General features: G+C 53.1%; 50 protein-coding genes, 14 pseudogenes, 1 riboswitch and 1 other annotated feature (1 of these 66 running past the window's edge). Of the genes and pseudogenes, 34 read left to right on the top strand and 30 right to left on the bottom strand.

Annotated elements, in window-relative coordinates; translation table 11 throughout:
- Both M2422_RS22210 and M2422_RS22205 read left to right on the top strand, forming a co-directional pair.
- On the top strand, positions 1-1,236 hold the end of the coding sequence (locus M2422_RS22210; RefSeq protein WP_259142780.1) for an inverse autotransporter beta domain-containing protein. It extends 1,485 nt beyond the left edge of the window; the window shows 1,236 of its 2,721 coding nt (coding positions 1,486-2,721); its start codon lies off the left edge, out of view; the stop codon is at positions 1,234-1,236.
- A 127-nt stretch (positions 1,237-1,363) separates the two neighbouring features.
- Positions 1,364-2,570, top strand: a pseudogene (locus M2422_RS22205) (IS256 family transposase).
- A 213-nt stretch (positions 2,571-2,783) separates the two neighbouring features.
- On the opposite strand, the gene M2422_RS22200 reads toward M2422_RS22205, so the two are convergent.
- The 3 genes and pseudogenes from M2422_RS22200 to M2422_RS22190 form a co-directional block, all read right to left on the bottom strand.
- The gene (locus M2422_RS22200) at positions 2,784-3,068 is read right to left on the bottom strand and encodes a helix-turn-helix transcriptional regulator (protein WP_259142778.1); all 285 of its coding nucleotides are present in this window, start codon (positions 3,066-3,068) and stop codon (positions 2,784-2,786) included.
- Positions 3,058-3,378, bottom strand: a complete 321-nt coding sequence (locus M2422_RS22195) for a type II toxin-antitoxin system RelE/ParE family toxin (protein WP_259142776.1) — start codon at positions 3,376-3,378, stop codon at positions 3,058-3,060. Before M2422_RS22195 ends, M2422_RS22200 begins: the two co-directional genes overlap by 11 nt.
- Before the next feature lie 141 nt (positions 3,379-3,519).
- A pseudogene (locus M2422_RS22190) lies at positions 3,520-3,639 on the bottom strand (IS110 family transposase); the annotation flags it as partial.
- Positions 3,640-3,699: 60 nt separating this feature from the next.
- On the opposite strand from M2422_RS22190, the gene M2422_RS22185 reads away from it, so the two are divergent.
- The 3 genes and pseudogenes from M2422_RS22185 (at position 3,700) to M2422_RS22175 (ending at position 6,203) form a co-directional block, all read left to right on the top strand.
- A complete protein-coding gene (locus M2422_RS22185) occupies positions 3,700-4,029 on the top strand; it encodes a hypothetical protein (RefSeq protein WP_259142774.1) in 330 nt (109 codons plus the stop codon).
- Positions 4,030-4,455: 426 nt separating this feature from the next.
- Positions 4,456-4,923, top strand: a complete 468-nt coding sequence (locus M2422_RS22180; protein ID WP_259142772.1) for a transcriptional regulator — start codon at positions 4,456-4,458, stop codon at positions 4,921-4,923.
- 110 nt (positions 4,924-5,033) lie between these two features.
- Positions 5,034-6,203 (top strand): annotated as a pseudogene (locus M2422_RS22175) (IS3 family transposase).
- A gap of 52 nt (positions 6,204-6,255) precedes the next feature.
- Here M2422_RS22175 and dqlB read toward each other — a convergent pair.
- Entirely contained in the window at positions 6,256-6,351 is a 96-nt protein-coding gene (dqlB, locus tag M2422_RS23900; protein ID WP_024169118.1) for a DinQ-like type I toxin DqlB, read from the bottom strand.
- A gap of 735 nt (positions 6,352-7,086) precedes the next feature.
- Here dqlB and M2422_RS22170 point away from each other — a divergent pair.
- Positions 7,087-7,707, top strand: coding sequence for a recombinase family protein (locus M2422_RS22170; protein WP_259142769.1), 621 nt, complete (start codon positions 7,087-7,089; stop codon positions 7,705-7,707).
- A gap of 107 nt (positions 7,708-7,814) precedes the next feature.
- A pseudogene (locus tag M2422_RS22165) lies at positions 7,815-8,745 on the top strand (Rpn family recombination-promoting nuclease/putative transposase).
- Between the two features lie 39 nt (positions 8,746-8,784).
- On the opposite strand, the gene M2422_RS22160 reads toward M2422_RS22165, so the two are convergent.
- Positions 8,785-9,366 (bottom strand): DUF2913 family protein, encoded by a 582-nt coding sequence (locus tag M2422_RS22160; protein WP_259142767.1) that lies wholly within the window; start codon positions 9,364-9,366, stop codon positions 8,785-8,787.
- 341 nt (positions 9,367-9,707) lie between these two features.
- Positions 9,708-9,776, top strand: a riboswitch (Fluoride riboswitch).
- A 77-nt stretch (positions 9,777-9,853) separates the two neighbouring features.
- On the opposite strand from M2422_RS22160, the pseudogene M2422_RS22155 reads away from it, so the two are divergent.
- A pseudogene (locus tag M2422_RS22155) lies at positions 9,854-10,372 on the top strand (DHH family phosphoesterase); the annotation flags it as partial.
- 424 nt (positions 10,373-10,796) lie between these two features.
- Here M2422_RS22155 and M2422_RS22150 read toward each other — a convergent pair.
- From M2422_RS22150 to M2422_RS22135, 4 genes and pseudogenes are all read right to left on the bottom strand, one after another.
- Complete coding sequence (locus tag M2422_RS22150; protein WP_259142903.1) at positions 10,797-10,967, bottom strand: CfaE/CblD family pilus tip adhesin; 171 nt, start codon at positions 10,965-10,967, stop codon at positions 10,797-10,799.
- Positions 10,968-11,011: 44 nt separating this feature from the next.
- Complete coding sequence (locus M2422_RS22145; protein WP_259142764.1) at positions 11,012-11,758, bottom strand: fimbrial protein; 747 nt, start codon at positions 11,756-11,758, stop codon at positions 11,012-11,014.
- A 113-nt stretch (positions 11,759-11,871) separates the two neighbouring features.
- Positions 11,872-12,186 carry a hypothetical protein gene (locus M2422_RS22140; protein WP_259142762.1) on the bottom strand — a complete coding sequence of 105 codons (315 nt, stop codon included), beginning with the start codon at positions 12,184-12,186 and terminating at the stop codon, positions 11,872-11,874.
- A gap of 196 nt (positions 12,187-12,382) precedes the next feature.
- A pseudogene (locus tag M2422_RS22135) lies at positions 12,383-12,832 on the bottom strand (ISKra4 family transposase); the annotation flags it as partial.
- 52 nt (positions 12,833-12,884) lie between these two features.
- Here M2422_RS22135 and M2422_RS22130 point away from each other — a divergent pair.
- Positions 12,885-14,098, top strand: a protein-coding gene (locus M2422_RS22130) for an IS3 family transposase (protein ID WP_404997319.1) whose coding sequence is annotated in 2 segments (ribosomal slippage) — positions 12,885-13,173 and positions 13,173-14,098 — 1,215 coding nt in all. Because the reading frame shifts where the segments join, the coding sequence is not laid out codon by codon here.
- Positions 13,166-13,282: a sequence feature (AL1L pseudoknot), on the top strand. Its footprint overlaps the gene before it by 117 nt.
- Positions 14,099-14,270: 172 nt before the next feature.
- On the opposite strand, the pseudogene M2422_RS22125 reads toward M2422_RS22130, so the two are convergent.
- The 3 genes and pseudogenes from M2422_RS22125 to M2422_RS22115 all read right to left on the bottom strand — a co-directional run bounded on the left by M2422_RS22125 (position 14,271) and on the right by M2422_RS22115 (position 19,114).
- A pseudogene (locus M2422_RS22125) lies at positions 14,271-14,632 on the bottom strand (IS1 family transposase).
- Between the two features lie 42 nt (positions 14,633-14,674).
- Positions 14,675-14,800, bottom strand: coding sequence for a hypothetical protein (locus M2422_RS22120; RefSeq protein ID WP_259142759.1), 126 nt, complete (start codon positions 14,798-14,800; stop codon positions 14,675-14,677).
- Between the two features lie 87 nt (positions 14,801-14,887).
- Entirely contained in the window at positions 14,888-19,114 is a 4,227-nt protein-coding gene (locus tag M2422_RS22115) for an Ig-like domain-containing protein (RefSeq protein WP_259142757.1), read from the bottom strand.
- Between the two features lie 609 nt (positions 19,115-19,723).
- On the opposite strand from M2422_RS22115, the gene M2422_RS22110 reads away from it, so the two are divergent.
- The 6 genes and pseudogenes from M2422_RS22110 (at position 19,724) to M2422_RS22085 (ending at position 28,371) form a co-directional block, all read left to right on the top strand.
- Positions 19,724-20,872, top strand: a complete 1,149-nt coding sequence (locus M2422_RS22110) for a transposase family protein (RefSeq protein WP_259142755.1) — start codon at positions 19,724-19,726, stop codon at positions 20,870-20,872.
- Between the two features lie 78 nt (positions 20,873-20,950).
- Positions 20,951-21,211 (top strand): annotated as a pseudogene (locus tag M2422_RS22105) (transposase); the annotation flags it as partial.
- Positions 21,212-21,587: 376 nt separating this feature from the next.
- A complete protein-coding gene (locus tag M2422_RS22100) occupies positions 21,588-25,808 on the top strand; it encodes an Ig-like domain-containing protein (RefSeq protein WP_259142753.1) in 4,221 nt (1,406 codons plus the stop codon).
- 85 nt (positions 25,809-25,893) lie between these two features.
- Positions 25,894-26,385: a hypothetical protein gene (locus tag M2422_RS22095; RefSeq protein WP_259142751.1), complete on the top strand. Its 492-nt coding sequence runs from the start codon at positions 25,894-25,896 to the stop codon at positions 26,383-26,385.
- Between the two features lie 156 nt (positions 26,386-26,541).
- Positions 26,542-26,907 (top strand): hypothetical protein, encoded by a 366-nt coding sequence (locus tag M2422_RS22090; RefSeq protein ID WP_259142748.1) that lies wholly within the window; start codon positions 26,542-26,544, stop codon positions 26,905-26,907.
- Positions 26,908-28,086: 1,179 nt separating this feature from the next.
- The gene (locus tag M2422_RS22085; RefSeq protein ID WP_259142745.1) at positions 28,087-28,371 is read left to right on the top strand and encodes a hypothetical protein; all 285 of its coding nucleotides are present in this window, start codon (positions 28,087-28,089) and stop codon (positions 28,369-28,371) included.
- 768 nt (positions 28,372-29,139) lie between these two features.
- On the opposite strand, the gene M2422_RS23955 is transcribed toward M2422_RS22085, so the two are convergent.
- On the bottom strand, positions 29,140-29,508 hold the full coding sequence (locus M2422_RS23955; RefSeq protein ID WP_404997322.1) for a universal stress protein: 369 nt from the start codon (positions 29,506-29,508) through the stop codon (positions 29,140-29,142).
- 226 nt (positions 29,509-29,734) lie between these two features.
- Between M2422_RS23955 and M2422_RS22080 the strand changes: the two are divergent.
- Positions 29,735-30,665, top strand: a pseudogene (locus M2422_RS22080) (Rpn family recombination-promoting nuclease/putative transposase).
- 39 nt (positions 30,666-30,704) lie between these two features.
- Here M2422_RS22080 and M2422_RS22075 read toward each other — a convergent pair.
- The 3 genes and pseudogenes from M2422_RS22075 to M2422_RS22065 form a co-directional block, all read right to left on the bottom strand.
- Positions 30,705-31,267: pseudogene (locus tag M2422_RS22075) on the bottom strand (DUF2913 family protein).
- 68 nt (positions 31,268-31,335) lie between these two features.
- A pseudogene (locus M2422_RS22070) lies at positions 31,336-31,659 on the bottom strand (NIPSNAP family protein); the annotation flags it as partial.
- Between the two features lie 23 nt (positions 31,660-31,682).
- Positions 31,683-31,916, bottom strand: coding sequence for a DUF2767 family protein (locus tag M2422_RS22065; RefSeq protein WP_259142743.1), 234 nt, complete (start codon positions 31,914-31,916; stop codon positions 31,683-31,685).
- Positions 31,917-31,971: 55 nt separating this feature from the next.
- Here M2422_RS22065 and M2422_RS22060 point away from each other — a divergent pair, with 55 nt between their 5' ends.
- Positions 31,972-32,226 carry a hypothetical protein gene (locus M2422_RS22060; RefSeq protein ID WP_259142908.1) on the top strand — a complete coding sequence of 85 codons (255 nt, stop codon included), beginning with the start codon at positions 31,972-31,974 and terminating at the stop codon, positions 32,224-32,226.
- A gap of 13 nt (positions 32,227-32,239) precedes the next feature.
- Positions 32,240-32,916 (top strand): annotated as a pseudogene (locus M2422_RS22055) (ATP-binding protein).
- 202 nt (positions 32,917-33,118) lie between these two features.
- Here M2422_RS22055 and M2422_RS22050 read toward each other — a convergent pair.
- The 6 genes from M2422_RS22050 to M2422_RS22025 form a co-directional block, all read right to left on the bottom strand.
- On the bottom strand, positions 33,119-33,547 hold the full coding sequence (locus M2422_RS22050) for a universal stress protein (protein ID WP_259142740.1): 429 nt from the start codon (positions 33,545-33,547) through the stop codon (positions 33,119-33,121).
- A gap of 602 nt (positions 33,548-34,149) precedes the next feature.
- Positions 34,150-34,404, bottom strand: a complete 255-nt coding sequence (locus M2422_RS22045) for a hypothetical protein (RefSeq protein ID WP_259142738.1) — start codon at positions 34,402-34,404, stop codon at positions 34,150-34,152.
- A 16-nt stretch (positions 34,405-34,420) separates the two neighbouring features.
- Complete coding sequence (locus M2422_RS22040) at positions 34,421-35,086, bottom strand: Mu transposase domain-containing protein (RefSeq protein WP_259142736.1); 666 nt, start codon at positions 35,084-35,086, stop codon at positions 34,421-34,423.
- A 222-nt stretch (positions 35,087-35,308) separates the two neighbouring features.
- The gene (locus M2422_RS22035; RefSeq protein ID WP_259142734.1) at positions 35,309-35,581 is read right to left on the bottom strand and encodes a type II toxin-antitoxin system YafO family toxin; all 273 of its coding nucleotides are present in this window, start codon (positions 35,579-35,581) and stop codon (positions 35,309-35,311) included.
- Positions 35,582-35,755: 174 nt separating this feature from the next.
- Entirely contained in the window at positions 35,756-36,100 is a 345-nt protein-coding gene (locus tag M2422_RS22030; RefSeq protein ID WP_259142732.1) for a hypothetical protein, read from the bottom strand.
- Between the two features lie 138 nt (positions 36,101-36,238).
- Complete coding sequence (locus M2422_RS22025) at positions 36,239-36,394, bottom strand: hypothetical protein (RefSeq protein WP_259142729.1); 156 nt, start codon at positions 36,392-36,394, stop codon at positions 36,239-36,241.
- 404 nt (positions 36,395-36,798) lie between these two features.
- Between M2422_RS22025 and M2422_RS22020 the strand changes: the two genes are divergently transcribed.
- The 4 genes and pseudogenes from M2422_RS22020 (at position 36,799) to M2422_RS22005 (ending at position 41,148) form a co-directional block, all read left to right on the top strand.
- Positions 36,799-39,519 carry an inverse autotransporter beta domain-containing protein gene (locus M2422_RS22020; protein ID WP_259142727.1) on the top strand — a complete coding sequence of 907 codons (2,721 nt, stop codon included), beginning with the start codon at positions 36,799-36,801 and terminating at the stop codon, positions 39,517-39,519.
- Positions 39,520-39,627: 108 nt separating this feature from the next.
- Positions 39,628-39,753: pseudogene (locus M2422_RS22015) on the top strand (IS1 family transposase); the annotation flags it as partial.
- Between the two features lie 470 nt (positions 39,754-40,223).
- Positions 40,224-40,451 (top strand): hypothetical protein, encoded by a 228-nt coding sequence (locus M2422_RS22010; protein ID WP_259142725.1) that lies wholly within the window; start codon positions 40,224-40,226, stop codon positions 40,449-40,451.
- Between the two features lie 361 nt (positions 40,452-40,812).
- The gene (locus M2422_RS22005) at positions 40,813-41,148 is read left to right on the top strand and encodes a hypothetical protein (protein ID WP_259142724.1); all 336 of its coding nucleotides are present in this window, start codon (positions 40,813-40,815) and stop codon (positions 41,146-41,148) included.
- A gap of 334 nt (positions 41,149-41,482) precedes the next feature.
- On the opposite strand, the gene M2422_RS22000 is transcribed toward M2422_RS22005, so the two are convergent.
- The 3 genes from M2422_RS22000 to M2422_RS21985 form a co-directional block, all read right to left on the bottom strand.
- Positions 41,483-41,755 (bottom strand): arylsulfatase regulator, encoded by a 273-nt coding sequence (locus M2422_RS22000; protein ID WP_259142722.1) that lies wholly within the window; start codon positions 41,753-41,755, stop codon positions 41,483-41,485.
- A 29-nt stretch (positions 41,756-41,784) separates the two neighbouring features.
- Complete coding sequence (locus M2422_RS21995; RefSeq protein ID WP_259142720.1) at positions 41,785-42,147, bottom strand: hypothetical protein; 363 nt, start codon at positions 42,145-42,147, stop codon at positions 41,785-41,787.
- Positions 42,148-42,457: 310 nt separating this feature from the next.
- The gene (locus tag M2422_RS21985; RefSeq protein WP_259142716.1) at positions 42,458-43,036 is read right to left on the bottom strand and encodes a recombinase family protein; all 579 of its coding nucleotides are present in this window, start codon (positions 43,034-43,036) and stop codon (positions 42,458-42,460) included.
- Positions 43,037-43,184: 148 nt separating this feature from the next.
- On the opposite strand from M2422_RS21985, the pseudogene M2422_RS21980 reads away from it, so the two are divergent.
- Positions 43,185-44,447: pseudogene (locus M2422_RS21980) on the top strand (DUF4158 domain-containing protein); the annotation flags it as partial.
- Positions 44,448-45,472: 1,025 nt separating this feature from the next.
- Here the strand turns inward: M2422_RS21980 and M2422_RS21975 are convergent.
- Both M2422_RS21975 and M2422_RS21970 read right to left on the bottom strand, forming a co-directional pair.
- Positions 45,473-45,769 (bottom strand): type II toxin-antitoxin system RelE/ParE family toxin, encoded by a 297-nt coding sequence (locus tag M2422_RS21975; RefSeq protein ID WP_259142715.1) that lies wholly within the window; start codon positions 45,767-45,769, stop codon positions 45,473-45,475.
- The gene (locus M2422_RS21970; protein WP_259142714.1) at positions 45,756-46,016 is read right to left on the bottom strand and encodes a type II toxin-antitoxin system ParD family antitoxin; all 261 of its coding nucleotides are present in this window, start codon (positions 46,014-46,016) and stop codon (positions 45,756-45,758) included. Before M2422_RS21970 ends, M2422_RS21975 begins: the two co-directional genes overlap by 14 nt.
- A 313-nt stretch (positions 46,017-46,329) precedes the next feature.
- Between M2422_RS21970 and M2422_RS21965 the strand changes: the two genes are divergently transcribed.
- The 3 genes from M2422_RS21965 to M2422_RS23950 all read left to right on the top strand — a co-directional run bounded on the left by M2422_RS21965 (position 46,330) and on the right by M2422_RS23950 (position 48,677).
- Entirely contained in the window at positions 46,330-46,578 is a 249-nt protein-coding gene (locus tag M2422_RS21965; RefSeq protein ID WP_259142713.1) for a hypothetical protein, read from the top strand.
- 89 nt (positions 46,579-46,667) lie between these two features.
- The gene (locus M2422_RS21960; RefSeq protein ID WP_259142712.1) at positions 46,668-47,825 is read left to right on the top strand and encodes a hypothetical protein; all 1,158 of its coding nucleotides are present in this window, start codon (positions 46,668-46,670) and stop codon (positions 47,823-47,825) included.
- Positions 47,826-48,023: 198 nt separating this feature from the next.
- Positions 48,024-48,677 carry a DUF6884 domain-containing protein gene (locus M2422_RS23950; protein WP_404997318.1) on the top strand — a complete coding sequence of 218 codons (654 nt, stop codon included), beginning with the start codon at positions 48,024-48,026 and terminating at the stop codon, positions 48,675-48,677.
- A gap of 81 nt (positions 48,678-48,758) precedes the next feature.
- Here the strand turns inward: M2422_RS23950 and M2422_RS21950 are convergent, their stop codons facing one another.
- Positions 48,759-48,971, bottom strand: a complete 213-nt coding sequence (locus M2422_RS21950) for a hypothetical protein (RefSeq protein WP_259142707.1) — start codon at positions 48,969-48,971, stop codon at positions 48,759-48,761.
- A gap of 204 nt (positions 48,972-49,175) precedes the next feature.
- Between M2422_RS21950 and M2422_RS21945 the strand changes: the two genes are divergently transcribed.
- From M2422_RS21945 to M2422_RS21920, 6 genes are all read left to right on the top strand, one after another.
- Complete coding sequence (locus tag M2422_RS21945) at positions 49,176-49,478, top strand: type II toxin-antitoxin system HigB family toxin (RefSeq protein WP_259142704.1); 303 nt, start codon at positions 49,176-49,178, stop codon at positions 49,476-49,478.
- A 5-nt stretch (positions 49,479-49,483) separates the two neighbouring features.
- Positions 49,484-49,843 carry a type II toxin-antitoxin system HigA family antitoxin gene (locus M2422_RS21940; protein WP_029403836.1) on the top strand — a complete coding sequence of 120 codons (360 nt, stop codon included), beginning with the start codon at positions 49,484-49,486 and terminating at the stop codon, positions 49,841-49,843.
- A 59-nt stretch (positions 49,844-49,902) separates the two neighbouring features.
- Positions 49,903-50,397: a thermonuclease family protein gene (locus M2422_RS21935; protein ID WP_259142700.1), complete on the top strand. Its 495-nt coding sequence runs from the start codon at positions 49,903-49,905 to the stop codon at positions 50,395-50,397.
- Between the two features lie 12 nt (positions 50,398-50,409).
- A complete protein-coding gene (locus M2422_RS21930; RefSeq protein WP_259142698.1) occupies positions 50,410-50,907 on the top strand; it encodes a hypothetical protein in 498 nt (165 codons plus the stop codon).
- Between the two features lie 326 nt (positions 50,908-51,233).
- Positions 51,234-52,004, top strand: coding sequence for a conjugal transfer protein TraX (locus M2422_RS21925; RefSeq protein ID WP_259142696.1), 771 nt, complete (start codon positions 51,234-51,236; stop codon positions 52,002-52,004).
- A gap of 131 nt (positions 52,005-52,135) precedes the next feature.
- On the top strand, positions 52,136-52,462 hold the full coding sequence (locus tag M2422_RS21920) for a hypothetical protein (RefSeq protein ID WP_259142695.1): 327 nt from the start codon (positions 52,136-52,138) through the stop codon (positions 52,460-52,462).
- Here the strand turns inward: M2422_RS21920 and M2422_RS21915 are convergent.
- Both M2422_RS21915 and repA read right to left on the bottom strand, forming a co-directional pair.
- On the bottom strand, positions 52,437-53,243 hold the full coding sequence (locus tag M2422_RS21915) for a DUF4225 domain-containing protein (protein WP_259142693.1): 807 nt from the start codon (positions 53,241-53,243) through the stop codon (positions 52,437-52,439). The two genes, M2422_RS21920 and M2422_RS21915, sit on opposite strands and share 26 nt — an antisense overlap.
- A gap of 872 nt (positions 53,244-54,115) precedes the next feature.
- Positions 54,116-55,129 carry a plasmid replication initiator RepA gene (repA, locus tag M2422_RS21910; protein WP_259142691.1) on the bottom strand — a complete coding sequence of 338 codons (1,014 nt, stop codon included), beginning with the start codon at positions 55,127-55,129 and terminating at the stop codon, positions 54,116-54,118.
- 653 nt (positions 55,130-55,782) lie between these two features.
- On the opposite strand from repA, the gene M2422_RS21905 reads away from it, so the two are divergent.
- Together M2422_RS21905 and M2422_RS21900 are read left to right on the top strand one after the other, a co-directional pair.
- Positions 55,783-56,049, top strand: a complete 267-nt coding sequence (locus M2422_RS21905; protein WP_259142689.1) for a DUF1778 domain-containing protein — start codon at positions 55,783-55,785, stop codon at positions 56,047-56,049.
- On the top strand, positions 56,037-56,531 hold the full coding sequence (locus M2422_RS21900; protein ID WP_259142686.1) for a GNAT family N-acetyltransferase: 495 nt from the start codon (positions 56,037-56,039) through the stop codon (positions 56,529-56,531). Before M2422_RS21905 ends, M2422_RS21900 begins: the two co-directional genes overlap by 13 nt.
- The last annotated feature ends 1,140 nt before the right edge of the window (positions 56,532-57,671 follow it).

Raw genomic sequence — 57,671 nt, 5'->3', positions numbered from 1 at the left:
GCGCGCCGGACGACGACGATAACGGTCCGGGAGCCGGAGGCGGCCATTGCCCGGGGCGACCTGACGGTGACGCGGGACAACGCGGCGGCGAACGGAACGGATGCCAACGCCGTGCAGGCAAAGGTGACGGACGCGGCGCATAACCCGGTGGCGGGGATGACGGTGCAGTTCACGGCCGGGAGCGAGGCAGTGCTGTCGTCGGCGTCCGGGGTGACCGGGGCTGACGGGGTGGCGGAGGTGAGCCTGACCAGCCTGAAGGCGGGCGTGACGACGGTCTCCGCGACCATCGGGGACAGCAGCCAGACCGTGGACACCACCTTCGTGGCGGATACCCCGGACAGCGGAAGGTCGTCGCTGACAGCGACCCCGGACACCATCACGGCGAACGGTACCGATGTGTCAGCGGTCACCCTGACCCTGAAGGACGCGCACGACAACGCGGTGAGCGGTCAGACGGTGACCTTTGCCAGCAGCCTGGCGGGGACCAGGGTGGGGGACGTGACCGACAACGGTAACGGCACCTACACGGCGGACCTGACCGGGACCGCGGCGGGCGAGACCAGCGTGACGGCCACCGTGGGCGGCAGCGCCTTCGGCGTGGCCGCGGCGAAGGTCACCCTGACGTCGCCATCACCCGAGCCGGTACCGGAATCCACCACGCTTGCCGTTAACGGTGCAACATTTGCTGCTAGCAGTCACTTCCCGACTACAGGCTTTACCGGGGCTAAATTCCAGGTGCTGCTGAGCGGGAGTGCATCGAATAACAGTAATTACAACTGGAGTGCTGACCAGGGGTGGGTGAGCGTGGATGCCAGTGGTAACGTATCCTTTACCGGGACGGCAACAAGCGGAACCAAAACAGTGACGATTACTGCCACACCGAAGGCGGGCGGAGCACCTCTGACCTATACCTTTACCGTCAGTAAGTGGTTTGTGAATAACAGGAACAACACCATGAACTGGGGTACAGCTGATGAATATTGCTCTTTCCGCGGTGGCCTGCCAACAGTAGCGGACTTAACTTCTGTTGGTTCAACAAGAGGTGTTGGTTCGTTGTGGGCTGAGTGGGGACGTCCAGCAGGGGCCTATTCAGGCTCGGGGTTCCTCGGCAGCCTCTACTGGACGTCGGCCGACAACGGTGCCGGCTACTACTACTACGTCAACCTGGGCAATGGCGGCGTCGGCTACAGCTACGATACGTCCGGCATCTATGTTGTGTGTCGTCAGGATCTTTAACCTTTAGCTTTTAATCTTTAAAGGTAGAGTCTTAGGGCGTGGTGTAAATTCGGAAGGATGGTGAGAGCCATCGGCTTATCCGGTAAGGTAATGGTTGCAAATACATTATCTTAAAAGGAGTCAACCGATGGCTGACAACAGCATGACATTCAGCAATACCCTGATGCAACTCGGCGGCGAGGATTTTCTGCGTGAGCTCACCGAGTTTATGCTCAACCGCATCATGGAAGCTGACGTCACTCAGCGCATCAATGCAGAGCCTCATGAGCGCAGTGATGAGCGGGAGACCTACCGTAACGGCTACCGTGACCGTCAGTACTACACCCGCCTCGGTACCCTGGATCTGCGTATCCCGAAGCTGCGTGAAGGCACCTACTTCCCGCCCTTTCTCGAGGCCCGCAGGCTGTCGGAGAAGGCGCTCAACGCGGTTATCCAGGAGGTATGGATAAACGGCGTCTCGACCCGCAAGGTTGACGCGCTGGTCCAGTCGATGGGGATGACCGGCATCTCCCGCAGCCAGGTGTCCTCCATCTGCCGCGGTATCGATGAGCGCGAGCAGGCGTTCCTGCAGCGGCCGCGGGAAGGGGAATGGCCCTACCTGTGGCTGGATGCGACCTACGTGAAGGTGCGCAAGAACGGGCGGGTGCTCAGCGTGGCGGTAATAATCGCCTGCGCGGTCAGCTCGGACGGTCGGCGGGAGATTATCGGGATGGGTATCGGTGAGTCTGAAGCCAAAGCGTTCTGGCTGGCCTTCCTGCTGAGCCTGAAGGAGCGCGGTCTGGAGGGCGTGAAGCTGGTTATCTCCGACTCGCACAGCGGCCTGAAGGCGGCGATACAGCAGGTGTTCTGTGCCAGCTGGCAACGCTGCCGGGTCCACTTCATGCGCAATGTGCTGAGCCGCGTCAGCCGGGCGAACCAGTCGGTGGTCCGTGCCGCACTGCAGCAGGTGTTCGTGCAGACCGACGAGAAAAGCGCCCATGCCACCTGGCGTGAAGTTGCCGGCCAGCTGGAGAAGAGCAACCCGGCGGTCACGGTGATGATGGATGAAGCGGAGGCTGACGTGCTGGCATACTTCGGCTTCCCGAAAGCGCACCGGGTGAAAATCCACTCGACCAACACGCTGGAGCGCCTGAACAAAGAGGTGAAGCGTCGTGCCGACGTGGTGGATACCTTCCCCAACGAAGAGAGCATCATGCGGCTACTGGGTGCGGTACTGACGGAGCAGAACGAAGAATGGCCGCTGCAGAACCGCTACCATGCCGCAACACAGCATGGCGGAGATAGACCAGCCCGCTGAAACCGAAGTAATCGACGCGCTGCCACTCAGTGCATAACAGGCCCGTTACCGGACCGGAAGGCTGTAACTGAATTTACACCACCTTGACGGACTCGACCTATGAGCCGACTGCTCTAACCAACTGAGCTAAAGGGCCGGGGGACGGAATAGTACACAACCGAAACTAGCCATGCAAATCGAATGGCTTTTTATGGTTGCCAGCTCCCGTGTCTGCGATTCTAAATTTTGCCAAAATAGACATGAGAAAAAGTTAACTCAGAGACAATTTAATGTGCATTCCGCATGCAGCTGCGTAACGCTGCAAAGTTGAGAGGCTTGCATTTGATACGTTTCTCTCAAGTCGACTTACTGCTGGCTGACTGACACCCATGCGAGCAGCAATTTCTGTGCTGGTCAACCCTGATTTGGATTTCATTTCGACCAGAACTGCGCGAAGCTCTTCTTCCTGTGTTTCTTCCTCGTAAGCCTTTTTGACTTCAGGGTTTGCGAGCGCTTTCGCTTTAATTTCTGAAAATCTGATGCCTTTAACTGCCATCTTTCAACTCCTCCCATCTTGACTTAGCAAGCGATATCTCAGCTTTTGGCGTCTTAGGGGTTTTCTTGATGAACGTCCTTAATATGTAGATCCTGCGTCCTTTGGCGTAAGCAAAAAATGTTCTGGTTATATCTTTGCGGCCAACTCGTAACTCGAACAATCCACCATCAATGATGTCTGTATCCGGATACCTTAGCTCTGGTCCTTTTGCTTCCAGCTTTTCAAGTCCTTTAAGAGCTTTTGCCTGCATAACAGGCTCGAGTTCATAAATTTCGCTTTCAGCGTCGGGGTGGAAAATTAGTTCGTACATGTGAATCCCCTTGTAAGTAGGGATTATAATTCATACGTTATAATAACTCAAGGATTATAATTTTGAGGCGTCATTAACCAGTCAGATCGATAGCGATATGGCCTGACAGATATTCCTGCATTGAAGCGTATGGAACAGATTTTATGAATTGACCGGATGGTATTTAGGATCCCATTCTTCCTCCTTTCTGAGCATTGCATTCAGAATCGTTAGTAATTTCCTCATACAAGCGACCAATGCGACTTTTTTAACTTTCCCTGAATTGCCAGCTTCTTTGATCAGGCGAGAGAAGCCGCCCCCTTAACACCCGCTAAACCCGTATTGCCCACCGTGAATGCGCAGCCGATACCGCACCGGATGATGACCATCGGGGAATCCCGCCGCCAGTTTATCAGCGTGTTCAGGGATATCGCCCGCAGCCTGCGCCGCTGGGAGGTGTTCAGCGACTTTATCACTGGCGCTGACAATACTGCGGCGGGAAGTCAGGTCTCAGGTTATGACCGCCGCGGGCACCGCCGGTATAAAGCACCGCTTCGGGTTGTGATCCCGTCATATCCCCGACAGGGAACGCGTCAGCGGGCTGCCCCTGACTCGGGTGACCACAGCAGACCCGGTATTCAGGCGGGTCTGGAAGGTATCTGCCGACAATAAACCAGCCCGCTTATTCCCCTTTTTGCACCTTTCACTGCCTGCCGTCTTTTAAAGCACACGGTTTCCGGTTGTCCCTCCCGGCGGGATGCCTAAAATCTGCGCCAGCCATCCCGCCGGCCCTCTTCAGGCTGCCGTCACGGGTCACTTCTTTTCCTGCTGGAGTTCTGCATGCATCCACGCGTTATCAAAGACGCCGCCCGGCTCTGCTTGGCCGTTCAGCTGACGGGGGTATCTTATCGGGATAACTCTAAGCCAAAACGTTATGGCTACCCCCCTCTGCCAAGACTGAAGGAATGGCGAAAATCGTTGCAGGCTTCCCTGCATTAGTGGTTCCTGGAGAAAAGTGTCACGCTGTCAAAAAAATCCAGTTAAATGTGGAACGAAAAGTGCAGGGAATATAGTAAATCCATACACAAGGAGCGCACGATGGATATATGGATATTGAGTGAAAAAGCTAAATACATTGCTAACAAACGTGAATCTTTACTTAAGCAATGGCAGCAATACAGCAACATGCTGACTCAGGGGATCACTTTATCGAAAGCAAATCTGTATCACACCATAAGCTGTACTCCAGATGACGGACTACGCTTCCGTTTATTTGACTATTTCGTTATCCATATAGGTCTCGCTGATGGTTTTAACAACCACACTATTGAGTACATTATTGAACAACATCATGAAAGCAATAAAACCCTTTTTGCTTCAGCTTTAATAGGAGAGGGGCGTATTGATAACAGTATCGATATCAGTAATCGCGGACAAGTGCTTAAGCACTACCTCGGGTTGATCCATCCGGTATATGACAGAATTTACCAGTCCATAGTTTATCAGACCATAGACGAGAACAGGCCTTTGTTCCAGATGCAGTCTCAGCGGACTGTTGAAAAGTAAGTACCAAATGGTGAGTTACTAGACTGGCCCCATGAATCTCCAGACAGTTGGTATCACTTAAGTTAGTGATAGTCTTAATACTAGTTTTTAGACTAGTCGTTGGAGTCCGGATGATTGACGTTTTAGGTCCAGAGAAGCGCAGACGGCGAAGTGTTCAGGAAAAAATCGCCATTGTTCAGCTGAGTTTTGAGCCCGGAATGACCGTGTCGCTGGTCGCCCGTCAGCATGGCGTTGCTGCCAGTCAGCTGTTCCTGTGGCGTAAGCAGTATCAGGAAGGCAGCCTCACAGCCGTTGCCGCAGGAGAACAGGTTGTGCCCGCGTCGGAGCTGGCATCTGCGATGAAGCAAATTAAAGAGCTGCAGCGCCTGTTGGGCAAGAAAACCATGGAAAACGAGCTGCTAAAAGAAGCCGTTGAATATGGCCGACAAAAAAAGTGGATAGCGCACGTGCCCTTGTTACCGGAGGATGGCGAATAAGCCTTGTCAGTCGTTGCCTCCGTGTCTCACGTGCGCAACTGCATGCCATGGCCCGTCGGTCGAAGGACTGGCAGGATCGTCGGTGCAAGCGCAAGCCTGATGATACCGACGCGCTGGCTCGTATCCATACCGTTATCGGCGATCTGCCCACCTATGGTTATCGTCGGGTGTGGGCACTGCTGCGCAGACAATCAGAAACTGACGACATGGCGGTGATCAATGCCAAACGCGTATACCGCATCATGCGTCAGAATGCGCTGCTGCTTGAGCGTAAACCGGAAATACCACCATCGAAGCGGGCGCATACAGGGAAAGTGGCCGTTGGAGAAAGTAACCAGCGGTGGTGCTCTGACGGCTTCGAGTTCAGCTGTGATAACGGTGAAAAACTGCGGGTCACGTTCGCGCTGGACTGTTGCGATCGCGAGGCACTTCACTGGGCGGCCAGTACTGGTGGATATGACAGTGAAACCGTGCAGGACGTCATGCTGGGTGCCGTGGAGCGTCGCTTCGGTAACAGCCTGCCGACATCACCCGTTGAGTGGCTGACAGACAACGGTTCAGCCTACCGTTCTTATCAGACGCGTCAGTTCGCCAGAATGGTAGGACTGGAGCCTAAACATACGGCGGTACGTAGCCCGGAAAGCAACGGGATGGCAGAGAGCCTCGTCAAAACGATGAAGCGCGATTACATCAGCATCATGCCGAAAGCATCCGCATAGTGCACTGGGGTATCGTTCGCCACGGGAATATCTGCGGCGGCGAACCAGTAATGGGTTAAGTGATAAAAAGTGTATGGAAATATAGGGGCCAAACTAGGAGTGGTTACCCTCCGGCCTTAGTTACGTTTCCGGGTTCATCAGTCGATGAACTGGCGGATCAGCTCCAGTACAGCAATCAACGCGTTTGACAGCGCGACTACAGCACGCAGAACAATGATTAACAGGTTAATCATCCGTTCTCTCCCTTCAGGGAGGCGAGACAACCGGCGCTTACTCTTACACTTGCCTGTCACACCGGTTTCTTCAGTGTGTTAGATTGAAAGTTTCCCACCCCGGCCTGAGCACCCGATAACGACACCACTCGTACATCAGGCCAGGACTTGAAATTGTTCATGCGCGTACGCAAGCCAGTCGGAGATAATCAGTCAAGAGCTAACGGGCTGATTATACAGTCCCTAAACCGAAGTACCAGCCTACCGCTTGCGAAATTACCCTTAAGGTAATAACATAGAGCCGTTAGATTGAAAGTTTCTCGTAACGGCCTGAGTCACCAACCCAGACTGATAGTAAAAAACCGACCTCACCAGTCGGTTTTTTTACGCCTGTAACCACCCCTTCGTTTAATTCCCTGCCTCATTAGACATTCAGATCATTCTACCCAGTTCAATCGATACTCCACTCTATATGCTATTCATCCTGGACATTTCGGCACCATCGGAAAAAGTGTCCAGAAAGTATTTCCGGTGATCGTATTTAATTTTGTTGACCCACCGCGCAAACCGTGAGTCTGTTCAGAGCTTGCATCTGAGCAGGCGAAGGGTTGGACAAGCCCGGTGGGCGCGTCAGCCTGTCACATTTGGGTATACTTTAAGCGTACCATTACAAAAGACACTGACAAATTTTATTGTGACCATATAAATGATACCATCATAAATAATACCACTTAAACGTTACCAGAAGGGCACAAAATGTTCGTTTTTGGTTACCTCCGGGCATCCACTTCAGAGCAGGATGCCAGCTGGGCAAAAAATGCACTAAAGGCATTTGCAAACCAACATGGCCATCGTATTGCTGGCTGGTATATCGACAATGTCTCCGGTACGACAATGAACCGTCCTGAACTGATCAGGCTTCTTGGTGATGCGGAACCTGGTGATGTGATTCTCATTGAACAGGTCGACAGGCTTACTCGCCTGGATGATGCAGGCTGGGAGACACTCAGAAAGCAAATCACCGACAAGCAGCTGGCCATCGTCAGTCTTGATCTACCGACCAGCCACCTGGCGTTATCCAGTACAGTAAGTGATGACTTTACCCGCAGCATGCTGAAGGCTGTAAATGGCATGATGCTGGATATGCTTGCCGCTATCGCCAGAAAAGACTACGAGGACCGACGACGACGCCAGGCTGAAGGTATAATCAAGGCAAAAGCAGAGGGAAAATATCGGGGCAGGATAGCTGATGCGCAGAAACATGAATTGATACGCACTCTGCGCCTGGTCAACGGAAAATCACTGCGTGAAACCGCCCGCCTGGCTGGCGTATCCAAAATGACTGTTGTCCGCGTCTGCAACAACGCTAAAGAGTAGGGGACCGAACCACCCCGGAACAGTCCCCGGCGAAACAGAAGGTACCAGGAACTCAGCTCCGGTATAATACTGCCGGATGAGCACACTTAAACCAACGGAGACGCGGAATGTCAGGCAGAAATAGAAAGGGCGGAAAGTCACCGGTTCCCCATGACGGGCTGTTTAAAACCTTCCTGACCCACACGGATACCGCCCGGGATTTTCTTGCTCTGCATCTGCCCGCAGAACTGCTGCAGCTGTGCGACCTGACCACCCTGCAGCTGGAGTCTGGCTCCTTTATTGAGGAAAACCTGCGAACCTATTTTGCCGACGTGCTGTACTCCCTGAAGACCACTGAGGGCGAGGGATACATTTATACGCTCATTGAGCACCAGAGTAGTCCCGACAGGCATATGGCGTGCCGCCATGCAGAAACACCTGGACGCCGGTCATGAGCAGCTACCGCTGGTTATTCTGCTGTTGTTTTCCCACGGTCGTGGTAGCCCCTGGCCCTGGACGCTGAACTGGACAGAGCTGTTTGCCAGCCCGGGAACAGCACGAAAACTGTATACCGGTGATTTTCCCCTCATCGACGTCGGCGCCATCGATGACGATGAAATCATGAAGCACCGCCGGATGGCTCTGCTGGAACTGATGCTGAAGCACGCACAAACCCGCGACCTGGCCGAGCTGACCGAGCATCTGGTCACCCTGCTGATTGCGGGTTACACTACCGATGAGCAGCTGGTCACTTTAATGAACTGGATGCTGCAGACGGGGGACACGGCCAGACCCGAGGCATTCCTGCAGGAACTGGCCCGCCGGTCACCGCAACACGAGGAGATTTTAATGACTATTGCACAACGACTGGAACAGAAGGCCCGTGAAGAAGGGCGCCAGGAAGGTATCCAGCTTGGCGAACAGCGCGGCATCGAGAAAGGTGAGCGCGAAGCTACCCTGAAAATTGCCCGCACGATGCTGCAGAGCGGTATCGACCGCAATACAGTGATGGGCATGACAGGTCTGACTGAAGAAGATCTGCAGCGTATCACCCACTGACACTACCGGGTTGGCTGCTGGCGACCCGTTCTTTACTGCTCATCCAGCGCTGATGGTCACCAGTTTCCAGTGGTCGTCGTTGCTGACGGCCTCCCAGCCACAGCTTTTCAGGAGTGCATTCAGCCCCTCGGCGCGTCCACCAATTCTGGCCGGGACCGGCATAACCTGCGTCCCGTCATCATTAAAACCGATATCCAGCGCGCTTTTCAGCAGACAGATGCTGTTTACCGACGCCGATGGCTGAATCTGACGCCGGCCGCTCCATTCGCTGTCGCTGAGGACGTGATACACCCAGTCATACTGCTTCGCCAGCTCCAGCGCGTAGGTCAGGCGAAAAAGATCGTTCTGCTCGGACAGTTCACCGGTACAGCTACGCCAGAGATAATCCAGCTTATGGCGCAGTCGCGCACGAACGCCGAGCGTCCGGCCCTGGTTGAGAATCCAGTCAACATCGGTGGCCACGTCACGTGAAAAACGGCGCTGTTTTTTCACCTGCGCAAACCACCGGGTGATAAACAGGTTTTCCTGCGACTCAGACTCCACCAGGCCATCTTCCCTGGCTGTCAGCAGGGCGATAAGAGCACACCATGCCAGGTGCCCCGTTTTTTCCATATTTCTCATAAACTCACCAGCCCGGGGGCTGTCCTTCAGCAATGATGTTTGTCATCCAGTTCCACCAGTCGGCTGTTCATCTGATCGGGATGTTCCCGATATAGGGGTCAGTTTGGATATCGAAAATTATTGTACGTTAAGGTTGTTTTTTGACCTTTCGATTTTAGCTGGTCTCAGCCGACGAAACTTACCGGAATCCGGTATCCGGTTACTCCTCCAGATATAATCGCCACAAGTAAATTAAGCTCCTTTTTTAGTCATTAACGAGGGCTGGGGGAAATCGCTATTCATAATCAGAAGCCTTTGACGCAGGAACTTATCAGGATGACAGTTTATTTTCTGACTTATACTGTCTGCAAGGTGATGGCGTTCCACCTTTCCCAACCGCCCCGTCCGGGGCTGATGACGCCTGATATGACTCTTGATTTTCAGGAGGTATGTCAGGCCGTCGATAAATCCTTCCGGCCTGTGTACTTCCCTTTACGGGGATACATTGTTGATTAATGTTTTTGGACACCTTAACCCTGACAGCGACGCGGTCTGCACCGCAGTAGTAACGGCGGACTGGCTCAATTGGTGTGACCATCCAGCCCGTGCGTGGAGGACCGGTGAAGTGAATCCTGAGACACGCTATATATTTGAAGCTGCCGGGCTCAACTTGCCTCCCCTGCTTGATATTCCCCTGAAAGGTGAACCGGTATGGCTGGTCGATTTTACCGAACCGGCACAGGGGCCTGTTGACATTCTTCAGAGCAATATTATCGGGATTATCGACCATCACCGGCTGGGCGGGCTGGTCACGCAACTGCCGCCGGAGGTCTGGATAAAACCGGTAGGCAGCAGCACAACAGTACTCTGGCTGCTGATGGATGCTGAAATGCGGCGTTCGATACTCCCAGCCCATGGCACATTGCTTCTTGGTGCCCTGCTCAGCGACACAGTTAACCTACGCTCACCCACCACGACTAAAGACGATATCCGCACAGCCACAGAACTCTGCATCCTGTCAGGGGTAAAAGGGGTCTGAAGTCCAATGGAACGAAAACGTACGTTAGTGATGTAACTTTCTGATAAATAAAAACATAATGGACTTAGTAAAACGCCCTCAATATGGTGTCTTTTTAATCGAAAAATAGCATTTAACGGACAGTATTGTCTACTAATCGTTTTTCAGACGTTCATTTTTCGCTTACCGTACGTTTTCGTACGGTTGGCACTCAACCCACTTAATGATTTCCTGTGAAAGACCATTGATGCCGTCGCTTACCAGTGCAGCACCGGCTAACATCCCGATTGCAGGCATTGAGGTTATCATCGCCAGCCCGGTGAAAAGGAACATGGCGGCATCTTCCACCTTTTCTACTGCCTGAAATGCACCGATCGCTGCAAAGCCAGTGAGTCAGTACGTGCCTGGGAGCACATAAAGCAGATCGCTTCAGCTAGTTGGACACGTTACTCTGCGTCGACGGTGTGTAAATAATAGTTAACTTACCGGTGTAGCGGCCCGCAGCCTTATCAGCCAGATTAAAGGCTGGCGTGATGAGTTGTATGGGGGCAGGAATGCAGAGTGACACGCCCGGTACGCCCGGCAGCACGACCTGACGCTGAATACTACGCTGGTTAGTATTGGTCCAGCTGATTTCGGTGGCGTTTTTTATCGTCTCTGTGAAGCAGGCAATTCCGTTACTTCTTCCGTATTTTTAATCCAGTTAAAATACTTTATTTTGTACAGGTTTCCGGGTTTAAAGGTCACGCCAGTGATAGCGAGTTCGCTGTCAGGATAAAGCGTCAGTTCCTTTTTTTCCCACGTGCAGTCGCTGGCTGAACGACACGTTCCTATCTCTTTTACGGGGATGCGAACAGTTCCCGTGTTTATCACTTTTCCTGAGGCAGGGCTGTACTCCATGCTGGCAACTGCTTTCTGTGGTGCCACATGAACAAGCACCCCCCAGATAATATTCACTCCGACCTGCGCATCAGCAGGCGCATTTCCTTCCCGGGCGGGTGTGAAATTGTAAGCAGCCTCATTGACGCCTTCGAAATACACTCTCCACGTAGTTTCTTTTTGCGGAGGATTAACAGATACAAGCCTGACAACCCGCTCACCACCTGCGGCAAGCGCTATTTTTTGAGGCGTAACGATAAGCTGAGTGGCGTCAGACATATCGGAATCGATTTCATTCTCTTTATTTGTTCCGGGATTCACTATTTTCTTTAACTTAACCATTACAAACTGAACATCATTATCCTGGGATATCACTCTGATTTGAGATGCGCCGTTTTCACCCAATGAAGCTTCCATAGGATATACATACATCGCCGCATTCACAGGGCCGGCAATAACCCCGAGGAAGAAAATCGACAAACGTGAAAATATTCTGAAATTAAGCCAGGTTTTCATCCCTTAAATCCTTAACCGAAGTATCTGAGAGGCCAGTTGCTCACATCACAGCAGCCTGCCAAACAGCAAAATAAATCATCCCAGTCTGATTTTATGCAATATTTTATCCTGAATCAATCAATGTGATCGGCATGGGCGATCATACAGGTATGAACACCATAAAATATTCTTAATATTTCTTCTACTTCTCCGATATAGGGGCCACTGGTAAAACATCCGCTTTCAATCACAACAGAAATGATGTCCTTTGCTTCTGCCCGTTCAGAACGGGAGTTCAGCCTTGAAAGTGGCAAAAATGAGACTGAACCTGAATCATCATATTCACTCTCATTATTAATACTTTGGTATATATCTTTAAATCGTTCCTGCAGTTCATTTTCCGTTGATGCACTGAAAATCGTTTCATTCAAAACGCTGACATCTTCCATAAATATCTCCATTTAATGTCAGAGAAAATAAAACATAGAAAAACGATATTTTCACTCCAGAATCACAAATAAGCGAAGATAATCACAATTATGTTACATAATTTATGGGGTTACTGACCGCCTTAGCAATATGCAGAAACTGTAGCCCGGGGCATCTGTTATAGGAGAGCATGAAAAACCATGGGGCAGTCGTGAACTATGCTGCCATCGCCGATAACTTCCCGCCGCTCTGTTCATCTATCGTGAAACCGGGGTACCAGCTGGCAAATTTATCCTGCAGTTCGTTATTCAAAACGGCGGTCCGGGTCTGTAACAAATAATGAGCCCCTTTTCTGCTCCACTGCATCTGCTGCTTTTTGGCCATTCGTCTGGCGATCACTTCATTGATCGTGGATTCCACAAACGCGGTTGATACCGGCTCCCCATACCGGCGCATTTCGCCGTAGTTTGGGAGCATCATCTTATTATTCCGGATGTAGGTATACATTTCATCCAGATGTTTTTGCAGGGATTTCAGGTTTGCATAGTTGAGTTCAGGGTCATCGCAGTACATAACGCAATCATCAATGTGCTCCAGTGCAGTGGCAACATTGCCATGCCAGAGGTATCGTTTACTGCTTTCCAAGAGTGACGAAACCTTACTGTCTGAACCGCCCCGGGAATCCTGGAGACTAATCTCCTTGAGAGAGGTAAACAGGATGACTAAAAATACTCGCTTTTCCCCTGAGATTCGTCAGCGGGCCGTTCGTATGGTTATTGAAAGCCAGAATGACTATGACTCGCAGTGGGCGGCCATCAGTTCCATCGCCCCTAAAATCGGCTGTACGCCGGAGACCCTGCGTATCTGGCTGCGTCAGTATGAACGTGATGCCGGTGGCGGTGATGGTGGCCTCACCACCACTGAGCGTCAGCGTCTGAAAGAGCTGGAGCGGGAGAACCGCGAGCTACGGCGCAGCAATGATATCCTGCGACAGGCCTCAGCTTATTTTGCGAAGGCGGAGTTCGACCGCCTCTGGAAAAAATAGCCCTCCTGGTGGATACCCTGAGCGATGAATACGGGGTCGGACCGGTATGCCATGAGCTGGATATCGCCCCGTCTTCATACTACCGCCACCGTGGATATCAGCTGCATCCTGACAGACGCAGCCATCGCGACCAGCGTGATGAACAACTGAAGCAGGAGATACAGCGCGTGTACGACGAAAACCACAGCGTCTATAGTGTTCGCAAGGTCTGGCGCCAGCTGCTGCGGGAGGGCTTCAGCGTGGCCCGATGCACCATCGCGCGACTGATGAAAACCATGGGGCTTGCCGGGGTGCGCCGGGGCAAAAAGGTCCGGACCACCGTCAGCCGGAAAGAAGCTGCGGCAGGCGACCGGGTCAACCGTCAGTTCGTGGCAGAGCGTCCCAATCAGCTTTGGGTAGCAGACTTCACATACGTGAGTACCTGGCAGGGCTTCGCGTATGTGGCGTTCATCATCGACGTGTTCGCCGGAGCCATCGTGGGCTGGCGGGTGTCGTCATCGATGGAAACCACGTTCGTGCTGGATGCGCTGGAGCAGGCGCTGTGGGCCCGCCGGCCATCAGGCACCATCCATCACAGCGACAAAGGTTCACAGTACGTGTCGCTGGCATACACACAGCGGTTGCAGGAGGCGGAGCTTCTGGCTTCAACGGGAAGCACGGGTGACTCTTATGATAACGCGATGGCCGAAAGCATCAACGGCCTGTACAAAGCGGAGGTGATACACAGGCAAAGCGGGAAAAGCCGTGCAGAGGTTGAGCTGGCGACGCTGGCGTGGGTGGACTGGTACAACAATCGCCGGTTGCTGGAAAGGCTGGGGCATATCCCACCGGCAGAAGCCGAACAGGCATATTATGCTTCCATCGGGAATAAGGATCTGGCAGCCTGAGTTCCCAACCAAAATACTCTCCCGGAAAACCGGGGCGGTTCAATTACGTACCAACATATTTATTTTCCTATCAGGAGCTGGCTGCTTTTTAAGTTCAATTTTTATATTTTACCATTAGATTATTAAAAATCCATCATGTAAAATATGAGATAGAAATGGTAATGATTTCCAATCAGTAGAACATGTATTTTTCGATAAACGCGCCGATGACTTTTTCGTGGAGCTCAACCGGGTGCGAGAAGCAGATCATGTTACGAGCCAGACGCTTAATGCGGGTGCAGAGCGTCAGGTTATTACGCTCAATGCGCTGGGTGAATATTTTGCCGGTCAGATGTTTATCCTTCGGCACCTCCCGGTCATAACTGCCCCAGTTTCGGTGATTTGCTCTTTAACGCCCGGCTTACGGGCTCCACAAGCGTAAGTGAGCTGAAACACGCGATGGCAGTCACGGCAGCGAAATCTGTCATAGCCTTTAGGGTTCTGATCATGGCGGTAAACCAGAGCAGACTGACAACGGGCGTTAACGCTGGCCATGAGAGAACCGCACTGTATAGCAGATTCAACCAATTAGAGGCATCACCGGTATTCATCCCGCAACAGCACAAACAAAGACTCCTCATAACATCGCAAAAACATTCCTTCACGTATCAATGAAAGCTTACCGGGGCGTTCACTTAAAATAATTTTATCCTGAATATTCATGATAACTCCTTTGCGTTTTTTCAGTTCAGCGCCCGAAGGCGCTGAACTGAACGACAAAAAACAAATTTAAAGATTAAAAGCTAAAGGTTAAAGATCCTGACGACACACAACAAAGTTGAGGTTCGTATCGTAGTGGTGGTAGACGCTGCCATCGTGCAGGCTGACGTAGTAGTGGCCGCCGGCACCGTAGAACTCCGACGTCCAGTAGTAGCTGTTGATGAACCCCGAGTCTGGATAGGCCGTATCTAAACGTCCCCACTCAGCCCACAACAAACCAACACCTCTTACTAACTGACCAGAAGTTAAGTCCGTTCTTTTTGGCAGGCCACCGAGGGAAGAGCAATATTCATCAGCTGTACCCCAGTTCATGAGGTTGCGCCCGTTATTCACAAACCACTTACTGACGGTAAAGGTATAGGTCAGAGGTGCTCCGCCCGCCTTCGGTGTGGCAGTAATCGTCACTTTTTTGGTTTCGCTTGTTGCTGCACCGGTAAAGGATACGTTACCACTGGCATCCACGCTCACCCACCCCTGGTCAGCACTCCAGGTGTAATCACCGTTATGCGATGAATCCCCGCTCAGCAACACCTGGAATTTTGCCCTGGTAAAGCCTGTGGTCGGGAAGCCATTTTCAACAGCAAATGTTGTACCGTTAACGGCAAGCTTGGTGTCTTCCGGTACCGGCACGGGTGGTGGCGGCGTCAGGGTGACCTTCGCCGCTGCCACGCCGAAGGCGCTGCCGTCCAGGGTGACCGTCACGCTGGTCTCGCCCGCCGCGGTCCCGGTCAGGTTCGCGGTGTAGGTGCCGTCCGCCTTGTTCGTGACGGTACTCACGGCGCTGTTTGCCAGGCTGCTGACAAACTCCACGTCGCTGCGGTCCTTAATCAGGTTGCCCTGCGCATCCTTCAGGGTCAGAGTGATGACCGACACGCTGGTGCCGTCCGCCGTGATGGTGTCCGGGGTCGCTGTCAGCGACGACCTTCCGCTGTCCGGGGTATCCGCCACAAAGGTGGTGTCGACCGTCTGGCTGTTACCGTTCACCGTGGCGGTCACTTTCGCCTTGCCGGCCGTGGTGTTGGTCAGCGTGGTGGTGGCGATACCGTCGGCATCAGTGGTGGCGGAAGCGGTGGTAATGGTGGCGCCGTTGGTGGCGGTAAAGGTCACTGCCACACCGGAAACCAGGTTGCCGTTGGCATCCGTTACGATAGCTTTCACCGCGTTGGTGGCCGTGCCGTTGGCTTTCGCGTTATCAGTGGTCGCCGTCAGGTTATCGGCGCTGATGGTTGCCGTGCCGCCGTCGGCCACGAAGGTGGTGTCGACCGTCTGGCTGTTACCGTTCACCGTGGCGGTCACTTTCGCCTTGCCGGCCGTGGTGTTGGTCAGCGTGGTGGTGGCGATACCGTCGGCATCAGTGGTGGCGGAAGCGGTGGTAATGGTGGCGCCGTTGGTGGCGGTAAAGGTCACTGCCACACCGGAAACCAGGTTGCCGTTGGCATCCGTTACGATAGCTTTCACCGCGTTGGTGGCCGTGCCGTTGGCTTTCGCGTTATCAGTGGTCGCCGTCAGGTTATCGGCGCTGATGGTTGCCGTGCCGCCGTCGGCCACGAAGGTGGTGTCGACCGTCTGGCTGTTACCGTTCACCGTGGCGGTCACTTTCGCCTTGCCGGCCGTGGTGTTGGTCAGCGTGGTGGTGGCGATACCGTCGGCGTCAGTGGTGGCGGAAGCGGTGGTAATGGTGGCGCCGTTGGTGGCGGTAAAGGTCACTGCCACACCGGAAACCAGGTTGCCGCTGGCATCCGTTACGATAGCTTTCACCGCGTTGGTGGCCGTGCCGTTGGCTTTCGCGTTATCAGTGGTCACCGTCAGGTTATCGGCGCTGATGGTTGCCGTGCCGCCGTCGGCCACAAAGGTGGTGTCGACCGTCTGGCTGTTACCGTTCACCGTGGCGGTCACTTTCGCCTTGCCGGCCGTGGTGTTGGTCAGCGTGGTGGTGGCGATACCGTCGGCATCAGTGGTGGCGGAAGCGGTGGTAATGGTGGCGCCATTGGTGGCGGTAAAGGTCACTGCCACACCGGAAACCAGGTTGCCGTTGGCATCCGTTACGATAGCTTTCACCGCGTTGGTGGCCGTGCCGTTGGCTTTCGCGTTATCAGTGGTCGCCGTCAGGTTATCGGCGCTGATGGTTGCCGTGCCGCCGTCGGCCACAAAGGTGGTGTCGACCGTCTGGCTGTTACCGTTCACCGTGGCGGTCACTTTCGCCTTGCCGGCCGTGGTGTTGGTCAGCGTGGTGGTGGCGATACCGTCGGCGTCAGTGGTGGCGGAAGCGGTGGTAATGGTGGCGCCGTTGGTGGCGGTAAAGGTCACTGCCACACCGGAAACCAGGTTGCCGCTGGCATCCGTTACGATAGCTTTCACCGCGTTGGTGGCCGTGCCGTTGGCTTTCGCGTTATCGGTGGTCACCGTCAGGTTACCGGCGCTGATGGTCGCCGTGCCGCTGTCCGCCTTAAAGGTGGTGTTCACGGTCTGGCTGCTGTCCCCGATGGTCGCGGAGACCGTCGTCACGCCCGCCTTCGTGTTCGTCAGCGTCGCGGTGGCAAGACCGTTACCGTCCGTCGCGCCGTCGCTGACCGCCGTGATGGCAGCCCCGTTACCGGCGCTGAAGGTCACCTTCACGCCCGGCACCGGGTTACCCTTCGCATCGGTCACCTTCGCCTGCACGGCGTTGGCGTCCGTTCCGTTCGCCGCCGCGTTGTCCCGCGTCACCGCCAGGTCGCCCCGGGCGATGGCCGCCTCCGGCTCCCGGACCGTTATCGTCGTCGTCCGGCGCGCCGAGGCGTTACCCTGCCCGTCACGGGCCACCGCGCTGATGCGGTACACGTTGCTTTCCGCCCCGCGTGCCGCCGCCTGGTACGGCGGGTAGGTTATCTGCAGGCTGTTTTTATTCACCTCGCTCACCCGGCCGCCCGCGGCCAGCACTTCGCCGTACTCCCAGTCAATCCCGCTCACCCCATAACGTGACGTCACCGTCGCGGTCAGCGTGTCCGTACTCCCCGCCTTACCCGCCAGGGTCTCCGGCAGCGACAGGCGGATAAGCGTCTGCTTTTTGTACTCCAGCACAATGTTGTTGTTGCGCTCCACCAGGTCATAGCGGCCCGACGCCAGCGTCCGGCTCAGCCCCACCGCAGCCGGGTTGACCTGGTCTGCCCACGGCGTGCCCGGACGCCAGCTGAAGCCCACGCTGAACCGCGCGTCGCTGTGTCCGCCCTGGCCCTGCCGGTGCTCCGCCCCCAGGGTGACCAGCGGCACCGGGGTGTAGCTCACCCCCGCAGTGACGGCTTTCGGGTCCTTCTGACGCTCGTCCTTACCGAACAGCGCCACCTCGTTGCCGCGGTACTGCTCATACATCAGCTTCCCGCCCAGCTGCGGGTACGCCGGCAGCCAGCCCTCCATCCGCATGTCAAAACCGTCTGCCGGCCGCTCGTCATAGTCGGCCAGGTCACGGGACTGATGCCAGCCCGTTAATCCGCGGTAGCCGTTGGCGGAGAGCCGCAGGTAGTCGGTCCACGCCTCGGCACCCAGCCCGAGGCGGCGGTTGCGCCCGGTCAGGTCGTTGTCGAGGAAGGCGTTCACCCCGTACATCCAGCCCCCCCGGAAGGTGCGCAATCCGGCCCCGAGGTTAACGGTGTGGCGGTCATCCCTGTGCCGGTACCCGAGCTGGGTGAACGCCAGCCAGTCAGGGGTGTCATACAGCGACACCAGGGCGTCAGCGGACGCCTCGCTGAGGGAGAATTTTTCGTCCGCTGCCAGGCTGACCCGGGCGGAGCCGGCGCGGCTGAGCCACTTCTCTATCTCCGTCGAGGCAGCGCCGGTGGCCATGCTGCGGGCCATGCCGGCGGCGGCGCGGGTGGTGTCCCCGCCCTGCAGCATCTGTCCGGCGGTGGAGGCAGTGCCGGCCCAGAAGGCGGCAGGGTCGTCCTGCGCGGCGGCAGTGGCCGGCTCACGCCCGGGACCGGCCTTCATCACGGGCACGTCAATCTCGTCCCCGGCAGAAAGCTGCTCAAAGGGCCTGCTGAAGGTGCGGAGCTGGTTGAGTTTTTTCAGCGCCGCCACGGTCAGGCCGTGGCGTGCGGCCACGGAGGAAACGGACTCCCCGGGCTGCAGGGTGTATACCAGTGTCTGAGCATCCCCCCGGACAGAGGGAGAAGAGGGGGGGGCAGCCATGGCTGACAGGGGCAATATGACCCCGGGGGAGACGCTGGTCAGCTGGGCCACCAGGCAGAGTCTGGCGGCGGTTTTAATCAAGCCTGTATTCATTACATTGTGTCCGGCAGAGTATTTTACGGAGAATGTCAGCACCGGGAAGGACGCCCGTGCCACCAGGGTTTGAGGTATAAATCCCTTTAACGCATGAGGTTAATGGTAGGGGCGGGGGCAAAAGGTTCAATGAAAAGGTGTGTGTCCACAGGGACAGCGGACCTGACGCACAGGAAATTGAAACATTGGCTTTCTGGCTAACCGGGTGTGCAGGGGAAAACTGCCGCCGGTGTACCGGGCTGCGGGGGGGCATCCCCCCCCGGATCATGGACGACTGGGGGCAGTAATCATGCCGGGTCTGGCTGGCTAACCCCCCTGGTATAAGGGGTACGAATAAAGTAACGGGGGCAGAGCAGAACGAAGAATACTGCTGCAGAACAGCTACCTGCCTCAGCACAGCATGGCGGAGATAGACCAGAGCGTTGAAACAGAAGTGATCGAAGCGCTGTCACTCAGCATATAACAGGCCCATTACAGGCTCTGATTGTCCTCTGGGAAGCTTCAGATCGCTTATGCGGCAAGCGGCTCAGAGCGTTACTGCCCCAGCTTATTCCGGCGATGGAGAAACATGGGCATATCAGTCTGAATCCGGCACTCCGCGAGCAACTTATGAAAATCAGTGCGTCCTCCATCGATCGCTTGCTGAAAGAAGCACATACCACCGCCGGTAAAAAACGTAACCGGGTGGTTAACCGCGTCAGCAAAAGTATCCCGGTCAGGATGTTCACCGAGCATGAGCCATATTCACCAGGGTTTATGGAGATGGACCTCGTGGCACACTGTGGCCGGCATCTCTCCGGTACCTTTTTGTGGACGTTGTCGCTGACCGATATCGCCAGCGGGTGGACAGAATGTGTGGCGCTGCCGGCACGCAACGCAGAATTGATCATCCGGGCAGTTGATAAGGTTCAAAAGATCCTGCCATTCCCGCTTCTCGGCCTTGATGTTGATAACGGCGCTGAATTTATCAACGAAGCTTTATTTGAATACTGTTCTGCCAGATGTATAGCACTAACGCGTTCCCGACCATACCGGAAAAACGATCAGGCCTGGATAGAACAAAAAAATGGCTCAGTGGTCAGAAAGCTGGCGGGATGTGGTCGTCTTGACGGTGAGCATGCAGTAAAAGCGATGAACCAGATGTACATGGCTAATCGATTGTTTATTAACTTCTTTCAGCCATCATTCAAGCTTCTGGAGACGCAACGTATTGGCGGGAAAACAGTTCGCAGGCATGACGCTCCCAAAACGCCCTATAACCGCCTGATAGAACTACATACCCTGCGAGCTGAGCTTCGAGGCCACTTTGACGATATCATCCACGCACTTGACCCTTTGAAATTGCTGGAAACCATTCGACTCTATCAGCACCAGCTGGCACGAATAGCTGTCGGGGATCCCGTCGGAGACAAAAACAGCGATTTAACCGCGTTTTTGCAGGGGCTCTCCGTAGCCTGGCAGGAGGGTGCAGTGAATCCTTTACATCATCCAGCTCCATCAAAACCCCGCCACTGGCGAACCCGGGCAGATCCCTTTGCTGACGTCTGGAACGAAATAGAATGCTGGCTGAAAGATGAGCCGCATCTGGGCAGTACCGAATTACTTCTCAAGCTTGAAGACGCACATCCGGGCAAATTCACCGAAGGCCATCGCAGAACACTGCAGCACAGGTTACAGGAATGGCGGGTCAGGGTGGTCAGAGAACTGGTCTACGGAACTCGTGCTGATGGTAACATTTTAGTTGAAGCAAGAAAGTAACATTAACTGGTGAGGCAACACGGCCTATCAGACGTCAACTAGTTTTGCCGACGGACTGAGTTATTGTCGTCTCATATGCACCCTCATGTCCACGTCTCCGTCACCTGCGGCGGCATTGATGCGCACGGAAAGTGGAAGAAAATCAGCTTCCGTAAGGATGCCATGTGCGCCCGCTGGATGTGGAATATCCGCCAGCTTCTGCTGAGCGTCTGGTTCAAAGACGTGGCCCTGCCGCCGTCCCTGTCACATATCACCACCGAATCACAATGGCGAAGCCTGATACTGACGGCCGGAGGCGACTACTGGCACGTGTACATGTCAAAAAAGACGGCCGGCGGCAGCGTCAGGGACGCCCATGCTGACAGCAGGTACTGGCGCACGTTCACGTCGTCCCCGCGCCTGCCGGTAATTACCGCTAACGCAGGGGGTAATTCGCGCTCATTTCCGGATAATTATTAATATATAACAGTAAGTTGGCGCCGCCGTTATTGAACTTTCCGCTGATGGCCTTCAGACTGCGCCCCGGCCTGGCACTTGTAATATTAGTTCATCTCTTTGTCCTGATATTCGCTGCCGGGCACCTCCCGTGAGGGTGCGGTCATTCCGCCCCGGGCAGGGCTTTTTTCTGCTTTTATCTCACCTCCCTCGCGCTCGCGCACCGGTCTGCTGACCGGTGCGTCCTGCAGGGCCGGTGATGCCCCCTGAGACTGAATTCATGAAAACGCGTTTATTACACCTCACGGCCAGGGTCTGCCTTGCAGCCCAGCTGACGGGGATACTGACCGGGACACTGGTGCCGGTGGCGTCCCTGGCAAAAGGCACCGTGCCGGCCCACACGCTGACCGCCCCGCGGACCACTCCCCACACTCTCGGGGAAGGTGAGAGCGTTTCCTCCGTGGCCGCACGCCACGGCCTGACCGTGGCGGCGCTGAAAAAACTCAACCAGCTCCGCACCTTCAGCAGGCCCTTTGAGCAGCTCGCTACCGGGGACGAGATTGACGTTCCTGCCATGAAGGCCGGTCCCGGGCGTGAGCCGGCCACTGCCGGCGCGCAGGATGACCCTGCCGCCTTCTGGGCCGGCACTGCCTCCACCGCCGGACAGATGCTGCAGGGCGGGGACACCACCCGCGCCGCCGCCGGCATGGCCCGCAGCATGGCCACCGGCGCTGCCACAACGGAGATAGAGAAGTGGCTCAGCCGCGCCGGCTCCGCACGGGTCAGTCTGGCAGCGGACGAAAAATTCTCCCTCAGCGAGGCGTCCGCTGACGCCCTGGTGTCGCTGTATGACACCCCTGACTGGCTGGCGTTCACCCAGCTCGGGTACCGGCACAGGGATGACCGCCACACCGTTAACCTCGGGGCCGGATTGCGCACCTTCCGGGGGGGCTGGATGTACGGGGTGAACGCCTTCCTCGACAACGACCTGACCGGGCGCAACCGCCGCCTCGGGCTGGGTGCCGAGGCGTGGACCGACTACCTGCGGCTCTCCGCCAACGGCTACCGCGGGTTAACGGGCTGGCACCAGTCCCGTGACCTGGCCGACTACGACGAGCGTCCGGCCGACGGGTTTGACGTCCGGATGGAGGGCTGGCTGCCGGCGTACCCGCAGCTGGGCGGGAAGCTGATGTATGAGCAGTACCGCGGCAACGAGGTGGCGCTGTTCGGTAAGGACGAGCGCCAGAAGGACCCGAAAGCCGTCACTGCGGGGGTGAGCTACACCCCGGTGCCGCTGGTCACCCTGGGGGCGGAGCACCGGCAGGGCCAGGGCGGACACAGCGACGCGCGGTTCAGCGTGGGCTTCAGCTGGCGTCCGGGCACGCCGTGGGCAGACCAGGTCAACCCGGCTGCGGTGGGGCTGAGCCGGACGCTGGCGTCGGGCCGCTATGACCTGGTGGAGCGCAACAACAACATTGTGCTGGAGTACAAAAAGCAGACGCTTATCCGCCTGTCGCTGCCGGAGACCCTGGCGGGTAAGGCGGGGAGTACGGACACGCTGACCGCGACGGTGACGTCACGTTACGGGGTGAGCGGGATTGACTGGGAGTACGGCGAAGTGCTGGCCGCGGGCGGCCGGGTGAGTGAGGTGAATAAAAACAGCCTGCAGATAACCTACCCGCCGTACCAGGCGGCGGCACGCGGGGCGGAAAGCAACGTGTACCGCATCAGCGCGGTGGCCCGTGACGGGCAGGGTAACGTCTCGGCGCGCCGGACGACGACGATAACGGTCCGGGAGCCGGAGGCGGCCATTGCCCGGGGCGACCTGACGGTGACGCGGGACAACGCGGCGGCGAACGGAACGGATGCCAACGCCGTGCAGGCAAAGGTGACGGACGCGGCGCATAACCCGGTGGCGGGGATGGCGGTGCAGTTCACGGCCGGGAGCGAGGCAGTGCTGTCGTCGGCGTCCGGGGTGACCGGGGCTGACGGGGTGGCGGAGGTGAGCCTGACCAGCCTGAAGGCGGGCGTGACGACGGTCTCCGCGACCATCGGGGACAGCAGCCAGTCCGTTGAAACCACCTTTAAGGCGGACGGCGGTACGGCAACCATCAGCGCCGATAACCTGACGGTGACCACCGACGGCGCGAAAGCGGACGGGGCGGACACCAACGCGGTGAAAGCGATTGTCACTGACGCGAAAGGTAACCTGGTGAAAGACGTGACGGTGACCTTTACCGCCACCAACGGCGCAGTGATTACCACGGAGTCTGCGACCACCGACGCCGACGGTATCGCCACCACCACGCTGAAGAACACCAAAGCCGGTGTTTCTGCGGTGACCGCGAAAGTGAACGGTAACAGCCAGTCTGTGAACACCACCTTTGTGGCCGACGGCGGTACGGCAACCATCAGCGCCGATAACCTGACGGTGACCACCGACGGCGCGAAAGCGGACGGGGCGGACACCAACGCGGTGAAAGCGATTGTCACTGACGCGAAAGGTAACCTGGTGAAAGACGTGACGGTGACCTTTACCGCCACCAACGGCGCAGTGATTACCACGGAGTCTGCGACCACCGACGCCGACGGTATCGCCACCACCACGCTGAAGAACACCAAAGCCGGTGTTTCTGCGGTGACCGCGAAAGTGAACGGTAACAGCCAGTCTGTGAACACCACCTTTGTGGCCGACGGCGGTACGGCAACCATCAGCGCCGATAACCTGACGGTGACCACCGACGGCGCGAAAGCGGACGGGGCGGACACCAACGCGGTGAAAGCGATTGTCACTGACGCGAAAGGTAACCTGGTGAAAGACGTGACGGTGACCTTTACCGCCACCAACGGCGCAGTGATTACCACGGAGTCTGCGACCACCGACGCCGACGGTATCGCCACCACCACGCTGAAGAACACCAAAGCCGGTGTTTCTGCGGTGACCGCGAAAGTGAACGGTAACAGCCAGTCTGTGAACACCACCTTTGTGGCCGACGGCGGTACGGCAACCATCAGCGCCGATAACCTGACGGTGACCACCGACGGCGCGAAAGCGGACGGGGCGGACACCAACGCGGTGAAAGCGATTGTCACTGACGCGAAAGGTAACCTGGTGAAAGACGTGACGGTGACCTTTACCGCCACCAACGGCGCAGTGATTACCACGGAGTCTGCGACCACCGACGCCGACGGTATCGCCACCACCACGCTGAAGAACACCAAAGCCGGTGTTTCTGCGGTGACCGCGAAAGTGAACGGTAACAGCCAGTCTGTGAACACCACCTTTGTGGCCGACGGCGGTACGGCAACCATCAGCGCCGATAACCTGACGGTGACCACCGACGGCGCGAAAGCGGACGGGGCGGACACCAACGCGGTGAAAGCGATTGTCACTGACGCGAAAGGTAACCTGGTGAAAGACGTGACGGTGACCTTTACCGCCACCAACGGCGCCACCATTACCACCGCTTCCGCCACCACTGATGCCGACGGTATCGCCACCACCACGCTGACCAACACCACGGCCGGCACGGCGAATGTGACCGCCACGGTGAACGGTAACAGCCAGACGGTCGACACCACCTTCGTGGCGGATACCCCGGACAGCGGAAGGTCGTCGCTGACAGCGACCCCGGACACCATCACGGCGGACGGCACCAGCGTGTCGGTCATCACTCTGACCCTGAAGGATGCGCAGGGCAACCTGATTAAGGACCGCAGCGACGTGGAGTTTGTCAGCAGCCTGGCAAACAGCGCCGTGGGTACCGTCACGAACAAGGCGGACGGCACCTACACCGCGAACCTGACCGGGACCGCGGCGGGCGAGACCAGCGTGACGGTCACCCTGGACGGCAGCGCCTTCGGCGTGGCAGCGGCGAAGGTCACCCTGACGCCATCACCCGAGCCGGTACCGGAATCCACCACGCTTGCCGTTAACGGTGCAACATTTGCTGCTAGCAGTCACTTCCCGACTACAGGCTTTACCGGGGCTAAATTCCAGGTGCTGCTGAGCGGGAGTGCATCGAATAACAGTAATTACAACTGGAGTGCTGACCAGGGGTGGGTGAGCGTGGATGCCAGTGGTAGCGTATCCTTTACCGGGACGGCAACAAGCGGAACCAAAACAGTGACGATTACTGCCACACCGAAGGCGGGCGGAGCACCTCTGACCTATACCTTTACCGTCAGTAAGTGGTTTACGGATAACAGGGGCAACTCCATGAACTGGGGTACAGCTGATAGACATTGCTCTTTCCGCGGTGGCCTGCCAACAGTAGCGGACTTAACTTCTGGTCAGTTAGTAAGAGGTGTTGGTTCGTTGTGGGCTGAGTGGGGACGTCCAGGAGGGGCCTATCCAGGCTCGGGGCTCATCGACAGCTACTACTGGACGTCGGAGGTCAAAGGTGCCGGCCACTACTACAACGTCAGCCTGGACCATGGCGGCGTCGGCTACAACGTCGCTAAGAGCACCTGGTCTGTTGTGTGTCGTCAGAATCTTTAACCTTTAGCTTTTAATCTTTAAATTTGTTTTTTGTCGTTCAGGTCAGCGCCTTCGGGCGCTGACCAAAAAACGCAAAGGAGTTATCATGAATATTCAGGATAAAATTATTTTAAGTGAACGCCCCGGTAAGCTTTCATTGATACGTGAAGGAATGTTTTTACGCTGTTATGAGCAGTCTTTATTTTTATTTATAACTAACTACCGGGGCGATTTACATGTTTCTTTAAGGCAATTTAAAAATCTTGATGGGCGCCTTGTGGTTTATGGCGGATTCCCTGCCTCACAATTAAAAAAATATTTACCTGAAGCACAGGAAACTGACTGGGGGTATGAAATTGATTGTGAAATCGTCTGCAGCGAGCGCTATCAGGCCTGGTTCAAAAAAACCACACAGAGCCTACCCGCACCTGAAGAAAAGGATGATCAGTTTAATAAGACAGAAGTAAGCGAAAAGGTTTTTTATTTTAATTGTGAGCTGTGTCAGTTTCTTGAATCCTGGAGCCCAGGGAAATTTCCTCGTTCTGTAGATGATGGCTTTATAATGACTGTGAAGAAAGCACTAAATGAGATGGAGTAAATCTGCTGTAATTTGGACTGTATTGCGCAGCAGTACAGGGGGGCGTGATGGCCTGTACAGCCACGGCAGTACAGAAAAACGCTACGAAAGAAGACCGACCCACTCCACGGCTTTATTAAAAAAGGCGTTACAAAGGGGCGAACTTCGAAAGAGGGTATGCCGGAAAACAGAGGGTGGGTAACAGAGTTGCTTTTATTGTTTGGCTCGGGGTTCATCAACAACAACTACTGGACGTCGGAGGTCAACGGTGCCGGCAACCACTACAACGTCAACCTGAACAATGGCAACGTCAACAACAACAACGATACGAACAGCAACTATGTTGTGTGTCGTCAGGGTGTTCTTACTGCCTGTACTGCTGCGCAATCCAGTCCTGCAGATAATATTTTTTTATACGTACCGATGAGTAGTCAGAACCAGATGGAAGAAACCATGTTGTCAGCACCCCGGAATGTTTATGCCAGATGGTGCGGCGGAGACGCCAGTGCTGTGCATGTTTCATCATCCCAAAATAACTATTGATAACGGCCTGCATGCGCTTTAACAAGAGATAGTCAGGAGTAGCGCATATACCTGACCGGGGGGGCTGGCCAGTTTTGTGTGTTAAGGGTTTTAAAAGTATTTCTGAATTCCTTTCCATTTAATAAGGCATTAAAGAAATGTAGCCATTGGATAATGCGGGTAATATTACGCTTTCTGAGATGTAGGTAGTGTGGGTAAACATAATATCCGAGATAATCAGCGCCCTGAGTGCATTTTTGTAAGCTTTGCTTGGTAGGGTGAAGGGTTAGATGAAGATTTTTTTACAAAATGTACCGATATCACGCCGAAAATTAGAGAGTTGTGAGGTACACGAACCAAGAAGAAAGAGGTCATCCATATAACGTACGTAACCTTTTATTTTAAGGGGGTGCTTTATATAATGGTCGAGAGGGCTTAACCATAAGTTTGCAAACATCTGGCTGGCAGCCGAACCAAGTGGAATGCCTGTTAAATGTTTAGCACCGGCCAGTGTTTTATGTGGAGGAATCCCCTGCAGTAACTTATAATCTCCAGAGCAGGTATGCGTGTGTAATGCAACAGGATGAAGAATGCACTTCTCAAGGTTGTATTTAAGATGTTCATATAGGAGGTGGCCGGTGAAATGACGGTCAAGTAGGTTGGTAAACATTTTAAATAGTGGAGGAAGCGGGATTGAATTAAAAAATTCTGAATGTCAAGTTGTAGGTAGTAAGCGTTTCCAGGTCGACGCATAAAGCGTTGCACTCGTTTTACTGCGGCAAGGGTGCCTTTATACTTGCGATTGGCAAAGGTATCGTCAATTAAGTTTTGTTCTACGAAAGGGTTTAAATGATATACAAGCCAGCACTGAACCAATCTGTCCCTGTAGGATGGTGCATATATCTCACGAAGTTTTGGGTCGGTTACGGCAAAACGGCAATACTCTGATGGAGTATAATTCTTGTTAAATATTATCTTCCGATAAACCTTTGCACAGGGCTGAAGAACTTTCAATGTGGAGAGACTTCTGAATGCTCTTTCCGGTCAGGGCGAAACATATTAGTAATTCATGATTAATTTGTTGAAGGAGATTTTCATTGAAATCCATTTTTAAACATCCCAAAATTTATGATGATTTGCTAAAGTTATATAAGTCTTACTGGCAAATCCACAAGCATCTCCCTCCCTCGTTCGTTTCGCATGACAACCGGGGAAACAATACTAAAAGATATTGCCTTGTGCATAAAAAAAGTGATACTGGCTAATGGCGTTGAGAAGAAAATTTATTCTGAAAGAGTGACTGCAGCAAATCATCTGGCAGAAGTAAGAGCAAATTTGGTTGTTACACGGGGTTTACTTACATTAGGATGGGCGCTTAGCTTTATATCTCACGGGGCCTTTATGTCGCTGACATCACAAATGGATGAGATAGAAAAGCAAACAACCAAATGGCATGCATGGTTCATGAATTGGCAGCAGCAGTGAGCATACTTAGTCAGGCGAGTATCGCTGTTCCATTGTACCTGTCGTTGTTAAAAAAGAGAATGACTCAGGAGTGGCCAGGCTCCGGAATGTTTCAGAAGGTGCATGACAAAAAATGTTGTGAGCACGTACGAACAATTGACATTTTACAGAGAAAGTTGCGGATGCATGATGCGAAAATTAGTATATTGCTTGGACTCCTCCCTTCGACGGATGCTCATGGCTGGCTCATAACCACAGCGTAAAGTATAAGGCCGAGATTGTTGCGTATTACCACTCAGAGAGATCGCCTAATAAACCCCTGTGTCAGCATAGTTGTCGCCTCAATTTTTTAGGAGAGTGACTGTGCCTGCACATGCCGTACCAATTGACGTAAAAGAGCAAGGAGTTATCTGGCTTTTGTCTCCCTATAACTGGTCTATCAGACATGATGGTGGTGAGTGGACTCCGGAACGTAGATCTGAATCGCCACGGATAATCTCATTTATTTTGTTATCTTATTCCACGTTATCCCATGCCGTTTTTATCATTGCGTTTTGTTGTGGAGCGTTACGCCTCAAATGAGGCGTTTTTTCATGTTCTACTTACAGCGCTCAATTAATCAGCGATGAGATTAATAATATTTCGACCCGGCTTGCTTTATCTGAGTGCATGGGCTGAACCTGCATGCCAGGGTAGGGTCAAAAGTCCCCGTGACAGCCGGTCCAGTACACCATCTGATGCCCGGCCCCGATAAAACTGCCCCCAGAAATGACGCTGCGGGAGTACAGACTAACGAACTACCAACACGGTGCATTTAGTATGACGGACAACGGATAAGGCGCTGGAACCCAGAAAATACGTTGAGATATCGGGAAAATGGGAGGAAATCATAACTAAGTCTGCTCTGAGAGAATTAGCATATGCCACTATTTGCTGTCTGGGATTACCCGCCGCAACGTGATAATGCACCTTTCCCTCCGGGAGGTGAAATATATCAGCCAGCGCCTTTAATTTCCGCTTTACTTCATCAAAACCTGAACGCTCTGATCGTGCATGCCAGACTCCGCCCAAAGCATCAACCTGCAGACGGGGGGATACGACGGTCAAAAAATGGAATACGGCGCTCTCATTCAGAGATTCAGAAGCAACATGCCGGATCAGCTTATTGACGAGCTCCTCGTCATAGATATTTACCGGTATCTTGGTACCTCACGACAAACCATCATGCGCCTGCGTCACGATGCAGGCACCCCGGAGTTACCCGAATAACAGGGTAGGGGACCGAACCACCCCGGAACAGTCCCCGGCGAAACAGAAGGTACCAGGAACTCAGCTCCGGTATAATACTGCCGGATGAGCACACTTAAACCAACGGAGACGCGGAATGTCAGGCAGAAATAGAAAGGGCGGAAAGTCACCGGTTCCCCATGACGGGCTGTTTAAAACCTTCCTGACCCACACGGATACCGCCCGGGATTTTCTTGCTCTGCATCTGCCCGCAGAACTGCTGCAGCTGTGCGACCTGACCACCCTGCAGCTGGAGTCTGGCTCCTTTATTGAGGAAAACCTGCGAACCTATTTTGCCGACGTGCTGTACTCCCTGAAGACCACTGAGGGCGAGGGATACATTTATACGCTCATTGAGCACCAGAGTAGTCCCGACAGGCATATGGCGTGCCGCCATGCAGAAACACCTGGACGCCGGTCATGAGCAGCTACCGCTGGTTATTCTGCTGTTGTTTTCCCACGGTCGTGGTAGCCCCTGGCCCTGGACGCTGAACTGGACAGAGCTGTTTGCCAGCCCGGGAACAGCACGAAAACTGTATACCGGTGATTTTCCCCTCATCGACGTCGGCGCCATCGATGACGATGAAATCATGAAGCACCGCCGGATGGCTCTGCTGGAACTGATGCTGAAGCACGCACAAACCCGCGACCTGGCCGAGCTGACCGAGCATCTGGTCACCCTGCTGATTGCGGGTTACACTACCGATGAGCAGCTGGTCACTTTAATGAACTGGATGCTGCAGACGGGGGACACGGCCAGACCCGAGGCATTCCTGCAGGAACTGGCCCGCCGGTCACCGCAACACGAGGAGATTTTAATGACTATTGCACAACGACTGGAACAGAAGGCCCGTGAAGAAGGGCGCCAGGAAGGTATCCAGCTTGGCGAACAGCGCGGCATCGAGAAAGGTGAGCGCGAAGCTACCCTGAAAATTGCCCGCACGATGCTGCAGAGCGGCATCGACCGCAATACAGTGATGACCATGACAGGTCTGACTGAAGAAGATCTGCGGTGCTTCACCCACTGACGTTACCGGGGTGCCTGCGTGCGCCCCATTTTTTACTGGTCACCCGGCGCTGATGGTCACCAGTTTCCAGTGGTCGTCGTTGCTGACAGCCTCCCAGCCACAGCTTTTCAGGAGTGCATTCAGCCCCTCGGCGCGTCCACCAATTCTGGCCGGGACCGGCATAACCTGCGTCCCGTCATCATTAAAACCGATATCCAGCGCGCTTTTCAGCAGAAAGATACTGTTTACCGACGCCGGCCGCTCCACTCACTGTCGCTGAGGACGTGATACACCCAGTCGTACTGCTTCGCCAGCTCGAGGGCGTATGTCAGGCGAAAGAGATCGTTCTGCTCAGACAGTTCACCCGTACAGCTGCGCCAGAGATAATCGAGCTTATGCCGTAACCTTGCCCGAACGCCAAGTCTTCGCCCCTGCTCCAGTATCCAGTCAATATCCGTGGCAACGTCACGCGAGAACCGGCGCTGTTTTTTCGCCTGCGCAAACCAGCGGCTGATAAACAGGTTTTCCTGCGACTCGGACAGCACCAGTCCGTCTTCCCGCGCCGTGTGCAGGGCAACAAGAGCGCACCATGCCAGATGGCCCGTTTTTTCCATGCTTCTCATCAATATTCACCTGCCAGCAGCTGAGCGTTGTTTCCTTTCAGACCTGAGGGAGTCAGGTTATGTTTACCGCGAAGCTTTTCCACGCTTTCCGCAGGCAGCCTTATCACCGTTTTAATGCAGCTGTCGATACAACGAATAATGTCTTCACGCGGCCCGCTGCGCCAGTCATCGCCTGTATAAAAAGCACCGGGCACAGCATACATACTTTCCGGACTGTCGAAAGCCCGCACCAGAATGTAGTAATCCGGGTCATGCTGGGACTGGGCAGACCATACAACATCAATGCCGTGGCGCTGATGCTGGGGAACGCTGATCTCCCGCATGATTCGGTGAAAACCGTCGCCGCTGCCGCTGTGTAAGGTGTACTGCAGTATTTCGACCATTCGTGACATTCTGGTGTCTTCCCCTGACGATATCAGTTTCCCTGTCCCGGCAGGAAGCGCGCCTGTTCCAGCAGGTCGATGGCCAGCTGCAGATAAAGCACCTGGTCCGGCGCCCATTTTCCTGTTTCCGCAATCTCACTGCGCAGCACGGCAACAATATTTTCCCGGCGTGAATCATGGCCGGCTTCGGCCAGCATAAAAACGATGCTGCCCACCACCTGGCACATCTCTTCATGCTGGCGCATGAAGGCGTCTGAATACACCATTCTGCTCTCCCTTAAACGATACCTGGCTTCAGGTGTGATTATGCCGTGAAACGGCATGGAGGCGCAAAGCGCCGGAGGCCCCCGCAGCGAAGCGAGGACGAAAAAGCATTACGGCTTCAGCCGTAATAACCCCCCCCTGCCAGACCCCAGCGGCCAGTTGGCCAACAGCGAAGGGCTGAACCGCCTGAAGCAGATAAAATCGATCCTGAAAAGCAATCGCGATCTCGTTTCGCGGGGCAGCGACCAGCATCAGTCGCCGGAGCTCCCCCACGAACATGAAAACATCCGTGGCCCACACCACTTCCACTGAAACAAGGAGCCTGATAATGCCACATACGCTGATGAAAAAACTGTCTGAGCTGAAACTGACCGGCGTGGCCACCGCGCTGTCGATGCAGATGGAACAACCGGGGACTTACGAGGACCTGTCGTTCAAAGAACAGCCGGCACTGCTGGTCTCCCGCGAATCGCTGGAGCGGGAGCAGCGTAAGCAAAAACGGCTGTCATAGAAAGCGCGGGCCCCGCGACTACCAGCCCGCCAGAAACCTGGAGCGTTCACGTATAGCGCAACTGAGCCAGAGCGAACGGGTGCTCCGCGGTCAGAACCTGCTGATCACCGGTCCCTGCGGCAGCGGTAAAACCTACGTGGGCTGCGCGCTGGGCAACAACGCCTGCCAGCAGGGTTACAGCGTGCAGTACTGGCGCCTGAGCCGGTTACTGGGCGAGCTGACGCACGGTCGGGCAGTGAAAACAGCTGACCCAGTTGTCAAAAACTCAGCTACTTATCCTGGACGACTGGGGGCTTGAACCGCTTCAGGCAGCCCATCGTAACGATCTGCTGGAGCTGATGGACGATCGCTACGGTAAAAGCGCAACGGTGATGATAAGCCAACTGCCCACGGAGGAGTGGTACGACTGCGTGGGAGATAACACGCTTGCTGATGCGATCCTAGACAGGCTGATGCACAACGCACAGCGGCTGGATATAAAAGGCGAATAGATGAGAAAACGACTGGCACAGGTTGACTGAAAGTAAACGGTCAGTGTAATAAAAAGAAGCTATGGCTCGTTAGGAAATAACGCGTTCACGTTCCTCCGGAATCACCGTTCATCTTCGCCAGAATACACAAGGCGGAACGGATGACACATGTCCAGTCACTCGGATACGTTTCCTGGACATATGAAAACAAGAGAAAAGCAGGCTAACGAACTACGAATACAGTGCATTTAGCGTGACGGACAACAGCTAAAGCCGTGGATCCAAAAAAATAAGTGGATATATCAGGAAAACTGGAGGGGATCATGGCTAAATCTACATTTAGTGATTTTATGCAAGCCAATATCTCATCTTTAGGTTTTCCCTCCTTAATATGATAATTACATTTATCTTCTGGTAAACTAAATATTTCAACAATCTCTCTCAGTTTCTTTTCAGCTTTGTTATGCTTATACCGTTTTGATTGTTTACTCCAGCTTCCGCTTAGTTCATCGTATTGTGAGAAATACGGAACAACCGTAACAAAATGAAACTCAACGTCTTCATTCATTTCCTCATATGCAACGAATTTAATCAGTTTTTTTACAAGCAATTCATTATTAATATCCACAGGGATAAGAATTTTTTTAGTCATGAGTATCCTTAAGAACTTCTGAAAAATTGCACGCTTATTGCATTCAGGTTTCATCAGCACGGGGGGGCTGGGAGAATGATTGATACTGGATTAATCTTGGTTAACTACACACTACTCATTAAATTGATAAATATAACATGAGCCACACCGAACACCAGACCACAAAAACCGTATCAGGAGAAGCTGTTGCTCCAGAGGAAACCACAGCAAGAGCATAGGGTTTAAGTCTATCAAAGCTTGCGTGGGATTTAAGGATAGTTGCTGTGTTTAAAAGCTTACCTTGTAAGTGACTGGTGTCTCCCCGTACACATCTGCGCTACTGGATTTCGATGGTATGTAATTTTTGATTGTTTTAATCATTCAGCTTACGGCGAGTTTTTTCTATGGACTGGTATCTCTGATTCAGGATTGGGAAGCTGGTTGGGCATACCGCAAAAATGATCTGTTCATTTTAGCCCCCAGGTGCGTATTCCGATGATTCCGGTCAGTGATTCCGGCGATTTCGATCGCGCTTCCCGCGCTGGTTATTTCTTACTTTAGTTTTTAACTCGTCTGATCGGTTTGCGCCAGTTTACGCATTGATTCTCCCCTGAGTTGTTTTCTCAGTGGTAGTACCCGGCACCGCGTACATTGCTGTGCTCTACAGGGGATTCATCCGGCGCCTCGTCTTTCAGCCGGTCCCGGTGGTTCGTCAGCAGATTCAGGATCACCTGTCGCCATGGGTACTCCAGTAACAGCGCCTGCTGGCAGGCATTCTCCAGCCGGGCATCGCCATATTCGCGGCTGAGATTGAGCAGCCCCAGGCAGGTCCGGTAAGCCTGTTCCGGATGTACACGGTGGTGCAGATGCCAGGCCACCACGGCACGGGTGGTGCTACCGATGCTTTCTGTCCGGACTCCATCGCTGTCGGCGGTGCGACTCCGGCATATGTTCTGCCTGCGTGGTGAAGCCGCCCTGTTGCTGCGCTCGTGGATGCTGGGCTACCAGCGTTCCCCGGTGATAGAGGCGAACCAGCCGGGCTCCGGACTCGATATCGATATGGCTGCCAACCAGCGCGTGGGGGACGGAGTACGCATGTTTGCCGTACAGCACGTGATAGTCCGGACCAACCTTTGCCCGGCGGATATCAACGTATTCATACCGGTATGGCGGCAGCGCCTTCAGTGCAGGTTTATCCAGTTTTTCGTACAAGCTTTTCCGGCAATCCGGTAACCGACGGAACGGCCGCTCATTCAGATCCTGCAGTAGCTCACTGATGGCCAGATTCAGCGCGGCCAGCGTGTGGAACACTTCATGCCGCAACCGCATCAGGCTCCAGCGCTCCACAACCAGAACGGCATTTTCAACCTTGGGTTTATCTTTGGGTTTGCGTGGCCGGGCCGGGATCACTGCCGTATTGTAATGGCGGGCCAGCTTACGGTAGTTCTCGTTCAGCTCCGGCTCATAGCGGTCTGCGCGGCTGACCGCCGCTTTCAGCTTATCCGGGACAAGAAGCTGGGGCACGCCGCCGAAGAACTCGAACGTCCTGACGTGGGCCATCAGCCAGCTTTCGTTTGGATATGCGGGATGGCCGGTCCTTTTCGTCCTTTCGCCGGGTACCATATGTGATTATGAGGGTTATGAAGCGTGAAAATCTTCAGCAACTTCAGAAAAGTAGCTGAGTAACCGGGTATCTCTCGCTGGCATACGTTCATGAGCAGGTGTTATCAGCCCCATCAGCAGAAAGCGGCCGCTATCCCACATGTGTTCTGTGTAAATGAGTTAGTGATCTGAGGTACGGTTGTAATTCTCTTGTCTGGCACGCCAGGTGAGCTGGAAATGCAGATTAACGTGAATATGCTGGACGTTAGCATCGACAGCGAATGGCGGGAAATCAAAAGGGGCGCCCCTTCCAAGAAGATTTGATGGTGCGCCAGTTGATTTATACGTAATGAACTCTGCTTGTAACTGGCTCTCCAGCTCAGGGTAAACGGCAAACTTGGGCTGGAAAAAAGTATCCCACGTGAGATGACTATACTCAGCCGTTAACGCCATTTAGCCGCAGCCCTGTTGCCTGAATCCAGCAGGTGATTCATGGCCGAGAGGTTGATTCCAGAATCACGCACTTCTGTCGTTCGTGTGATTTGATCAATCAGACTGAGATAGTTTTTGGTCGCAAGACTGACCATTTTAATGGCCTTAAAGAATGCAAACTCAACAGAATTCCTGTCATACGACTGAACGATGTTTTTTTTCCGGCAGCATCAGAACAAAGGACTCTGCGATACCTGCGACATGGATAGTATGATTTCTGATGTCGCTGGCGACTTTGATAGCGCCGGAGAAATCGCTGTCTGCATACCGGGCCAGCTCGATGCGACTTGAGCGTAATTCTTCAGCTACGTCATTGAGAGCAACAGTGAGCTCGCTGATATCGGTTTTGTTGACTCTGGAGCCCATTTCGTAAACCCGTTCAACAATCGTAGGCTGACACGCAACCGCTTTCGGTTGCGGCTGGAAACTGGCAAGAACCAGTGCCACTGCGGCCTGCAAGTGCTGGATTTTAAATTTCACGACGGGCTCCATAATCATCATCTCTCGACGAGGCGCTGCATTTTACTACTGAACTTAACTATATGCTAAAAAAAGTTGGTTGCATATGTGGCTGGCACAGCAAACAGGAAATCAGACACTGGTTCTGACCTGCCCCATTCAGTAACCGGATTGCTGATTTACGATGGTACCGCTGATCAGAATGAACTCTTCGAGGATCCTTGTTTTCTCTGCCTTACTGGCTGCCTGATAACGTGTTTTCAGCGCCCGCAGCAGTTGGCGACAGGTATCCATAGGCAACAATACATTGCTCATAGGTGCACCTTTAGCTGATTATTTATCACTCAACCAAAGTAACAATTTTGGTGAGGCAACAGTGCGCGTTAGGTAACAAAAATGCTGAGTCAATGCGCCGCTGGCTCCTGGGCTGTCTGTTTGCTCTGGCGGCCGACAATCTGCTGTACGCCGCAGGGAAGCGCGGACTCACCATCGGTATTTTCGGCGCCCTGCACACCCGGTTAGCCAGAAAGCCAATGTTTCAATTTCCTGTGCGTCAGGTCCGCTGTCCCTGTGGACACACACCTTTTCATTGAACCTTTTGCCCCCGCCCCTACCATTAACCTCATGCGTTAAAGGGATTTATACCTCAAACCCTGGTGGCACGGGCGTCCTTCCCGGTGCTGACATTCTCCGTAAAATACTCTGCCGGACACTATGTAATGAATACAGGCTTGATTAAAACCGCCGCCAGACTCTGTCTGGTGGCCCAGTTGACGGGGATACTGACCGGGACACTGGTGCCGGTGGCGTCCCTGGCAAAAGGCACCGTGCCGGCCCACACGCTGACCGCCCCGCGGACCACTCCCCACACTCTCGGGGAAGGTGAGAGCGTTTCCTCCGTGGCCGCACGCCACGGCCTGACCGTGGCGGCGCTGAAAAAACTCAACCAGCTCCGCACCTTCAGCAGGCCCTTTGAGCAGCTCGCTACCGGGGACGAGATTGACGTGCCCGTGATGAAGGCCGGTCCCGGGCGTGAGCCGGCCACTGCCGCCGCGCAGGATGACCCTGCCGCCTTCTGGGCCGGCACTGCCTCCACCGCCGGACAGATGCTGCAGGGCGGGGACACCACCCGCGCCGCCGCCGGCATGGCCCGCAGCATGGCCACCGGCGCTGCCTCGACGGAGATAGAGAAGTGGCTCAGCCGCGCCGGCTCCGCACGGGTCAGTCTGGCAGCGGACGAAAAATTCTCCCTCAGCGAGGCGTCCGCTGACGCCCTGGTGTCGCTGTATGACACCCCTGACTGGCTGGCGTTCACCCAGCTCGGGTACCGGCACAGGGATGACCGCCACACCGTTAACCTCGGGGCCGGATTGCGCACCTTCCGGGGTGGCTGGATGTACGGGGTGAACGCCTTCCTCGACAACGACCTGACCGGGCGCAACCGCCGCCTCGGGCTGGGTGCCGAGGCGTGGACCGACTACCTGCGGCTCTCCGCCAACGGCTACCGCGGATTAACGGGCTGGCATCAGTCCCGTGACCTGGCCGACTATGACGAGCGGCCGGCAGACGGTTTTGACATGCGGATGGAGGGCTGGCTGCCGGCGTACCCGCAGCTGGGCGGGAAGCTGATGTATGAGCAGTACCGCGGCAACGAGGTGGCGCTGTTCGGTAAGGACGAGCGTCAGAAGGACCCGAAAGCCGTCACTGCGGGGGTGAGCTACACCCCGGTGCCGCTGGTCACCCTGGGGGCGGAGCACCGGCAGGGCCAGGGCGGACACAGCGACGCGCGGTTCAGCGTGGGCTTCAGCTGGCGTCCGGGCACGCCGTGGGCAGACCAGGTCAACCCGGCTGCGGTGGGGCTGAGCCGGACGCTGGCGTCGGGCCGCTATGACCTGGTGGAGCGCAACAACAACATTGTGCTGGAGTACAAAAAGCAGACGCTTATCCGCCTGTCGCTGCCGGAGACCCTGGCGGGTAAGGCGGGGAGTACGGACACGCTGACCGCGACGGTGACGTCACGTTATGGGGTGAGCGGGATTGACTGGGAGTACGGCGAAGTGCTGGCCGCGGGCGGCCGGGTGAGCGAGGTGAATAAAAACAGCCTGCAGATAACCTACCCGCCGTACCAGGCGGCGGCACGCGGGGCGGAAAGCAACGTGTACCGCATCAGCGCGGTGGCCCGTGACGGGCAGGGTAACGTCTCGGCGCGCCGGACGACGACGATAACGGTCCGGGAGCCGGAGGCGGCCATTGCCCGGGGCGACCTGACGGTGACGCGGGACAACGCGGCGGCGAACGGAACGGATGCCAACGCCGTGCAGGCAAAGGTGACGGACGCGGCGCATAACCCGGTGGCGGGGATGACGGTGCAGTTCACGGCCGGGAGCGAGGCAGTGCTGTCGTCGGCGTCCGGGGTGACCGGGGCTGACGGGGTGGCGGAGGTGAGCCTGACCAGCCTGAAGGCGGGCGTGACGACGGTCTCCGCGACCATCGGGGACAGCAGCCAGACCGTGGACACCACCTTCGTGGCGGATACCCCGGACAGCGGAAGGTCGTCGCTGACAGCGACCCCGGACACCATCACGGCGAACGGTACCGATGTGTCAGCGGTCACCCTGACCCTGAAGGACGCGCACGACAACGCGGTGAGCGGTCAGACGGTGACCTTTGCCAGCAGCCTGGCGGGGACCAGGGTGGGGGACGTGACCGACAACGGTAACGGCACCTACACGGCGGACCTGACCGGGACCGCGGCGGGCGAGACCAGCGTGACGGCCACCGTGGGCGGCAGCGCCTTCGGCGTGGCCGCGGCGAAGGTCACCCTGACGTCGCCATCACCCGAGCCGGTACCGGAATCCACCACGCTTGCCGTTAACGGTGCAACATTTGCTGCTAGCAGTCACTTCCCGACTACAGGCTTTACCGGGGCTAAATTCCAGGTGCTGCTGAGCGGGAGTGCATCGAATAACAGTAATTACAACTGGAGTGCTGACCAGGGGTGGGTGAGCGTGGATGCCAGTGGTAACGTATCCTTTACCGGGACGGCAACAAGCGGAACCAAAACAGTGACGATTACTGCCACACCGAAGGCGGGCGGAGCACCTCTGACCTATACCTTTACCGTCAGTAAGTGGTTTGTGAATAACAGGAACAACACCATGAACTGGGGTACAGCTGATGAATATTGCTCTTTCCGCGGTGGCCTGCCAACAGTAGCGGACTTAACTTCTGTTGGTTCAACAAGAGGTGTTGGTTCGTTGTGGGCTGAGTGGGGACGTTTAGATACGGCCTATTCAGGCTCGGGGTTCATCAGCTCCTACTACTGGACGTCGGCCGACAACGGTGCCGGCTCCCACATCATCGTCTCCCTGCGCAATGGCAGCGTCCCCAACAGCCTCGATACGTACAACTCCTATGTTGTGTGTCGTCAGGATCTTTAACCTTTAGCTTTTAATCTTTAAATTTGTTTTTTGTCGTTCAGGTCAGCACCTTCGGGCGCTGACCAAAAAACGCAAAGGAGTTATCATGAACATTCAGGAGAAACCTGTGTTGAGCGTAATAACCTGCCGCTCCGCACCCGCATTAAGCGTCTGGCTCGTAAAATTATCTGCTTCCCGCGATCAGTTGAGCTCCACGAAAACGTCATAGGTGCTTTTATCGAAAGTAAGGAATGAATATGGTTATCGTTGCTTCTGCGTTTTTAGACTGCGAGCATTTTCTTGTTTATTATTCTTAATGTAGAAATGGTTATATACATTCAATTTTTTTAATGTTATTTGAGTTTAAATCTCTATTGGTGAGTGTGTTTAAGGGTTTTTTGATGAAAGTAAATATATTTTTTTACAATGTAGTCCCGCTCAAAACAAAACTTTATAATCTAAGCTGGGTGAATGATTCGGTGAGTATATTATTTGCCAGTGATTTTGTATGTAATATTTTATCTGAAAAAAAACAAAAAATGTTTTTCTGACATACACATAATAACCAGGGATATGAAGCAACCTTCAGCAGATGAGATAACCCCATTGCTTGAAGGTTATGTAAAAAATATGGCCAGGACAATATCCGGTTATTAACAAATGAAGGCAGCACACAGATCATTTGTGCCTCTTTCCGAGAAAAATATGGAATTCCTGGTGCTGGAGTGGACTATGTGCTGCCTTATTTTTCTAAAGTTGAATCTAAAAAAAGACTATTTGAAGTAGTTAACATGCCGCGCTTTACTACCTTTGATAAAGACAGTTTTAAACGAGACAGCAGCAACTATATTTTATTCCTGGAGAACCGCATTGGTTACCCGGCATTTATTAAGCCAGTAGATTTAGTGAGCAGTATTAATACATTTAAGGCAAAAGACAGGCATGAGATGTGAGATATTCTCTCCAGTTTGGTAGACACTAAGTACTCCTATGAAATTGATGAGTATATTCAGGGTGATGTTTTACATGCTGATGTAATCATGATTAATGGGAAAATGGAGTTTTTAAGTGTAGGGCGTAACAATACACCACTGCATCTTTTCCAGCATGGCATTCCAGCAGGTTCTGCTCCGGTACAAAATGACATATTCATAACAAAAACGAAAGAGTTTTCTTCCAGAGTATTAAGACGCCTGGATGCAAATGAAGGTGTCTTTCACATAGAATTTTTCCACTGTGATAATGGTGAGCTGTTTTTTTTTGGGAATCGCCGCTCGCATGGGTGGGTCACATATTTCAGATGTTTATGAGATTATGTACTGGTTTAATATTGAGGATGTCTGCCTGGGATTGCAGGCGGGTGAGCTATCATCCTTTAAATATACACCAAAGAAAATATTTGCCGCATTCATGAATTACCCAAAGAAACAGTGCACAGTTTTGGGGATCAGAGAGCCAATGATTGAGAGTGATTTCAAAATATTACAGAGGGTGTCTTGCGGAGAACATATTTCTAAGGCCAAAACGCTTCTTGATAGTACTGTTTCTGTTGTATTTTGGAATCCTTCATATTTAACACTACAAAAAGATTTTGAAAAACTGGCAAAGTATGAGCCAGTGATTTCACAAGTAGAGAAATATATAACATGAGTTTTATATCCCCTTTTCTCTGGAGGTGACTGTTAAATTAGTGACTAAATAACTGCTCGGAATAGTAGATCACTTACGGGGGAACTCAGTCCGGTTTATGCGATCTGAACAATCGCTGAATATCCCAAATCACCAGCCTGACTGAGCAATGCCGATCGAGAGCATGAAAAACCGTGGGGCAGTCACCGAATATGTCTTTTTCCAGGGCTAGAATAACCGTAAGCGTCGCTGTAACCCCACCTGTTATTGCGTTCGCGATGTTGCCATGATCTTGTTCCCGATCATCAACACGGGGTTCTCCGTCGGAACCGCCGAAATTTCCGACCTACCATTTTTAGTGATCTTTCGGAACCTCGATAACTCCATCCGCAATACCCTGAGCCAGTCGCTCCATCCATTTCGCAAAGCGAAAATATCCAGGATATTGCTGGCAGATGTAGTCCATCTGCACCTTTGATGCGCTGTCCATCACTCGTTTAAACGCCTCCAGGTAGTCATAACAACCCTGTAATAATTGTGCATCCCCGTCCTCTGTCAGAGGAAACCGGCTGGCGTAGTCATGGACTATTTTCGCTAATTGTCGCTGTTCTGCTGTCAGGTCGATCATTTTTATCCCCGAATTTGTGGCGCCGGACCTTAATGAAGCTTTTTTTCAACGGTATTATCTGGCAGGTTTTCAGATCCCAACTGGCGTTTAATTCTGGTCAATAACTGTGGCGCAACATTCCAGCGGGCACCGCTCTCTGTGTGGACTGTCACCGTTTTTTTATTCAGACGGACCAGAACCCCCGTCACCGTTTGCCCGTCTTCTGCCCGGAAGCTGACCACATCCCCGGGCCGAAAATCTTCCATGCTTTGCCGGGTTCGCTGGCGCTGTAACATATTGAGACGGTTAACAATAAGATTATGTAACGTTATCAGCACCTCCTCAGGCATATCATCAATTAATTCGGCAAGATTGATAGTCTGTCCGGTGTTTCCCGATGGTGGTTTTTTCATAAGATTCAGTCCAGTTTTCGCATTGATGAATCATTCATATCAGGGCGAAGCCTCCAGGTACTGCCCCCGAAAAGAACGCTTCCCACGATTTGCTCCCAGGTTTCTGTTTCTGCAAGCCGTTTTTCGACAGACTGAAAATCTGTATGGCTCAGAATGACCTCGTTTCGCTCACATGGCGATTCCAGGACATATCCATCGGGGATTCGACGGTCCGTTGAACCAGCAACACGGGCCGATGCCCGGTAAAAGGTTTTGATACATGCGCCTTTTTGCAGGGCAGACAGGATAACCTGTTCCTGGATCCGCATATTTATTCCTTATGGTTACGTGAAAGTGTCCGGTAGACCGTTGGCCGCGAGACTGAAAATAACTCTGCCAGATCGCTAATCGAGTACTGCCCGGTTTCATGCATCCGGCACAGCTCTTTCTGCTGTTTCTCAGACAGTTTGGGTTGCTTCCCCCGCAGTTTCCCTTTAGCCCGGGCAATCGCCATGCCTTCCCGGGTACGCAGGCGTATCAGATCGCCCTCGAACTCAGCAAACGTTGCCAGCACGTTAAAAAACATTTTCCCTACCGGGTCTTCCGGATCGTAGACGCTCGCTCCCAGAGCCAGCTTCACGCCCCTGGCCTGTAATGCATCCGCAATTTCACGCGCATCTGGTACCGAGCGCGCCAGACGGTCAAGCTTCGGTACAACCAGGGTGTCACCACGGCGCACCGCGGCCAGCGCCTGATCCAGTCCTGGCCTCTGCCGGTTTGACCCTGTCAGCCCTTTGTCGGTGTAAATCCGGTCCGGAGAGACACCGAGTTTCACCAGCGCCTCCTGCTGGGCGGTTAAATCCTGCCTGTCGGTGGAGCAACGGGCATAACCAATCCGTATTTCAGTCATAAAGTGTACGTTTAAAGGGCCATGAAAGATATTGATACCGTACCAGTTATATGAGACAAGGTCAGCAGTGATTTTTTCTGAAGCGCAAATTTAATTTTTTACCGTCCGCAGAGCGATCCTCTTACGGACACGATTAATCGGGGTCAGGATGACAACGCATGGCAAAGCGACAGGCAAAAGTGAACGGCTGGCGGTTTTAAACAATGCCGAACAGGAAGCGCTGTATGGACTTCCTGATTTCGATGATGCACAGCGGCTGGAATTTCTGGCTCTGGATGAGTCCGAACTGATGCTGGCCTGTAGTCGGCAGGGGCTTCATGCTCAAATTTATTGCATCCTCCAGATCGCTTATTTCAAAGCCAAACATCTGTTTTTCCGCTTCGGGTGGGATGATGTTAAGGATGACTGCAATTTTGTCCTGAGCCGTTATTTTCACGGGGAGTCCCTTCCGGATAAATTGCCCTCTAAGCACGAGCGTTATGCGCAGCGAAACAAAATCTGTGCTCTATATGGCTACCAGCCATGGTCATCAGCTCTGGCATCACAACTTCAATTACAGGCCGCGCATATTGTTCACCGCGATGTGACACCCGGATTTGTCGCCACAGAACTGATTATCTGGCTCAACGAACATAAAATCATCCGCCCTGGCTACACCACGATCCAGGAGCTGGTGAGCCAGGCACTTTCCAGTGAAAGACAGCGGCTGGGACGTATTCTGCTGGAGCAACTTGATGACGTTACCATTGCCGGTCTGGATAAACTGATTGAGCGCGATGATACTCTTTCCCGGCTCGCAATCCTCAGGCAGGATGCGCGTGACTTTGGCTGGCGCCAGATGGTCCACGAACGGGAAAAACGAGCCACTCTGGAGCCGCTGCACCGTAAGGCATGTGATCTCTTACCCTTACTGAATATTTCTCAGCAAAATATGCTGTACTACGCCAGCCTGGTAAATTTCTATACCGTTTACGATCTACGTAACCTGAAGTCTGAGCAGTCCCGCCTTTACCTTCTGTGTTATGTCTGGATCCGCTATCGCCAGTTCAGCGACAACCTGGTGGACGCGATGTTTTTCCATATGAAGCAGCTTGAGGATGAGAGCCGCAGCGGGGCTAAACAGCTTATGGCGGACGTGCAGGAAAAACACCGTCGCGAAACGTCTAAAATTGGACGTCTGCTGTCGCTTTAGGTTGATGACAGCGTTCCGGATCCCACTACCTTTGGCGAAGTCCGTCGCCGGGCCTGGAAAATCATGCCGCGGGAGACGCTGAAAACCACCGCACAACGCATGAGCGTGAAACCCGTCAGTAGGCTGGCGCTACAATGGCAGGTTGTAGACGGTATGACGGCATTAATCCGACGCCATCTGCGACCATTATATCTGTCCCTCGATCTTAAGCACTCTGTATACGTGCTCTGCCGATCGGCAAGTGCAAAATAATACGGTATCCCTCTGTCGGCATAACGCATACCTGCACGGTGACTGACAGACTCAAATAGTATATCTACTGGTTTATACGTATTGTGGTTGAATGAAAATTCAGTTTTCCAGTTTCTGAACTCGAGATATGCGGTAAGAACCTGACATAATCCTTCTGTAAAGAAGGCATCATCATCAATAATGACAATGTGTACTGTTTTATTGACTACGAGCTCCTGGGAGTTATTTTCAAATGTTGTATTATGCATTTTATATTAACGTTAAAATCTGTAGTATCATTTTTAATTACCCCACACCCTGTGCCATAGATTTCTCAATGTAACGTAATAGTTAATAGGCACGTTAAAGAGAAATATTCTTAATAATTAATATTAAGATGTATTGAATTAAATTTTTTTACAATCCTTAACAGGGCGGATTTTAATAATAATGAACTCCCGAGATTAATCCCAGTTCACATATATTACTTTCGAACCGATAAATGTTCCCGGAGTCTGAGATTTAGTATTGATGGTACTAATCAAAGGTATGGTCGCAGTAGGCGAAGCCGTTTCCTGAAACATCTGTTGACCATCAGCTCCGACATAGAGCTGCGAAGTCAGATTGTTTCCACTCGAAATCAGGGGCAGTTCCGTATTCCCAACAGCCACATTTAAAGAAGCCGTTCCGGAACATACAATGTTCAATTCCTCTCTGGCTCTGCTATTTATCACTCCTGTACTCATATTCTTATGCACATGTAGGTCGGTCACAATTTTAATTCATGGTACTGAGGAAATAGCATTGAAGAAATTTAATTTTATTAACTCACAAAAAAAGCATAAAACTTCGTTCGATGTTGGTTTTTCTCGTCATTGAAAAATATAGTAGTGGGCATCATAGAAATATTAAATTTAATTTCATTCTGTCAGATACCCACATTGTTAATTTAACATAAGATAGATTACATGAGCTAAGTGATTGATTTTATGGCTTTAAATTTTTTTACTCGGTTATTTCCAGGGTTCATGCCGTGCCGTATCCTGAGATTGGCTGAGAATACGTATGATCGTAACCATCGAATGTGATGACACAAAATAGATCATGTGCTGTTCCACCGGCAACGAGCAGATATTGTCTCCCAGCTCTGCGCGATGCGTGCCGATGTCATGCATGGTCAGCACATCAAATACTGCGGCTATACGTCCGATATACGCATCCGCCTGAACAATCCCGAACTGTTGGAAGCTGTACTCCCAGATTGCTTCCAGATCTTCTTCTGCTTTCGGTGTCAGCTCAATCTCTTTCATTTGCCGCCCTGGCCCTGACATTATTCAGGAATGCATCCTTGCTCCATGGTTTCGCCTCGCCGCTGCTGATTCCTTCGGCCAGCAGATCGCGCAGTTCCTGAAGGCGGGATTCAGCCTGCTTCTCGCGCAGTAGACGCAGCGCGTCACGCATGACCTCGCTCTGGGTACGGTAATCACCGGCCTTAACCAGGGAATCGATAAATTCACGCAGCTCATCACCCACGTCCACCGTCATCGTACGGGCCATAACCCCTCCGTTACTTAATGTAAGATTTGTTCTTACATCATTATATCAGCTTACTCCCCTGCTTCCATATCCGGCATGTTAGCCAAAATAACCCGGCTGTAGGCTAGAGATCCGACTTAGCATCTTTTCGGATCTGCGCGGCGGGAAACACGCAAAGGATATGATAATCAAGCCAAGCGCATAAAATCACATTGAATGTGATAATTATCATTAATCACAAAATCATATCTGATATGATTTTGCCAATTTATTAAAAAATCAATTGAGATATGATTTTTTACTTAACCGGACATTATCAGATGGAGCGTGCAGGATGGATGAAGAAATGTTGTTTTCGCTCAGCTATAAGCAGATGACGCAGATGGCAGAGGAGGAAATAAAGCAATGCGATTTCCGCAGGGATGGCACCCATTATGTCTGGGAATTGAACAAGGCTCATGACATCCTCCGCTTCTGGTATCTCCTGGCACTGCGCGGACACACAGGCCTGGCCATAACACGGGTCGAAGCAGACTATAAACGGCTAAAAACGCTCATTTCTCAGAGGAATGAGGGGCAATGACGCAGGAAAAATCCCGACGTCCGTCGCCGCTGCAGCGACGGGTGCTGATCGTGCTGGCCGCCCTCGAGGCACGCCATCCCGGAACACCCGTGCCTACCCGGCTCATTGAACGTCTGCTGACCGACGGGGGGCATGGTCCGGTATACGGGCCGAACCTGCGCGCCTCCTGCCGGCGCATGGAAGCCGCGGGCTGGCTGCGCACCCTGCGTGCGCAAAACATGCAGCTGGCCGTGGAGCTGACGGATGCAGGCCGGATGCTGGCCACTCCCATCCTTGCAGAAGAACAGGCCAGCCAGCTGGCCGAACAGCGTGCCACGGAAGTGCGGGTTCTGCCCCTGGTCCCGCACAGCCAGGCAGAGGAAGCTGACGACCGGCCGGTGGAGCTGGGCGATCGCTGGCACATGGCCTGCCGGGGTGACTACGTTATCCGTCTTGACGGCACCACCTGCCTGCAGCTGTGGAACACGGCCGGGCAGCTGACGCGCCTGGCGGGCGATCCCCTAGAGGTCGCCGCCTGGCTGCAGGCCTGCCACGATGCGGGGATTGCGGTGCGGGTGCAGGTTAATGAAAGCACCACGCCGGAGGAGGATACATCGGACGGTTCCGCGCCGGCGGACCTGACCGGCACCTGGTACTGCCAGCTGGACATCGCGCTGCAGGCGCTGGGGATCACCGGGCTGACTGAGGATATTCGCCTGGCCGTGGTCAGGCCTGAAGCGTCCCTGCGGGCGCAGCCGGCACCGGCGCGCCTGCTGCACGTTCTGCGCGACAGTCCGGAGGCCTTTCCGCTCACGGCGGCCAGCCATGAGGAAGACATGCAGGCCGCACTGGCCGACCTGCTGGCCCGCGCGGGGTTCACCGGCGACCAGACGCAGGAGCTGCAGTTGCACCGCATACGCTGGCCGCAGATGAGTCAGGAAGACGCTGACCGGCGCGAACTGAACGGCCTGCTGGATGAACTGGAGCAGCGACAGCTGTACTGCAACCGCGAACAACTGACGGAGATTGTGTTTTCACCTGTCCGCAGATCTGACGAGCGCTGGACGGAACGTCTGCAGTGGCTCCTGATGACGGACGCATTCGGGTTCTGCAGTCCGCAGTCCCGTGACGCTGGCGCCCGGGCGCTGGCGATCCTGGCCGGCTACACGGGGCAGGAGGTGGCGGAACATCTGGCCAGGGTGATTGTGTGGAACGACGCCGGAGCAGTGGCCGGTACGTCTTCATTCCCTCGTCCGCATGAGGAATAGAAAATTGCCCGAACATACATCGATTTACATATCAATTATCGCAATGATAATTGCATTAACCGCAATGCTGGTCAGTATTCATACATGGAGAAGAGCGAAGAGATACAAGATAATAATTAAAAAGCTGAAGAATGGGGAGGAGCTGAATGACAAGGAAATTTTGCTCCTTCAGAAGCTTCGTAAACCAGCTCAAAAATAATGCCTGTCTGTTATATTTCGCGACCTGACGTCCATCTCATCGTCACCTGCACGCGCCGCAAAACTGTGGCTGCAGGTGATGCTGTGTTTCCGGATGAACGTGACGTGGAGAGAGCTTACGGGCTCTGGATGGAGAAACTGGCGCAGGCCCGTCGCGGATCGCCCCCCATGACTGCCGGCGAGCTGTATACAGGCCAGCACTGGAGCAGAGCAGCTGCAGCTGCGGCGCGTAGTGGTGCTGAGATGTGGATTATATCCGCAGGCCTGGGGCTACTGCATGTCTCTGATCCCGTGGTCCCGTATGAAGCGACGTTCTCCTCGATGCAGTTCTGCCATCACACTCACTGGGAGCGGCTGACAACGCGTCCACCTCCGGAACGACGGTGTACCTCACTGAAGACGTTGATGCAGTCAAGGCCTGCCGATCGGTTTGTAGTGGCGGCCTCCCCGCTTTATCTGCGTGCCGTTGAGTCAGACCTGATCGCCGGCATGAAAGCTCTCTGCAATCCGGAACAACTGGCAGTGGTCACGTCAAAAGGCTATCAGGGAAGCCTGAAGGGCAATATCAAGTATACGAGTGCAGACATGATGAAGGCCCTCAATACCAATATGACGGGCCTCAATATCAGTTATGCCCTGCAGCTCATTGGCTGAGTGGAGCAGCACACCAGAAAAGCAGTGCAGGGAAGTATCTACAAAAGCCGCTTTCGCGGCTCTGCCTGTAACAGAACAGTTCTACGGCGCTTGAATTGCCAGGCGGTACATTTCTTCCAGTGCAAGCGGACACCGAAGCGTCAGCGTCTGTTGATCTAAAGCCTCCGTTCCCAGCCGTACATACCAGATTTCATAGAGCATTCTGGATATCAACGTACCACGCCGCCGGTAGTTCTCTCTGGCCTGTTCTGTGGCGGTAACGAGTTCGTTCAGCGTCATCTGATAATTCATCATAGATACCTCCAGTGGCACAGGGGAATCCTGAGCCTTTTGTAACCTAGGCTTCTGTCACGACGGCAGGCAGGCAAAAAAAATATGAAATTACTCAGTACAGGCATAGCCGGCGCTGAAACTCTGGTAAGTATCTTCAGATAACTTAAAGTCCCATCACGGGATAAAAAACTTGAGATAGTCCTAAAATGGGACTATCATCATGACATGAAGATAATCGCTATCAAGACACTGAAGGATTTCTGGACGGCGAATCCCGATGCAGAGCAGCCGCTAAAAGCCTGGGTAGATGAGGCCAGTAAAGCTGAATGGAAAACCCCGGCAGAAATCAAAGAACAATACCGCAGTGCCAGTATTCTTAAAAACAGGCGAGTGGTTTTTAATATTAAGGGAAATGACTATCGGTTAATTGTTGCGATTGCATACCAGCGAGGATGGATGTTTATCAAATTCATTGGTACGCATAAAGAATATGACAAAATAGATGCTGAAACTGTCAGCCTGGAGTAAATCCTATGCAGATTAAACCAATTAAAACTGAACAGGACTATGAAGCCGCGTTACGCGCTGTGGAGCCTATGTTTGATAACGAACCTCCTGCCGATACCCCGGAGGGAGACTTTTTTGAAATCATGTGCGTGCTGATTAATGAATACGAAAACAAACACTTTCCTATCGAAGCCCCGGACCCGATTGAAGCTATTAAGTTCAGGATGGAACAGCAGGGGCTGACGGTAAAAGATCTTGAGCCGGCAATCGGAAAATCTAACCGGGTCTATGAAGTGCTTAACCGTAAACGTAATCTGACGCTGCCCATGATCCGGAAATTACATTCAATGTTTGGCATTCCTTTAAAAAGCCTCGTTGGAGGATAAGCCGAGTTGAAATTTACATGCTTAATAACCGCAATGTATACAACCTGGGATAACGAATAATGAAACGGAAGTTCTGCTCACTGGTCCTGTTCGTTGTGGCGTTTTCGGCCAGTGCAGATATCAGCGGCCGGATTGTGCGCGTGCTGGACGGGGATACCGTTGAGATACTTGAGCCAGGAAACCGACTGACGCGTGTTCGCCTGGCTGGCATCGATGCGCCGGAAAAGAGTCAGCCCTTTGGCCAGCGTTCCCGTCAGGAACTCTCATCGATGGTGGCTCAGCGGCCCGTAACCGTAACGGGAAGTGAAACGGATCGCTATGGACGCCTACTGGGTACCCTATGGCTTGGTATGACGGATGTGAATGCCGAACAGGTACGTAAAGGTCTGGCCTGGGCATACCGTTACCACGGAAAACCCGTCCGGCCAGACTACGCTGTTCTGGAGGCCGAAGCCCGCCGTCAGTCAGCTGGACTCTGGTCAGAACCGGGTCAGACAGAGCCCTGGCGCTGGCGTAGTCTGCATCAGGATGAGCAAAAAACGAATATAAATTAAGGAGATTATTGTATGACTTTCAAATTAACCGAAAGCAAACTGGAAATTCTTGTCGATACGTTAAATGCCATTATATGCGGTGAAGTAAATATTACGCGTGAGCAGCGCGAAAATATGGTCAGGACGGTTGCAACCCTGGGTGGGTTAACAGAACGGCAGCGCCTCATCACAGCTGAAAAAGAAGCCAGAAAGCAGGTAAAAGAAGAAAAGGAAAAAAAACCACGCCTTCCGGATGAAGTGTTTCCGCGTTCCGGAAAACCGTGGGCACCGGAGGACCTGGACCTTATTCATTCGATTATTTCAGATATTCCGGATGACAGAATCGATGATCATATACTCTGGCTGTCGAAGAAACTGCAGCGCACCCCTTATGCCATCACCCTGAAAATTGTCAGTGAAGGCCGTATGAACGAGGAATGGGCTAAAGGGTGGAAGCCAGCCGCAAAATCTATTCGTGAAGATTTCGCTCTGGTCAGGGAAAAGGCGTCAGCAAGCAATATAAATAATTAATAAACTATCGTCAGTCATTTAGATCCAAAATGATAATTTTAAAATATTATCAGGAATTTTCCTACCGCACTAAATATAATATTCATACGGCCGATAATAAGAGTGTAAGAAAGGGGGCAGTGTGAACGATTTTCATATTTTAAGTATTTGTATTCAGAATAAGGATGCGGCGGGCGCAATGCGTGTGCTGCGTGATAAATCAGAATTTGCAGCGCGCAAGATTCTGGAGAAACTTAAGGTCAGGGTCACAGCGCAAACAGGCAGGGCATTCTGGCATTATGTTCAGGGCTGGCTGTTAACCGCGTGTCGCCAGGGGAATATACAGCATGAATCATTCATTACCCGACATTCTTCCCACTATCCGGAACGCCAGCCAGCTCAGTCCCGCTGCACTCGATATGGTCAAGCTCCTCGCACTTCTGGCCATGATTATCGACCACACCAATACGGTGTTTCTGTCGCCAGCCTTGCCGGTGATGTATGCGCTTGGCCGGATGGCCTTCCCCCTGTTCACGCTTATATGGGCGATGAACGTACAGCGCACCCCGGAACGACTGCAGAAGAGAGCCAGTCGTCTGTGGATCTGGGCAGTCATCACGCAGCCGGTGTTCAGCCTGGCCTTCTGGCCTCACCAGCCCTGGTGGGCCCTGAACATTCTGTTCGTGTTTGCCGGCGTCACGCAGCTGCTTGCCCTGCAGTACCGGCACGGCCGGAAAGGAATGTTTGCGGGATATCTGCTCCTGGCCCTCATGATTTGGCCCCTGCAGCCGGCAAGTTACGGGCTGGCAGGAATTACGCTCGCCATCAGTATGGCAACGGTTTCTGGCAGCGATACACCCGGCGTGCAGCGGCTGGCAGCCATCACTGCCGTGCTGTCACTGATTTGTTTAAACGGGTTATCGCATCTCCTGGATATGCCCGCAGAAACATTATTACTGGCCACACTGCCTACTCTGGCATTCCCCCTGGCAGTGGTTTCCTTCTGCAGGAAAATCTGTCCGGAGGGCCGCAGGCGTTTCATGCCGCGTAATTTCTTTTATTATGCTTACGCCGGCCACCTGGGGATTATTGGTCTGGTACAGTCTGCTTTTGGCTGACTTAGGATGACGTGATGGCTATCAGTGAGAAAGAGCTGATAGCCCGTAACCACCTGACAGGTTATCGGTCGGGCTTAACTGGTTATTAGCGCAGGGCATGTTAAACTTCCCGCAGGGAAAAGGAGAGAAGCATGAACCATGAAAGTGATCTGACGAACCACGGTTTCAGTGAAGAGGACATTGTCCGGCTGCAGGCCAGTTCAGCTAAAACGGGTACGGAGATGGATACCCTGCTGAACGATCTGGCAAACCGTTTTAAGGCCCTGATATGGGTGCTGTCAGTCATGTTAGTGATTTTTGTAGCCACACTTTTGGCTGGCTCGAGGATGCATGCCATTTCCTTTGGCGTGGCTATTCTTGTTCTTGTCACTCTGTTTACGATTACCATGCCTTTGAAGCTGGCCTATAAATCATGGCATTACCGCCGGAATCTCATTTCCCAGCGTCATCAGAAGTGATCAGATCGAAAACAACCTTAGCCTTTACCCCCCATCCCACAATTTTCATTGTCAGTTTGCCCCGGGACATGGTGTCGATTTTCCGGTAAAAATCGGTGCTGATATAGTTAAACAGACGCCATGTTCCAGGTCTGGCCATTAATCCATAGACACTGTAGATATTGCCTGCAAGCGCGATCCCGTTGTATATCCCCAACCCTGTTGATCGTTCAAATCCCATGAATTTAGCGATGTTCATGGCACCATCACCAAACATACCCTGCGTGTCAGGTTCATTCAGGAACTGACGACCAACTTCACGGGTTATCGTGTTGGCCGAGTCGACAATCAGAATAGCCCCGGCAAGAACGCCAACGGGGGTCATTGAGGAAGTCAGCACGAAGCCAAATGCGCCCTGCATACCTGCCAGCACCACTTTAATTCCTGAGATGACATAACCGACCATCCGGTCTTCATCCCTGACGTATTTGATCTGGGCATATAGTTTCGCATAACCGGTCTGGAGCTGACGGCTCTGCTCAAGCAGACTGGTGTTTTCGGCCTGCAGGTTACGCAGGCAGGTCATGCACTCTTCGTCAGACTTTGCCCGCCGGGCACGCTCAAATTCGCCATTAATGACAGATTTAATTTCATCGATGAATTTGAGACGCGTCAATCCATCCCCCAGATGTCGGGCGCCAACAATATTAGCGGTATCGACGAGTTTGCGGGCCTCCAGATTAATCATGGTTTCTGCCCAGACTCGTGCCTGGCTTTTGTTTCCCGGAAGAATTATATCCATTTTTTTCATCCTGATTGAAAATCACCCGTTAAAGCTTATCGCGCTCCCGGATTTAGGCAACCCTGCGGGTAAATGTATGCCGCGAAGCGGCATGGAGACGCCAGCCGGAGCTGAACCGGGTGATTCTGGTGAGGGGCGTCGTAACCGGCATCAGCCGTTACGGATTGATAGGTTCTGCCTGTCCCATCCCTTTCCCTGCAAAGCTATACCCGCTTAAAGCTTTCCGATTGCTAATGTGCGCGGTCGGAGTGAGTCCGTCAAGGCCTCTGGCCGCTGACGGGCTGTATCTCCGCGTTAGCGCCGTCAGGCGCTTACGAGCGTGTATGAAGGGATTACCGCGACTTAACTACAGCTACTCTTGATACTAGTTACAACATCCCTCTTAAAGCGAGGGTGTTCCGGCCCTTCGGGCCGGGGCGGCGTCGGTTTAGCAGGGGTCAGGTAAGTATGCAGTGCCGGGTTCTGGCCAGAACGGCGCCCGGCGCTTGCGACGGGAGGTACTTTTGATTTTGTTCTGAGCGCGCGGCCGTTAGGCCGCTGCATGCGAAGGCATTTTACGTTATCCACAGAGTAGCCAAAGACAAAGATCTACTCTGGAATGTAATGAACAGAGAGATAAAAACGGTGAAGTAAGATTGTTTTGCGGAATGTCTTTTATTCATTTCCGGGTTACTTCACTTATTCGTTTGCGGATTTCTGTATAAAAAAAAGAGACAGTGGCCACTGCGGGCCATAGCGACACGCAGTACGTCATGGTGACCGGAAGGAGAACGGAGTGAAGGTTGAAAAATGAGCAGGGTGGCCGAAAAAATCCAGCACGAAAAGCCCCGGTGAGGGGCCTGTAAACAAGAAGACTGTTGTGTCGTCTATGACTAGTCCGGTGGAGAAAGCGCCAGATCCAGCTGGTAAAGATGCTGGATGGCCAGAGCCTTCAGGCGCTCAGATGTGCACCAGTACGCTTCGTCAGGCGGCAGGGTGCGGTAAATCCATTCAGACATTGCATGGAGTCGTTCATCTGCCGGCAGCTTAATCAGGTTGTTGGCACGTTTACGCTCAGCGCCTTTTTTGCGGCGGTAAACGAGTGCCTCCCGGCGCTTACGGCCAGACCAGCATTTCCGCGCGGAATGGGCCTGAACATCATCATGTTCGCTCATCACCCCTTCCCGGATCAGCTGCTCACGCTCGGCGCTCTGACGGAGCTTCTCCTCCTGCTCTTTAAACAGCTTGTCCATATCGACGCCCAGCATCTGGAATCCCACGGGGGTGATATAGACATACGTTGGCAGCCAGGTGCGGGATTCACGATCCCAGGTACGTTCTTCCGCAAGGCCCAGAACGCCAAACCGTACCTGTTCCTCAATAAGCCGTGAAAGGCGTGACACCGTCACCTCCGTTTCAGGAATGACATTGCCTTTTGCGTCCTTTGCACTGAGTTCTTTTGCAAGACGGGAGATACACATGCCGACGGTATGCTTGCCGGCATCACAGAAGCTGATGAGCACTGGCCAGAGCGCATCGAGCAGGCGCTGGCGTTCCGGACGGAAGCCATATTTACGCCCCGCCTTACGGCGGCCGGCGACATAGAGAGGGTGACGAGAAACATGCATGCGCAGGCTGACCTGCCCGGTTTCTTGGTCTTTTTTCACCAGGCGATTGTAGGCATGACCGAGCTGTCCGGAGAGCTTTTTATAATGCTCCGGGCGATACCAGGCCGGGTTCTCACATTTGGCTTTTGTGGAATGCTCACCGCGTTTGCGGCGGGTCAGTTTTTTGACCGGTGCAATGAGGAAATTACCCTGAGTGCCAGCATCGACATCCTGCCAGAAACGGGTTAGCTCATCTTTCGGTAGATCTGACCAGTGAACAGAAATCTGATTGTCATTCACGGTGGCCTGTTCTTATGGCGGCCGGGTGTTGTGTTATGTGGTGCATGCGTTATAATCCTTCACAGGCCACGCGCCTGCTTTTGGACCCCCTGATATCTGTGTCTTCCGCCAAGATGATGACAGATGTCGGGGGGTTTGTGCATTCAGGCTCCGGGAAATCCCGTTACCTGCTCCTGAACGTTTTACTGGACACGTCCTGTCCCTGTCTGTTTCCGGAAGTCCGCATTTCTTCCGTAAAACCATCTTTTGCCACCCGCCTGCCTCACCACAAAGCAGTCAAACCGTCAGTTTGAGTTAGGTCACAAAAGTAATCTGAATCAACAATCTGTCCCACCACAAGACGATCGCTGATGATCCGAATACTACCTTCTCATCAGTAATTTTTCCAGATGTTAGACCAGATAACAATCCATAGTTTTCATACTAATTGTCCGGATGAGACTGCTAGCGAGCATCGCACGAAGTAAATTCAGGGCGCTGGCTTTGATTAGGTAGGCCAGAGCAGGGAAGAAAAATTTAGAGGAAGAGCTTTACCTAATAGTTGCAAGTTGACTCTTTCGTATTTTCACTGCACTTAAAAAGGCGTATAGCATTTGCTATACAGAATCCATATGATATGCTTGTAAAGAAATCGCTATACAAGGAGCGCACTCATGAAATCAGATGTTCAGCTCAACCTTAGAGCTAAAGAATCTCAAAGAGCACTTATTGATGCTGCAGCAGAGATTCTCCATAAATCACGCACGGACTTCATCCTGGAAATGGCATGCCAGGCTGCGGAGAATGTGATCCTCGATCGTCGGGTATTTAATTTTAATGATGAGCAGTATGCAGAGTTTATCGATATGCTCGATGCACCGGTTTCGGATGAGACGGCTATTGATAAACTTCTGGCAAGGAAACCTCAGTGGGACGTGTAACAGCACCAGAACCGTTATCCAGCTCCCATCAACTAGCAGAGTTCGTCAGTGGTGAGGCAGTACTTGATGACTGGCTTAAACAGAGAGGATTAAAAAACCAGGCTCTTGGTGCAGCACGAACATTCGTCGTTTGTAAAACAGACACTAAACAGGTTGTCGGTTTTTACTCTCTGGCCACCGGCAGCGTTAACCACGTGGAAGCAACGGGAAGCCTCAGGCGCAATATGCCAGATCCAATTCCCGTAATCATACTTGCTCGCCTAGCAGTCGATTTTTCATTCCGTGGTCAAGGGCTCGGGGCCGATTTACTGCATGATGCAGTTCTGCGCTGTTACCGTGTAGCTGAGAATATTGGAGTCCGTGCGATTATGGTTCATGCACTGACTGAAGAAGCTAAAAACTTTTATCTTCACCATGGCTTTAAGGCATCACAAACTCAGGAACGGACATTGTTTTTAAAGTTACCACAGTGTAGTAGCTAAATTGAGATGTCCGTCTCTGACCAAATAGACATGTCCGCGCTACAGTCTCACCACAGCGATCACTGCTTTCAAAGGATGAGACTCATGACGGCATACGGAACGGAGTTTTTGTCAATAAACGATTTGAAATGAGCCCGGATAATTAAGGATTTTATCGACCGGCATTTCACTACACGTCTCGCAAACAGCTGCTGATGCAGGACCGCCCTTTATATGCACTGCGTATTATTAGCGAACGATATACAAGCTGATGACTCTAGCTGATTTGCTCCCCCTCAAGTTAAGGCTATCGCGTGTACATCAGCCACGTCCGCAGATGCCTGTACCGGAAAGGTCATTGAGATTTAATAGAGCCACGAAACTATGCAGCTTAAAGAGACCCCAGAAAACGAACGACTACTGTATAATTATACTTTTTACAAATTCAACTATATTAATTTACCTAGTTAATTAATCACATGCAAATAAGAATTAAACACTCCGGTAGATAATTCTTAATTAATGCTGCGCTGGACTGTATGGATAACAAAGAGCCTCAAGATAAACAACTCGCTCTGGTTAGTAAGGCAGCGCATGCATTTTTTAAGATTCCCGTGAAGTCATTATGGTGATTTAATGTTGTTTCGCTGAATTACTGATGTGAGTAATAGGGAGATAATTTACTTTGCATAAGAGAACAATAGCCACTCTGGCGTTTATATTCTCGGCTGTCATTACAGCCACTGTCGCAGTCCTAACAACTGAGCGGAAACCCGTTTATGTGTCAGATGCCGAAACGCGGACGGGATCATACCTGACGAGCAGTTACGGTCCGGTGCAGTGCTTGAGTTCCCGCGCTCTTGAAGGGGAATGGGTGATGCTATGTGTCACTAGAAATAAAAAATACCATTTTGAGTATCATGTGTTTCCAGCAGAAACTTCTCCAAGAAGCGAATCTAGAAGCTTCTACCTACTAGCCATTAATGAACACGCACGGGAAAGCGCTGAGGAAGGACTGATGAGATACCTTCAGGTCGACACCGTAAATCGCTGATGCCATACTTAACCGCACAGGGTATTAAACCAAGGTAATAAGATTATTCGTTAACTATTGCTCAGTGTCCGGAAATGCATACCACCTGTAGAACAGGATTATAACAT

Origin of the sequence: Enterobacter sp. SLBN-59, from assembly GCF_024807915.1 — a bacterium.
GTDB lineage: Bacteria > Pseudomonadota > Gammaproteobacteria > Enterobacterales > Enterobacteriaceae > Enterobacter > Enterobacter asburiae_B.
The sequence above is the reverse complement of the archived record's forward strand: the minus strand, read 5'-3'. Positions and strand labels throughout refer to the sequence as shown.

Coding starts and splice junctions, on each gene's coding strand:
- M2422_RS22195 (WP_259142776.1), bottom strand. CDS start 3,378: ATGTACGAACTAATTTTCCACCCCGACGCTGAAAGCGAAATTTATGAA.
- M2422_RS22060 (WP_259142908.1), top strand. CDS start 31,972: ATGGAGGCGCAAAGCGCCGGAGGCCCCCGCAGCGAAGCGAGGACGAAA.
- M2422_RS22035 (WP_259142734.1), bottom strand. CDS start 35,581: ATGGCGTTAACGGCTGAGTATAGTCATCTCACGTGGGATACTTTTTTC.
- M2422_RS22005 (WP_259142724.1), top strand. CDS start 40,813: ATGTACTGGTTTAATATTGAGGATGTCTGCCTGGGATTGCAGGCGGGT.
- M2422_RS21965 (WP_259142713.1), top strand. CDS start 46,330: ATGGATGAAGAAATGTTGTTTTCGCTCAGCTATAAGCAGATGACGCAG.
- M2422_RS21985 (WP_259142716.1), bottom strand. CDS start 43,036: ATGACTGAAATACGGATTGGTTATGCCCGTTGCTCCACCGACAGGCAG.
- M2422_RS22095 (WP_259142751.1), top strand. CDS start 25,894: ATGAATATTCAGGATAAAATTATTTTAAGTGAACGCCCCGGTAAGCTT.
- M2422_RS22065 (WP_259142743.1), bottom strand. CDS start 31,916: ATGGTGTATTCAGACGCCTTCATGCGCCAGCATGAAGAGATGTGCCAG.
- dqlB (WP_024169118.1), bottom strand. CDS start 6,351: ATGATTAACCTGTTAATCATTGTTCTGCGTGCTGTAGTCGCGCTGTCA.
- M2422_RS22020 (WP_259142727.1), top strand. CDS start 36,799: ATGAATACAGGCTTGATTAAAACCGCCGCCAGACTCTGTCTGGTGGCC.
- M2422_RS21945 (WP_259142704.1), top strand. CDS start 49,176: ATGAAGATAATCGCTATCAAGACACTGAAGGATTTCTGGACGGCGAAT.
- M2422_RS21920 (WP_259142695.1), top strand. CDS start 52,136: ATGAACCATGAAAGTGATCTGACGAACCACGGTTTCAGTGAAGAGGAC.
- M2422_RS22145 (WP_259142764.1), bottom strand. CDS start 11,758: ATGAAAACCTGGCTTAATTTCAGAATATTTTCACGTTTGTCGATTTTC.
- M2422_RS22085 (WP_259142745.1), top strand. CDS start 28,087: ATGACAACCGGGGAAACAATACTAAAAGATATTGCCTTGTGCATAAAA.
- M2422_RS22160 (WP_259142767.1), bottom strand. CDS start 9,366: ATGAGAAATATGGAAAAAACGGGGCACCTGGCATGGTGTGCTCTTATC.
- M2422_RS21940 (WP_029403836.1), top strand. CDS start 49,484: ATGCAGATTAAACCAATTAAAACTGAACAGGACTATGAAGCCGCGTTA.
- M2422_RS22120 (WP_259142759.1), bottom strand. CDS start 14,800: ATGAATATTCAGGATAAAATTATTTTAAGTGAACGCCCCGGTAAGCTT.
- M2422_RS21995 (WP_259142720.1), bottom strand. CDS start 42,147: ATGAAAAAACCACCATCGGGAAACACCGGACAGACTATCAATCTTGCC.
- M2422_RS22140 (WP_259142762.1), bottom strand. CDS start 12,186: ATGGAAGATGTCAGCGTTTTGAATGAAACGATTTTCAGTGCATCAACG.
- M2422_RS21975 (WP_259142715.1), bottom strand. CDS start 45,769: ATGAAAGAGATTGAGCTGACACCGAAAGCAGAAGAAGATCTGGAAGCA.
- M2422_RS23950 (WP_404997318.1), top strand. CDS start 48,024: ATGCCTGTCTGTTATATTTCGCGACCTGACGTCCATCTCATCGTCACC.
- M2422_RS22110 (WP_259142755.1), top strand. CDS start 19,724: ATGAAAATCAGTGCGTCCTCCATCGATCGCTTGCTGAAAGAAGCACAT.
- M2422_RS21905 (WP_259142689.1), top strand. CDS start 55,783: ATGAAATCAGATGTTCAGCTCAACCTTAGAGCTAAAGAATCTCAAAGA.
- M2422_RS21950 (WP_259142707.1), bottom strand. CDS start 48,971: ATGATGAATTATCAGATGACGCTGAACGAACTCGTTACCGCCACAGAA.
- M2422_RS22040 (WP_259142736.1), bottom strand. CDS start 35,086: ATGGCCCACGTCAGGACGTTCGAGTTCTTCGGCGGCGTGCCCCAGCTT.
- M2422_RS22000 (WP_259142722.1), bottom strand. CDS start 41,755: ATGATCGACCTGACAGCAGAACAGCGACAATTAGCGAAAATAGTCCAT.
- M2422_RS21930 (WP_259142698.1), top strand. CDS start 50,410: ATGACTTTCAAATTAACCGAAAGCAAACTGGAAATTCTTGTCGATACG.
- M2422_RS21915 (WP_259142693.1), bottom strand. CDS start 53,243: ATGGATATAATTCTTCCGGGAAACAAAAGCCAGGCACGAGTCTGGGCA.
- M2422_RS22090 (WP_259142748.1), top strand. CDS start 26,542: ATGCCGGAAAACAGAGGGTGGGTAACAGAGTTGCTTTTATTGTTTGGC.
- M2422_RS22025 (WP_259142729.1), bottom strand. CDS start 36,394: ATGAGCAATGTATTGTTGCCTATGGATACCTGTCGCCAACTGCTGCGG.
- M2422_RS22180 (WP_259142772.1), top strand. CDS start 4,456: ATGGATATATGGATATTGAGTGAAAAAGCTAAATACATTGCTAACAAA.
- M2422_RS22050 (WP_259142740.1), bottom strand. CDS start 33,547: ATGACTAAAAAAATTCTTATCCCTGTGGATATTAATAATGAATTGCTT.
- M2422_RS22100 (WP_259142753.1), top strand. CDS start 21,588: ATGAAAACGCGTTTATTACACCTCACGGCCAGGGTCTGCCTTGCAGCC.
- M2422_RS21970 (WP_259142714.1), bottom strand. CDS start 46,016: ATGGCCCGTACGATGACGGTGGACGTGGGTGATGAGCTGCGTGAATTT.
- M2422_RS22170 (WP_259142769.1), top strand. CDS start 7,087: ATGTTCGTTTTTGGTTACCTCCGGGCATCCACTTCAGAGCAGGATGCC.
- M2422_RS21935 (WP_259142700.1), top strand. CDS start 49,903: ATGAAACGGAAGTTCTGCTCACTGGTCCTGTTCGTTGTGGCGTTTTCG.
- M2422_RS21925 (WP_259142696.1), top strand. CDS start 51,234: ATGAATCATTCATTACCCGACATTCTTCCCACTATCCGGAACGCCAGC.
- M2422_RS22200 (WP_259142778.1), bottom strand. CDS start 3,068: ATGGCAGTTAAAGGCATCAGATTTTCAGAAATTAAAGCGAAAGCGCTC.
- M2422_RS22115 (WP_259142757.1), bottom strand. CDS start 19,114: ATGAATACAGGCTTGATTAAAACCGCCGCCAGACTCTGCCTGGTGGCC.